This window comes from Actinoplanes sp. DH11, assembly GCF_020873875.1.
GTDB lineage: Bacteria > Actinomycetota > Actinomycetes > Mycobacteriales > Micromonosporaceae > Actinoplanes.
On sequence record NZ_JAHWGU010000011.1, the window covers coordinates 57,672 to 114,061 of the forward strand.

At 70.9% G+C, this 56,390-nt stretch carries 52 protein-coding genes and 1 riboswitch (1 of these 53 only partly in view); of the genes, 34 read left to right on the forward strand and 18 right to left on the reverse strand.

Going from position 1 to position 56,390, the window contains the following annotated elements; genetic code table 11:
- The first annotated feature begins 474 nt into the window (after positions 1-474).
- On the forward strand, positions 475-1,347 hold the full coding sequence (locus tag LPA41_RS17790; protein ID WP_229071670.1) for a zf-HC2 domain-containing protein: 873 nt from the start codon (positions 475-477) through the stop codon (positions 1,345-1,347).
- Positions 1,348-1,755: 408 nt separating this feature from the next.
- Here the strand turns inward: LPA41_RS17790 and LPA41_RS17795 are convergent, their stop codons facing one another.
- The 3 genes from LPA41_RS17795 to LPA41_RS17805 form a co-directional block, all read right to left on the reverse strand.
- Positions 1,756-1,989, reverse strand: coding sequence for a hypothetical protein (locus LPA41_RS17795; protein ID WP_229071671.1), 234 nt, complete (start codon positions 1,987-1,989; stop codon positions 1,756-1,758).
- A gap of 60 nt (positions 1,990-2,049) precedes the next feature.
- Positions 2,050-2,502 carry a large conductance mechanosensitive channel protein MscL gene (mscL, locus tag LPA41_RS17800; RefSeq protein ID WP_229071909.1) on the reverse strand — a complete coding sequence of 151 codons (453 nt, stop codon included), beginning with the start codon at positions 2,500-2,502 and terminating at the stop codon, positions 2,050-2,052.
- A gap of 108 nt (positions 2,503-2,610) precedes the next feature.
- Positions 2,611-2,964 carry an STAS domain-containing protein gene (locus LPA41_RS17805; protein WP_106330995.1) on the reverse strand — a complete coding sequence of 118 codons (354 nt, stop codon included), beginning with the start codon at positions 2,962-2,964 and terminating at the stop codon, positions 2,611-2,613.
- Between the two features lie 164 nt (positions 2,965-3,128).
- On the opposite strand from LPA41_RS17805, the gene LPA41_RS17810 reads away from it, so the two are divergent.
- The 9 genes from LPA41_RS17810 (at position 3,129) to LPA41_RS17850 (ending at position 11,569) form a co-directional block, all read left to right on the forward strand.
- Entirely contained in the window at positions 3,129-3,986 is an 858-nt protein-coding gene (locus tag LPA41_RS17810; RefSeq protein ID WP_229071673.1) for an STAS domain-containing protein, read from the forward strand.
- 1 nt (position 3,987) lies between these two features.
- The gene (locus LPA41_RS17815) at positions 3,988-4,407 is read left to right on the forward strand and encodes an STAS domain-containing protein (protein WP_229071675.1); all 420 of its coding nucleotides are present in this window, start codon (positions 3,988-3,990) and stop codon (positions 4,405-4,407) included.
- Positions 4,404-4,808, forward strand: coding sequence for an ATP-binding protein (locus LPA41_RS17820; RefSeq protein WP_229071677.1), 405 nt, complete (start codon positions 4,404-4,406; stop codon positions 4,806-4,808). Before LPA41_RS17815 ends, LPA41_RS17820 begins: the two co-directional genes overlap by 4 nt.
- Positions 4,805-5,836: a SpoIIE family protein phosphatase gene (locus LPA41_RS17825; protein ID WP_229071679.1), complete on the forward strand. Its 1,032-nt coding sequence runs from the start codon at positions 4,805-4,807 to the stop codon at positions 5,834-5,836. The genes LPA41_RS17820 and LPA41_RS17825 overlap by 4 nt, the downstream gene beginning before the upstream one ends.
- Entirely contained in the window at positions 5,833-7,176 is a 1,344-nt protein-coding gene (locus LPA41_RS17830; RefSeq protein WP_229071685.1) for a sensor histidine kinase, read from the forward strand. The genes LPA41_RS17825 and LPA41_RS17830 overlap by 4 nt, the downstream gene beginning before the upstream one ends.
- A complete protein-coding gene (locus tag LPA41_RS17835; protein ID WP_229071686.1) occupies positions 7,173-8,741 on the forward strand; it encodes a fused response regulator/phosphatase in 1,569 nt (522 codons plus the stop codon). The genes LPA41_RS17830 and LPA41_RS17835 overlap by 4 nt, the downstream gene beginning before the upstream one ends.
- A gap of 64 nt (positions 8,742-8,805) precedes the next feature.
- Positions 8,806-9,342 carry a PadR family transcriptional regulator gene (locus LPA41_RS17840; RefSeq protein ID WP_229071688.1) on the forward strand — a complete coding sequence of 179 codons (537 nt, stop codon included), beginning with the start codon at positions 8,806-8,808 and terminating at the stop codon, positions 9,340-9,342.
- Entirely contained in the window at positions 9,339-10,025 is a 687-nt protein-coding gene (locus LPA41_RS17845; protein WP_229071690.1) for an ABC transporter ATP-binding protein, read from the forward strand. The genes LPA41_RS17840 and LPA41_RS17845 overlap by 4 nt, the downstream gene beginning before the upstream one ends.
- Positions 10,022-11,569, forward strand: a complete 1,548-nt coding sequence (locus tag LPA41_RS17850) for an FtsX-like permease family protein (RefSeq protein WP_229071692.1) — start codon at positions 10,022-10,024, stop codon at positions 11,567-11,569. The genes LPA41_RS17845 and LPA41_RS17850 overlap by 4 nt, the downstream gene beginning before the upstream one ends.
- A 142-nt stretch (positions 11,570-11,711) precedes the next feature.
- On the opposite strand, the gene LPA41_RS17855 is transcribed toward LPA41_RS17850, so the two are convergent.
- On the reverse strand, positions 11,712-13,778 hold the full coding sequence (locus LPA41_RS17855; RefSeq protein WP_229071694.1) for a S9 family peptidase: 2,067 nt from the start codon (positions 13,776-13,778) through the stop codon (positions 11,712-11,714).
- 137 nt (positions 13,779-13,915) lie between these two features.
- Here LPA41_RS17855 and LPA41_RS17860 point away from each other — a divergent pair, with 137 nt between their 5' ends.
- On the forward strand, positions 13,916-15,043 hold the full coding sequence (locus tag LPA41_RS17860) for an FAD-binding oxidoreductase (protein ID WP_229071696.1): 1,128 nt from the start codon (positions 13,916-13,918) through the stop codon (positions 15,041-15,043).
- 225 nt (positions 15,044-15,268) lie between these two features.
- Here the strand turns inward: LPA41_RS17860 and LPA41_RS17865 are convergent, their stop codons facing one another.
- The 3 genes from LPA41_RS17865 to LPA41_RS17875 all read right to left on the reverse strand — a co-directional run bounded on the left by LPA41_RS17865 (position 15,269) and on the right by LPA41_RS17875 (position 19,342).
- The gene (locus LPA41_RS17865; RefSeq protein WP_229071697.1) at positions 15,269-15,883 is read right to left on the reverse strand and encodes a dihydrofolate reductase family protein; all 615 of its coding nucleotides are present in this window, start codon (positions 15,881-15,883) and stop codon (positions 15,269-15,271) included.
- 782 nt (positions 15,884-16,665) lie between these two features.
- Positions 16,666-17,223 (reverse strand): dihydrofolate reductase family protein, encoded by a 558-nt coding sequence (locus tag LPA41_RS17870; RefSeq protein ID WP_229071700.1) that lies wholly within the window; start codon positions 17,221-17,223, stop codon positions 16,666-16,668.
- Between the two features lie 91 nt (positions 17,224-17,314).
- On the reverse strand, positions 17,315-19,342 hold the full coding sequence (locus LPA41_RS17875) for a SpoIIE family protein phosphatase (protein ID WP_229071702.1): 2,028 nt from the start codon (positions 19,340-19,342) through the stop codon (positions 17,315-17,317).
- A gap of 162 nt (positions 19,343-19,504) precedes the next feature.
- Between LPA41_RS17875 and LPA41_RS17880 the strand changes: the two genes are divergently transcribed.
- The 4 genes from LPA41_RS17880 to LPA41_RS17895 all read left to right on the forward strand — a co-directional run bounded on the left by LPA41_RS17880 (position 19,505) and on the right by LPA41_RS17895 (position 27,144).
- Positions 19,505-23,905 (forward strand): HAMP domain-containing protein, encoded by a 4,401-nt coding sequence (locus LPA41_RS17880; protein ID WP_229071704.1) that lies wholly within the window; start codon positions 19,505-19,507, stop codon positions 23,903-23,905.
- A 75-nt stretch (positions 23,906-23,980) separates the two neighbouring features.
- Positions 23,981-24,529 (forward strand): two-component system response regulator, encoded by a 549-nt coding sequence (locus LPA41_RS17885; protein WP_229071706.1) that lies wholly within the window; start codon positions 23,981-23,983, stop codon positions 24,527-24,529.
- A 149-nt stretch (positions 24,530-24,678) separates the two neighbouring features.
- Positions 24,679-26,211 carry a pectate lyase gene (locus tag LPA41_RS17890; protein ID WP_229071708.1) on the forward strand — a complete coding sequence of 511 codons (1,533 nt, stop codon included), beginning with the start codon at positions 24,679-24,681 and terminating at the stop codon, positions 26,209-26,211.
- A 102-nt stretch (positions 26,212-26,313) separates the two neighbouring features.
- Positions 26,314-27,144 (forward strand): hypothetical protein, encoded by an 831-nt coding sequence (locus LPA41_RS17895; protein WP_229071710.1) that lies wholly within the window; start codon positions 26,314-26,316, stop codon positions 27,142-27,144.
- 124 nt (positions 27,145-27,268) lie between these two features.
- Here the strand turns inward: LPA41_RS17895 and LPA41_RS17900 are convergent, their stop codons facing one another.
- Positions 27,269-27,595, reverse strand: a complete 327-nt coding sequence (locus tag LPA41_RS17900) for an STAS domain-containing protein (protein WP_229071711.1) — start codon at positions 27,593-27,595, stop codon at positions 27,269-27,271.
- A 124-nt stretch (positions 27,596-27,719) separates the two neighbouring features.
- Here LPA41_RS17900 and hemL point away from each other — a divergent pair, with 124 nt between their 5' ends.
- The 6 genes from hemL to ccsB are packed head-to-tail and all read left to right on the forward strand — an operon-like array spanning position 27,720 to position 33,722.
- The gene (hemL, locus tag LPA41_RS17905; protein WP_229071713.1) at positions 27,720-29,063 is read left to right on the forward strand and encodes a glutamate-1-semialdehyde 2,1-aminomutase; all 1,344 of its coding nucleotides are present in this window, start codon (positions 27,720-27,722) and stop codon (positions 29,061-29,063) included.
- Positions 29,060-29,716: a histidine phosphatase family protein gene (locus tag LPA41_RS17910; protein WP_229071715.1), complete on the forward strand. Its 657-nt coding sequence runs from the start codon at positions 29,060-29,062 to the stop codon at positions 29,714-29,716. Before hemL ends, LPA41_RS17910 begins: the two co-directional genes overlap by 4 nt.
- A 1-nt stretch (position 29,717) precedes the next feature.
- On the forward strand, positions 29,718-30,323 hold the full coding sequence (locus LPA41_RS17915) for a TlpA disulfide reductase family protein (protein ID WP_229071716.1): 606 nt from the start codon (positions 29,718-29,720) through the stop codon (positions 30,321-30,323).
- Positions 30,323-31,141 carry a cytochrome c biogenesis CcdA family protein gene (locus LPA41_RS17920; protein ID WP_229071718.1) on the forward strand — a complete coding sequence of 273 codons (819 nt, stop codon included), beginning with the start codon at positions 30,323-30,325 and terminating at the stop codon, positions 31,139-31,141. Before LPA41_RS17915 ends, LPA41_RS17920 begins: the two co-directional genes overlap by 1 nt.
- Entirely contained in the window at positions 31,138-32,745 is a 1,608-nt protein-coding gene (locus tag LPA41_RS17925; protein ID WP_229071719.1) for a cytochrome c biogenesis protein ResB, read from the forward strand. The genes LPA41_RS17920 and LPA41_RS17925 overlap by 4 nt, the downstream gene beginning before the upstream one ends.
- Positions 32,745-33,722: a c-type cytochrome biogenesis protein CcsB gene (ccsB, locus tag LPA41_RS17930; protein WP_229071721.1), complete on the forward strand. Its 978-nt coding sequence runs from the start codon at positions 32,745-32,747 to the stop codon at positions 33,720-33,722. The genes LPA41_RS17925 and ccsB overlap by 1 nt, the downstream gene beginning before the upstream one ends.
- Before the next feature lie 6 nt (positions 33,723-33,728).
- On the opposite strand, the gene LPA41_RS17935 is transcribed toward ccsB, so the two are convergent.
- Positions 33,729-34,427 carry a hypothetical protein gene (locus tag LPA41_RS17935; protein ID WP_229071723.1) on the reverse strand — a complete coding sequence of 233 codons (699 nt, stop codon included), beginning with the start codon at positions 34,425-34,427 and terminating at the stop codon, positions 33,729-33,731.
- 82 nt (positions 34,428-34,509) lie between these two features.
- Here LPA41_RS17935 and LPA41_RS17940 point away from each other — a divergent pair, with 82 nt between their 5' ends.
- Genes LPA41_RS17940 through LPA41_RS17950 form a run of 3 tightly spaced genes read left to right on the forward strand, consistent with a single transcriptional unit; the run spans position 34,510 to position 37,493 of the window.
- Entirely contained in the window at positions 34,510-35,970 is a 1,461-nt protein-coding gene (locus LPA41_RS17940) for a menaquinone biosynthesis decarboxylase (protein ID WP_229071724.1), read from the forward strand.
- Positions 35,967-36,854, forward strand: a complete 888-nt coding sequence (gene mqnP, locus LPA41_RS17945) for a menaquinone biosynthesis prenyltransferase MqnP (protein ID WP_374238172.1) — start codon at positions 35,967-35,969, stop codon at positions 36,852-36,854. The genes LPA41_RS17940 and mqnP overlap by 4 nt, the downstream gene beginning before the upstream one ends.
- Positions 36,855-36,869: 15 nt before the next feature.
- Positions 36,870-37,493 carry a UbiX family flavin prenyltransferase gene (locus tag LPA41_RS17950; protein ID WP_229071726.1) on the forward strand — a complete coding sequence of 208 codons (624 nt, stop codon included), beginning with the start codon at positions 36,870-36,872 and terminating at the stop codon, positions 37,491-37,493.
- Here the strand turns inward: LPA41_RS17950 and LPA41_RS17955 are convergent.
- Complete coding sequence (locus LPA41_RS17955; protein ID WP_229071728.1) at positions 37,490-37,765, reverse strand: BldC family transcriptional regulator; 276 nt, start codon at positions 37,763-37,765, stop codon at positions 37,490-37,492. The two genes, LPA41_RS17950 and LPA41_RS17955, sit on opposite strands and share 4 nt — an antisense overlap.
- 211 nt (positions 37,766-37,976) lie before the next feature.
- Between LPA41_RS17955 and LPA41_RS17960 the strand changes: the two genes are divergently transcribed.
- Both LPA41_RS17960 and LPA41_RS17965 read left to right on the forward strand, forming a co-directional pair.
- Positions 37,977-38,426 (forward strand): Lrp/AsnC family transcriptional regulator, encoded by a 450-nt coding sequence (locus tag LPA41_RS17960; RefSeq protein WP_229071730.1) that lies wholly within the window; start codon positions 37,977-37,979, stop codon positions 38,424-38,426.
- 1 nt (position 38,427) lies between these two features.
- Positions 38,428-39,573, forward strand: coding sequence for a PLP-dependent cysteine synthase family protein (locus LPA41_RS17965; RefSeq protein ID WP_229071732.1), 1,146 nt, complete (start codon positions 38,428-38,430; stop codon positions 39,571-39,573).
- On the opposite strand, the gene LPA41_RS17970 is transcribed toward LPA41_RS17965, so the two are convergent.
- The 4 genes from LPA41_RS17970 to LPA41_RS17985 all read right to left on the reverse strand — a co-directional run bounded on the left by LPA41_RS17970 (position 39,488) and on the right by LPA41_RS17985 (position 46,335).
- On the reverse strand, positions 39,488-40,120 hold the full coding sequence (locus tag LPA41_RS17970) for a putative glycolipid-binding domain-containing protein (RefSeq protein ID WP_229071734.1): 633 nt from the start codon (positions 40,118-40,120) through the stop codon (positions 39,488-39,490). The two genes, LPA41_RS17965 and LPA41_RS17970, sit on opposite strands and share 86 nt — an antisense overlap.
- A gap of 231 nt (positions 40,121-40,351) precedes the next feature.
- Positions 40,352-42,106: a DEAD/DEAH box helicase gene (locus LPA41_RS17975; protein ID WP_374238177.1), complete on the reverse strand. Its 1,755-nt coding sequence runs from the start codon at positions 42,104-42,106 to the stop codon at positions 40,352-40,354.
- Positions 42,107-42,571: 465 nt separating this feature from the next.
- Positions 42,572-42,985 carry a hypothetical protein gene (locus LPA41_RS17980; protein WP_229071923.1) on the reverse strand — a complete coding sequence of 138 codons (414 nt, stop codon included), beginning with the start codon at positions 42,983-42,985 and terminating at the stop codon, positions 42,572-42,574.
- A gap of 1,517 nt (positions 42,986-44,502) precedes the next feature.
- Positions 44,503-46,335, reverse strand: a complete 1,833-nt coding sequence (locus LPA41_RS17985) for a C40 family peptidase (protein ID WP_229071736.1) — start codon at positions 46,333-46,335, stop codon at positions 44,503-44,505.
- A gap of 165 nt (positions 46,336-46,500) precedes the next feature.
- On the opposite strand from LPA41_RS17985, the gene mqnE reads away from it, so the two are divergent.
- From mqnE to fliQ, 7 genes are all read left to right on the forward strand, one after another.
- A complete protein-coding gene (mqnE, locus tag LPA41_RS17990) occupies positions 46,501-47,670 on the forward strand; it encodes an aminofutalosine synthase MqnE (RefSeq protein WP_229071738.1) in 1,170 nt (389 codons plus the stop codon).
- 4 nt (positions 47,671-47,674) lie between these two features.
- Positions 47,675-48,103: a hypothetical protein gene (locus tag LPA41_RS17995; RefSeq protein WP_229071740.1), complete on the forward strand. Its 429-nt coding sequence runs from the start codon at positions 47,675-47,677 to the stop codon at positions 48,101-48,103.
- 24 nt (positions 48,104-48,127) lie between these two features.
- A complete protein-coding gene (locus tag LPA41_RS18000; protein ID WP_229071742.1) occupies positions 48,128-48,439 on the forward strand; it encodes a DUF4229 domain-containing protein in 312 nt (103 codons plus the stop codon).
- Positions 48,440-48,538: 99 nt separating this feature from the next.
- Positions 48,539-48,600: riboswitch (cobalamin riboswitch) on the forward strand.
- Between the two features lie 108 nt (positions 48,601-48,708).
- Positions 48,709-49,641, forward strand: a complete 933-nt coding sequence (locus tag LPA41_RS18005) for an ABC transporter substrate-binding protein (protein ID WP_229071744.1) — start codon at positions 48,709-48,711, stop codon at positions 49,639-49,641.
- A gap of 89 nt (positions 49,642-49,730) precedes the next feature.
- A complete protein-coding gene (locus LPA41_RS18010; protein ID WP_255689899.1) occupies positions 49,731-50,705 on the forward strand; it encodes an iron ABC transporter permease in 975 nt (324 codons plus the stop codon).
- Complete coding sequence (locus LPA41_RS18015) at positions 50,702-51,526, forward strand: ABC transporter ATP-binding protein (RefSeq protein ID WP_229071748.1); 825 nt, start codon at positions 50,702-50,704, stop codon at positions 51,524-51,526. The genes LPA41_RS18010 and LPA41_RS18015 overlap by 4 nt, the downstream gene beginning before the upstream one ends.
- A 31-nt stretch (positions 51,527-51,557) precedes the next feature.
- A complete protein-coding gene (fliQ, locus tag LPA41_RS18020; RefSeq protein ID WP_229071750.1) occupies positions 51,558-51,815 on the forward strand; it encodes a flagellar biosynthesis protein FliQ in 258 nt (85 codons plus the stop codon).
- 4 nt (positions 51,816-51,819) lie between these two features.
- On the opposite strand, the gene LPA41_RS18025 is transcribed toward fliQ, so the two are convergent.
- Positions 51,820-52,581, reverse strand: a complete 762-nt coding sequence (locus LPA41_RS18025; protein ID WP_229071752.1) for a VOC family protein — start codon at positions 52,579-52,581, stop codon at positions 51,820-51,822.
- 108 nt (positions 52,582-52,689) lie between these two features.
- Between LPA41_RS18025 and LPA41_RS18030 the strand changes: the two genes are divergently transcribed.
- Entirely contained in the window at positions 52,690-53,109 is a 420-nt protein-coding gene (locus tag LPA41_RS18030; RefSeq protein ID WP_229071754.1) for a GNAT family N-acetyltransferase, read from the forward strand.
- Positions 53,110-53,118: 9 nt separating this feature from the next.
- Here LPA41_RS18030 and LPA41_RS18035 read toward each other — a convergent pair whose 3' ends face one another.
- The 3 genes from LPA41_RS18035 to LPA41_RS18045 form a co-directional block, all read right to left on the reverse strand.
- Positions 53,119-53,592, reverse strand: coding sequence for a hypothetical protein (locus LPA41_RS18035; RefSeq protein WP_229071756.1), 474 nt, complete (start codon positions 53,590-53,592; stop codon positions 53,119-53,121).
- A gap of 65 nt (positions 53,593-53,657) precedes the next feature.
- The gene (locus LPA41_RS18040) at positions 53,658-54,524 is read right to left on the reverse strand and encodes an LLM class flavin-dependent oxidoreductase (protein ID WP_229071758.1); all 867 of its coding nucleotides are present in this window, start codon (positions 54,522-54,524) and stop codon (positions 53,658-53,660) included.
- On the reverse strand, positions 54,524-56,390 hold the 3' portion of the coding sequence (locus tag LPA41_RS18045; RefSeq protein ID WP_229071760.1) for an AAA family ATPase. Its footprint extends 143 nt past the window's final position; the window shows 1,867 of its 2,010 coding nt (coding positions 144-2,010); its start codon lies off the right edge, out of view; it ends in the stop codon at positions 54,524-54,526. Before LPA41_RS18045 ends, LPA41_RS18040 begins: the two co-directional genes overlap by 1 nt.

The following is a 56,390-nucleotide window of genomic DNA, read 5'->3' on the forward strand; positions in this document are numbered from 1 at the left end:
CGGTTGTTCGGGAGTGCTCTGGGCAGCCGTCGGTGACAGCCCCGTTCGGCTGTCGTTCACGGTTGTTTGGGAGCGGTTCCGGGCAGCCGTCAGTGACAGCTGGACTCGCCCGGCTGTCGTTCACGGTTGTCTGGGGATGGTTTCGGCAGCCGTCGGTGACAGCTGGGCTCGACCCCATGCCGTCTGTGGTCGCACGAACGTCTTCCAGTAGCCGCCGGCGCCGGTCTGCCCCGATCGGCTGGTGCCTGTGGTTACGTTGAATGCTCCTACGCTTCCGAGCGCCCAACACGTCGCCCGGAGCGGCCAAGACGTCGCCCCGAGTGTGCGAGGCGTCACCGTGAGTGTGCGGGGTGTCGCTGGGAGTGCGTGGGCGGCGCATGGGGCTGGCGGATACTCGCTGATTGTTCCCGGGTCGCCGGGAATCCCTCGGCGCTCGCCGGGAACCTGGAGGCTCGGATGGGCGACTATTCATTCATGGCATGTGAGCGGTGGCGCGAGATGCTCTCCGCGCAGTTGGACGGCGAGGACGACCCGGTCCTGCGGCCGCTGGTCGACGAACACCTGGCCGGGTGCGCCGGCTGCCGGAACTGGCTGGAGCGAGCGGCCACGGTCAACCGCCTCACCCGGACCGCCCCGGTGCCCGCGGTGCCGGACCTGAGCGACGCGATCCTGGCCGCCCTGCCCGAAGCCGGCGGTTCATCCGCGGCCGGGACGCCGGGTGTACAGCGGAGGGGGCAGGTGCCGAGTCGGCGGGGGCAGGTGCCGGGCGTGCGACGGGGACGGGTGCCAGGTGTGCGGTGGCGGGTGCCGGTGGCGGCGCTGCTCTACGTGGCGCTGGCGCTGGTCGGCGCGGTACAGCTGATCCTCGGCCTGACCCAGGTCGGTGGTGGCGTGAGTGCCGGGCACGAGCATGCCGGGCTGGGTGCCACACCGGGGCATCTCTGGCACGAGTCGGCGGCCTGGAACGTCGCGGTGGGCGCCGGTTACCTCTTCATCGCGTTGCGCCGGACCCGTCCGACCGGGCTGCTGCCTACGCTCACCGCCTTCGTCGCGATGCTGCTGCTGCTGTCCGTCAACGATCTGACCGGCGGCCGGGTCGACGTGGCCCGGCTTGTCGGTCACGGGTTCGTCATCATCGGCTACCTGCTGGTGGTGGCCTTGGCCCGCGGCGTAGGCGGCACCGCGCGACCGCCCGGCTCGCGGGTCGGGACGGGCTGGCGGGCACGCTTCGACGCCGTAGCCGACGTGGCCGACGACGCGCCGGCCCGCCCGGGTCTTCGCCTGCTGCCGCCGCCGGGCCCACTCACCGCCCAGCGCGCCGAGCAACCGGGCGATCGAGCCGCCTGACCTGTCAGTCAGGCAGAAACCAAGCCGTTCGAAGCGCGGCCTGCCGGCAGTGTGAGCTCGCTCGAAGCGCGGCCCGCAGGCAGCGTGAGCCGCTCGAAGCGCCGTCCCGGTTACGGATCGCTGAGCCGGCATGGAGTGGAGCCGGGCCCCTCAATTGCCGGTTTTGTGAAGAGCCCGCCGGGTCGCGGGACGAAGTCGGCGATAAGCCCTAATTAGCTGCCGTGCCGGGCGGCCGAGCTGGGCCCGCGCGGGGCTGGGCTGGCACGCGGTGGGCCAGGCTGCGCTGCGCCGGGCCGGGCTGGCACGCGCTGGGCCGGGCCGCGCTGGGCCGAGCTGGCACGCGGTGGGCCAGGCTGCGCTGGGCCGGGCTGCGCTGGGCCGGGCTGCGCTGGGCCGGGCTGCGCCCGGTCAGCGGTTAGGCGGGCGGACCGAGAGTTCGCGCCACTCGTCCGGGCCGTTCAGGAGGGCGCGGACCATGTCGAGCGCCGCGTCCTCGCTGTCGAACTCGAAGAAGTGTGAAGCGCCGTCGGAACCGCCGGCACGCTGTTCGACATACCACTGGTCGCCGCTGGTCCGTAAGTAGACGTCCTTGCGGGCCAGCCGCCCCCACTTACCGTTCCACCAGTGTTTACGCTGCTCCATCCCGGCACTGTATCGAACATCTGTTCGAACAGTGCCGGGTGGGCGGATCTTTTCGTATGGTCAGCGCGGCGGCTGCTGCTGGGTGTTGCGGCCGAGCACCTCGTCGAGGGCGTTGTTGGCGACCTGGTGGCCCTGGCCGCGCAGCATCGCGTCGCGGATCTCGGTGAGGAGCTTGACCTCTTCGCTGGGCGCCTTCGGCGGCGGCTCCTCGCCGCGGCGGCGGCGCTCGGCGAGCCGGTTCAGGGGGAAGACGACGAGGAAGTAGAGCACTGCGGCGGTCAGCAGGAACGTGATCAGCGCGTTGATGAACGACGCGTAGTCGAACGGCACCTTGTTGATCTCGAAGGTGCCGGCGGTCATTCCCTTGCCGCCGCCGAGCAGTTGGATCAGCGGCTTCAGGAACGCGTTCGTGAAGCTGGTCACGACCGTGGTGAAGGCGGCACCGATCACGACGCCGACCGCGAGGTCGACGACGTTGCCGCGCATGATGAAGTCTTTGAAGCCTTGGAACATCTTGCTCACGGGCACTCCCGGGGGGCCGAAGGTCATCCGGCAACGGACGTGCCCGCCACCGGTCGGCGACAAACTACGCCGACCGGTGAAGCGGGGTTGTGCGCGACCTCAGTCGAGCGCCGGCTCCTCGGCGGTGACCGCCTCGTCCACGGTCGGGTAGGTGTGCAACACCTCGACCAGACCGCTCACCTCGAGGATGCGCAGCACTCCGCGCTGCGGTGCCGCCAGGCGGACCGTGCCACCGGCGTCGTCGGTGCTGTTCTTCGCCCGGACGAAGACCGACAGCCCGGTGGAGTCGCAGAACGACACCTCGGCGAGGTCGAACACCAGGCGGGTGCGGCCCTTCTCCAGCAGATCACTTATCTGATCCTGCAGCTGGGGGGCGGTTGCCATGTCGAGCTCACCGGCGACTGACACGACCACCATGTCGTCGCGCTGTTCCGTTTGTACCGTCAGGGACATTCGCCGACCTCCAGTTATTGCTGAACGGTACTCCACGCACCGGGGGATGCGCAGAACCGGTCCCCGGCCTGTTCCGGTCCGTTAGTTGGTCTACAGCAAGTAACGGACCTACTGATGGTAAAGTCCGGCCGTTGCGCAGGGATCGTGTGGTAGGGAGGCAGCGAATGCCGCTGAGTTCGGATGAGGCGAGCCGCTTCGCCGACCTGCTGAAGGAACACGGGGAGTCACTGACGACCCGATGGACCGAGCTGGTCGCCAACGGCTTGCGAGGTCGCTTGAGCAGCACTGAGCTGCGCCGGCAGATCGAGGAGTTGCGCAAGGGCTTCGAGCAGGCACTCCGTGCGGGATCGGTGCATCTGACCGACGAGGCCTCGGCCGAGTTGCGTGCCCAGCTCAGCGAGTTGTCCGGACACCGGGCGCGGCAGGGCTTCAACGCCACCGAGACGGCGATCAGCGTCTACGCCCTCAAGGACGCGGTGCTCGAGGTGCTCGACAACGGGACCGACAACGGGGGGCTGCGTGACTACGTGGCGTTCTCCTCGTTCGTGGACCGTGCCGCCCTGTTCACTTTCGACAGCTACGTACAGGTCCGGGAGGCACTCATCGCCGACCAGGCCGAGCAGCTGCTCGAACTTTCCACCCCGGTGGTGAAGCTCTGGGAGGGCGTCGTCGCCGTGCCGCTGGTCGGCACGCTCGACTCGGCCCGGGCCCAGGTGGTGATGGAACGGCTGCTCCAGACGCTGGTGGACACCGGCTCGCCGTACGCGATCATCGACATCACCGGCGTCCCGGCCGTCGACACTCAGGTCGCGCAGCACATCCTCAAGACCGTGGTGGCCGCCCGGCTGATGGGCGCCGACTGCATCATCTCCGGTATCCGCCCGCAGATCGCGCAGACCATCGTGGCGCTCGGCATCGAGTTCGGTGACATCGCGACCAAGGCCTCGCTCGCCGACGCGCTGCGTTACGTCCTCGGCAAGACCGGCAACCGCTCCCTGTCCGGCAAGCGGACGGAGCGCTGACGTGGAACGTGTCCCGGTCCTGAAGATCGGTGACATCCTCCTCGTCTCGATCCAGATCGACATGGAGGACCAGGTCGCCCTCCAGCTCCAGGAGGACCTGGCCGAGCGGATCGTGGCGACCGGGTGTCACGGTGTGATCATCGACATCAGCGCCCTCGACATCGTGGACTCGTTCGTCGGCCGCACGCTCGCCACCATCGCCTCGGTCTCCCGCGTGCTGGACGCCGAGACCGTCGTGGTCGGGATGCGCCCGGCGGTGGCGATCACGCTTGTCGAGCTGGGGTTGTCGCTGCCGGGCATCCGGACGGCGCTCAACGTGGAACTGGGCATCGAGATGCTGGCCCGCGCGCGCCAGGAGTCGAACCCGGATCTGGACGACGACGAGGATGAGGCCGACGCGGCAGCGGTCAGCACACCGTGAGCGGCGAGAGCCAGCGACTTCCGGTCTCGACCGACCAGGACGTCGTACGGGTCCGGCAGCTGGTGCGTACGCTCTCGGTCGCGGTGAAGCTCTCGCTGGTGGACCAGACGAAACTGGTCACGGCGGCGAGTGAGCTGGCACGGAACACGCTTGTCTACGGCGGCGGCGGCGAGGTCGTGGTGGCCCGCGTGCAGAACGAGCGCCGGGCCGGCATCCGCATCGTCTTCGCCGACCAGGGCCCCGGCATCGCCGACCTGGAGCTGGCGCTGACCGACGGCTACACGACCGGCGGCGGGCTCGGGCTGGGACTCAGTGGCGCACGTCGCCTGGTCGACGAGTTCGAGATCGACACCGAACCGGGTAAGGGTACGACCATCACCGTTACCAAGTGGTGCCGATGAGCGGAGGCACGGTGGCATCGCTACCCGAAGGACTTCTCGACGGTGGGGTCTGGTTCCGGGTGGAGGAGGCCGTGACCGCCGCCGCTGTGCGCCGCGCCGCCGAGCGCCTCGCCGCCGACCTGGGGATGCCGGAGCGCCGGATCGCCGAGCTGTCGATCGTCGCCGCCGAGGCCGCCGGGAACCTGGTGAAACACGCCGACCAGGGCGTCGTCCTGATCCGCCCGGTGCGCACCCCCGAGCAGGGCGGTGTGGAGATCGTGGCGATCGACAGCGGGCCCGGCATCGCCGACGTCGAGCACGCCATCGGCGACGGGCACTCCACCGCGGGCACCCTGGGCATCGGGCTCGGCGCGATCCTGCGCCAGGCCGGCCGCTGGGACCTGCACTCGGTGCCGGGCCGGGGGACCGTGCTGGCCGTGCAGGTGTGGCCGGAGAAGACGCCCGAGCCGTCCTGGGCCTCCGGGCTGACCCGGCCGCTGGGCGGGGAGACGGTCTGCGGCGACGCGTACGCGGTCCGGCAGGCGGGTGATCGCCGGCAGGTGCTGGTCTGCGACGGGCTGGGGCACGGCGGTCTCGCGGCCGCCGCTTCGAACGAGGCGGTCCGGGTGTTCCTGAAGGGGCCGGTCACCGCGCCGGCCGCGACGGTGGAGGTGCTGCACCGGGCTCTGGGGCACACCCGGGGTGCCGCGCTCGCGGTCGCCGAGATGGACGTCGAGGCCGGCGTGGTCCGGTACGCCGGGCTGGGCAACATCGCCGGGACGGTGCTGCTGCCGGACGGCACCCGGCGCGGCATGATCTCGATGCCCGGCATCGCCGGTCATCAGCGCCGGCAGGTCCGCGAGTACGACTATCCGTTCCCGGCCGGCTCGGTGCTGCTGATGCACACCGACGGCGTGGTGGACCGGTGGACCGCGGCCGACTACCCGGGCCTGCTGCGGCGTTCGCCCGCGGTGATCGCCGCTACCGTGCTGCGGGACGCCGGCACCCGCCGGGACGACGCCGGAGTGCTGGTGGCCCGGCCGTCATGACCGAGACGCCGCTGATGAGCATGCGCCTGCGTGTCGAACAGGACATCTTCGTGGTGCGGCAGCTCGGGCGGGAAGTGGCCCGTGCCGTCGGCCTGGAGGCACAGGACCAGACCCGGTTCGCCACGGCTATCAGTGAGGTGGGCCGGGTCCTGCTCGCCGCCGGCCCGGACGCGGAGGTGGCGTTCGCGGTCCGGCCGTACGGGGTACCTACGCTGCATGTGGTGATGACGCATCCGGCCGTCGGCGAGGCGGCCCGGGTGTCCCGGCAGGTGCAGCAGGTCGGCCGGTTGGTCGAGACGATGGAGGTCGAGAATGGCGACGACAGCACGGTGGTACGGATGTCCCGGCGCCTCCCGCCGGGCGTACCGGGGCTGACCCCGGCTCGCATGGAGGAGATCCGTGCCGGACTCGCCCAGCATGTGCCGGGCAGCCCCCTGGACGAGCTGGCGGTGCAGAACCAGCAGCTCATCGCGGCGCTGGACGAGGTACGTGCCCAGCGTGACGACCTGGCGCGCCTCAACGCCGAGCTGGAGGAGACCAACCGCGGCGTGATGGCCCTCTACCACCAGCTCTCCGAGGAGCTGGAGGAGACGAACCGCGGTGTCGTGGCGCTCTACGCCGAGCTGGACGAGAAGTCGGTGCAGCTGCGGGCGGCGAGTGAGGCGAAGAGCCGGTTCCTGGCCAACGTGAGCCACGAGCTGCGGGCGCCGGTCACCGCGATCATCGGGCTGGGCCGGCTGCTCACCGACTCCGCGTCGGATGCGCTCACCGGGGAGCAGAACCGTCAGGTGGAGTTGATCCGTAGCTCGGCGAGCGACCTGCTCACGCTGGTGAACGGCCTGCTGGACCTGGCCAAGGCGGAGGCCGGCCGGATCGAGGCGAACTGGACCCAGGTGGACCTCAAGGCGATGTTCGGGCAGCTCCGCGGCACGTTGCGGCCGCTCGCCACCCGCCCCGAGGTGGACTTCGTGGTGGACGAGCCGGTGGTGCCGGTGCTGCGCTCCGACGAGGTGCTGCTCGCCCAGGTGCTGCGCAACCTGCTGATCAACGCGCTGAAGTTCACCGAGGCCGGTTCGGTGCGGCTGAGCTCGCTCCTGATCGACGGCGACATCGAGTTCATCGTCTCGGACACCGGCACCGGCATCCCCCCGGAGCTGCACGAACGAATTTTCGAGGAGTTCTACCAGGTGCCCGGCAACAAGCCGGTGAGCGGCAAGGGCACCGGCCTCGGCCTGCCCTACGCCCGGCGGCTGGCCGGCATCCTCGGTGGCGGGCTGCGCGTCGACTCGACGCCCGGCGAGGGCAGCGCCTTCACCCTTCGGCTCCCGGCCACGACATGACCGACTTCCCGCGTGGCAGCGCGGTGCAGCCGAAGGTGCCGGCGACCGTGCTGGTCGTCGACGACAGCGCCACGAAGCGATACCTGCTGGTGAGCTGGCTGACCCGGGCCGGCTTCACGGTGATCGAGGCGGAGACCGGCGGCGAGGCGCTGACCAAGCTGCTGGAGGTGGACGCCGACCTGGTGGTCCTGGACGTGAAGCTGCCGGACATGAGTGGCTTCGAGGTCTGCGAGCGGATCAAGACCGATCAGCGGTACGGGGTCCTGCCGGTGATCCATGTGTCGGCACACGCCGTGGACGTGAACGACCGTACCCAGGGACTGAACCGGGGCGCGGACGCCTACCTGGTCGAGCCGATCGAGCCGGACGAGCTGATCGCGACGGCGCAGGCCGTGCTCCGCTACTACCGTGCGCGGCGGCGGGCCGAGCTGCTGGCCGAGCGGATGGTCCGGCTCGCCGAGACCACCCTGGCGATCAACTCCGCACCCACCCTGCCGGCCCTGCTCGCCGCGGCGGCCGAGGGCGCGTTCCACATCTTCGGCGGGCCGGTCGTGGTGGTGGCGGAGAACTCCGAGGGGGAGAGCCTGGCCGCGGTGGGCCGGCCGGCGACGGTCCGCCCCTGGAGCGTTCCGGAGGACGGCGTCGCGGCCGGCTCGCTGGTGCGCACCGACGAACCGGCCGGCTGGGACGTCGCCGAGTGGCCGCCGGGCGACACGGTCGCGGTGGCCGTGGCCCGGTTGCGCGCCGACCGGCCGCCGGTCTACGTGGCCGCGCCGGGCAGTTCGCAGAACCCCGGGTTCCCGGTGCTCCGGCAGCTCTCGCAGGCGGTCGCGGCGGCGGTGGAGGCGCAGCGGTCGTTCGACGAGGAGCATCGGATCGCGGTCACCCTGCAGCGCAGTCTGCTCCAGTCGGAGCTGCCCCGGGTGCCCGGCGTGGAGCTGGCTGTGCGTTACGAGCCGGCCGGCGCGCAGACCGAGGTGGGCGGCGACTTCTACGAGCTGACGGTGCTCGGCGGCGAGCTGCTGGTGGCGATCGGTGATGTGGCCGGGCACTCGTTGCACGCGGCCACGGTGATGGCCGAGGTGCGGCATGCCGTTCGCGCGTACGCGGTGGAGGGTCATCCGCCGGGCGCGGTGCTGGAGCTGGTCAACAGGTTCATGCGGACCGTGTTGCCGCACGACTCGGCGACCCTCTGCCTGCTCACCCTGGACCCGGTGACCGGCCGGATCCGGATGGCCAGCGCCGGCCACCTGCCGCCGCTGATGCACGTCGACGGCGAGACGAGTTTCGTGTCGCTGCGGGGGGCGCTGCTCGGCATCGCCGCGCCGCGCCGGGCGGAGCTGGAACTGACCCTGCCGCCGGGCGGCACGCTGGTGCTCTACACCGACGGTCTGATCGAGCGGCGCGACGCGGACATCGATGTGGGCCTGACGGCTCTCGCGGCGACCGCGAGTGAGGTCGAGCAGGATCTCGACGCCTTCTGTTCGCGCCTGGTGAACCGCCTTGCGGGCACCGGTCAGCAGGCTGACGACATAGCAGTGGTGGCGCTGCGGCGCAGCGCCTGATTTCCGGTTCGTCCTTCCGTGGCGGGCTTGACGGCTGCTATTCACTGAGTGAATAGTACGGCACATGTCCACCGCACATGTCCTCCTCGGCTTGCTCGCCGGCGGCGCGCGCCACGGCTACGACCTCAAGCGGGCGCACGACGAGCGCCTGCCGCAGGCGAAGCCCCTGGCGTACGGGCAGGTGTACGCGACCCTGGCCCGCCTGGAACGGGACGGTTTCGTGGCGCAGTCGGGCCAGGAACAGGACGGCGGACCGGAGCGGACCTCCTACACGCTCACCGACCTGGGCCGGGCGCGACTCAAGGACTGGCTGACCGAGGTGGAGCCGCCGGCGCCCTACGTCACCAGCACCCTGTTCAGCAAGGTCGTCGTCGCGTTGCTGACCACCGACGCCGACCGGGCACGGACATACCTGACCCGGCAACGAGCCGCACACATGACCCGGATGCGCGAGCTCACCGTCTCCAAGTCCACGCCCGGCGCGACGGTGGGCGACGTGGTCGCCGCCGACTACGCGATCGGGCACCTCGACGCCGACCTGCGCTGGTTGCAGACGACCCTGTCCCGCGTCGCGGAGCTGCAGAAGGAAGTGACCTCATGAGCACACCGCTGCTGATCGCCACTGGAGTGCACAAGAGCTACGGGAACACACCCGCCCTGCGCGGCGTCGACCTCGCCGTCGCGGCGGGCGAGATCGTCGCGGTGACCGGGCCGAGCGGCTGCGGCAAGTCCACGCTGCTGCACTGCCTCGCCGGGATCCTCCGTGCCGACCAGGGTGAGATCCGGTACCGCGATCAGGACATCGGGCTTTTCTCCGAGGCCGCCCGGTCCCGCCTGCGCCGCAGCGACTTCGGCGTGCTGTTCCAGTTCGGGCAGCTCGTGCCGGAGCTGACGGCGGCCGAGAACGTCGCCCTCCCGTTGCTTCTCGCCGGTTCGGGGCGGCGAGAGGCGCGGGAGGCGGCGCTCGGCTGGCTCGACCGGTTCGGCGTGGCCGATCTGGCCGACAAGCGCCCCGGCGCGATGTCCGGTGGTCAGCAGCAGCGCTGCGCGGCCGCCCGCGCCTTCGTCACCGAACCGCAGGTGATCTTCGCGGACGAGCCGACCGGAGCGCTCGACCAGCTCAGCGGCGAGCAGGTGATGGGCGCGCTGGTGCAGGTGGTGCGCGATCGGGGCACGGCCGTCGTGCTGGTCACCCACGAGGCACCCATCGCGGCGTACGCGGACCGCGAGGTCACGCTCCGGGACGGCGCCGTGGACCCGACCGGGCTCGGGGTGACGCCGTGAGGTTCTCCACCCTGGTCCTGCTGAGCCTCGCCGGCAACCGCACCGACCGGCTGCGGACCGTGCTGACCGCCGGCAGTGCCGCGCTCGCCGCCCTGGCCCTGCTCGCCGCGGCCACCGTCGCGTCGATAAGTGGCGGCGCGTGGATCGACACACCGGGCCCGACCGGCGAGCGGATCATGTCGCCCGGCACCGCGCAGTACGCGAGTCCGCTGCTCGCCGAGGCCGGGCTCCGACCCGGAGTGATCTTCGCGCTGGTCATGCTGGCCCTGCCGGTGCTCGCCCTGGCCGGGCAGTGCATCCGGCTCGGCGCACCGGCCCGGGACCGGCGGCTCGCCGCGCTCCGGCTGGGCGGGGCCACCCCCGGGCAGGCCGTGCTCATCGCCGGCGCGGAGACGGCGGCCGCCAGCCTGCTCGGCTCGGTGCTCGGGCTCGGTGTCTTCCTGGCAGTGCGCGAGACTCTCGACCTCCGCAGTGCCGACGGCCGCCTGTGGCTGCCCGTCGACCAGCTGCCCGGCCCGGTGCTCACGGCCGGCGCGCTGCTGCTGGTGCCGCTGGTGGCCGGCGCGATCGGCGTGCTCCTGATGCGCCGCGTGCTTGTCACGCCGCTCGGTGTGGTGCGTCGGGCCCGGGAGGACGGTCCGGGTCCGTGGCCGGGTGTGCTGATCGCGGTGGGGCTCGTCGCCTTCGCCGCCCCGGGCCTGCTGCCGGTCGGGTGGGAACAGCCGGACTGGCTGACACCGGTCTCGATGGGCTGCGCGGTGCTGCTCGTGACCGTCGGCGTGGTGCTCGGTGTCGGCTGGATCTCGTACACGGCGGGCCGGCTGTTGCGCCGTTACGGCCGTGGGCCGGCGACCCTGCTGGCCGGTGGGCGGCTGATGGCCGACCCGTGGAACGGCAGCCGGACCCTGGGCGCGCTTCTCGGTGCGATCGTCTTCGGTGCCGGGACGCTGGGGTTCCGGGCGCATCTGGCGACCGATTTCGAGGCGTCCCGGCGCTACGAGGACCTGGTCGCCGGCACCGACTTCGCCGGAATCGGCTACGGCACCGCGAGCGACCAGGAGTTCTACTTCGGCGCGATCCGGCTCGTCATGATCGCCGTGTCGATCGCGGTGGCGGTGGCGGCGGCCGGGGTGCTCGTCGCGTTCGTCGAAGGGATCGTGGCGCGGCGCCGGGCCTACGCGGCGCTCACCGCGACGGGTGTGCCACGCCGGACGTTGAGCGCGGTGCTGCTCTGGCACACGTTCGTGCCGCTGGTGCCGGCCGTGCTGCTGGCCCTCGGGACCGGCGCCGCCCTGTTCCGGCTGACCGGCACCGAGGTCCGGCTCGGCGGACCCTACGAGCAGTGCGTCGGGCCGGCTCCCGACCCGGCGGCCTGTGTCACGGAGACGATCGTCGCGCCGCTGCTGGTCATGTCGATCCCGATCCCGTTCGCACAGCTCGCGCTGCTCGGCGGCGGTGCGCTGCTGGCCATGCTGCTGGTGGTCGGCGTGGGTGCGGCGGTGCTGCGGTCCAGCACCGATCTGGAGGAGCTCCGGGTCGGCTGAGGCCTTTGCCCTGCGGTGCGGCGGGTGCGCGTAGGTTGACGGGCCGCTCAGCCCGGCCCGCATCCGGGCCGGATGCGGGCGCGACGGCCCGGTGGAGGCACCCGGGTCGCTTGGTGGCCCGGGTGCCTTCTCGTCATCCGTACTAGTGAGCGCTCTTGACCGTGTCCAAGATCCAGGAGAGCACGAAGGCCTCCTCCTTCCAGGCGTCGTACCGGCCGCTGCGGCCGCCGTGGCCGGCGCCCATCTCGGTCTTGAGGAGGTACTCGCCGTCGGGGGCGACCGTGCGCAGGCGGGCGATCCACTTGGTCGGCTCGTGGTAGAGCACGCGCGTGTCGTTGAGGCTGGTCACCGCGAGGATCTTGGGATAGGCCAGCTTCGCGACGTTCTCGTACGGGCTGTACGACTTCATGTACGCGTAGACCTCGGCGGACTCGAGCGGGTTGCCCCACTCCTCCCACTCGGTGACGGTCAGCGGCAGACTCGGGTCGAGGATCGACGTGAGCGGATCGACGAACGGCACCTCGGCGACGATCCCGGCGAACGCCTCCGGCGCCAGGTTGGCGACCGCGCCCATCAGCAGGCCACCGGCCGAACCACCGCGCGCGACCAGGCGCGACGCCGACGTCCACCGGCTGCGCACCAGGGCCTCGGCGCACGCCACGAAGTCGGTGAAGGTGTTCTTCTTCGCCAGCATCTTGCCGGTCTCGTACCAGTTGCGGCCGAGCTCGCCGCCGCCGCGGACGTGCGCGATCGCGAAGACCACGCCGCGGTCCAGGAGGCTGAGGCGGGCGATCGAGAAGTACGGGTCGATCGAGTGCTCGTAGGAGCCGTAGCCGTAGAGCACCGCCGGGGCCTCGCCGTCACGCCGCACACCCTTGCGCGTCACGATCGAGATCGGGATGCGGGTGCCGTCCGGCGCGGTCGCCCACTCGCGGAACTGCTCGTACTCCGCCGGGTCGTAACCGCCCAGCACCGGCTTCTGCTTACGCAGCGTCATCGAGCGGGTCACCAGGTCGACGTCGTAGACCGACTCCGGGGTGACGAGCGAGGTGTAACTGATGCGCACGGAGTTCGTCTCGTACTCCGGGTTGCCGGCCAGCCCGACGCTGTAGATCGGCTCCGGGAAGGACATGTCGTACGCGTCCGTGCTCCCGTCCGTCATCACCCGCAGGCCGGTCAGGCCCTCCCGGCGCAGCGACACCACGACGTGCCGGGCGAACGCGTCCACCGACTCCAGGCGGGTGCCGGGCGTGTGCGGGATCAGCTCCACCCACTCGCCCGGGTTGTCCACCGAGGTGCAGGCGAGCGCGAAGTCCTCGGCGTCCCGGTTGTGCAGGATCAGGAAGCGGTGGCCGTGGTGCTCGATGCTGTACTCGACGCCCTGGACACGCTCGGCGATGAGTGCCGGCTCCGCGGTGGGCTGGTCGGCGGGGATCACCCGTACCTCAGAAGTGATCTTGCTCTGCGCGTCGATCACGATGAACTTCTCACTGCGGGTGAGGCCGACACCGACCCAGAAACGCTCGTCCGGCTCCTCGAACACCACGGTGTCGCCGGACTCGCCGATCACGTGCCGCCACACCCGGTTGGGCCGCCACGCCGCGTCGACGGTGATGTAGAACAGCACGCTCCCGTCAGCCGACCAGGCACTGCCGTAGAACGCGTCCGGCACCTCGTCGGGCAGCACCTCACCGGTGCGCAGATCCTTCACCCGCAGCGTGAACCGCTCGTCGCCGTCGAAGTCGGTCGAGAAGGCGAGGCGGTTGCCGTCCGGGCTGACGTCGAACGTGCCGAGCGCGAAGAACTCGTGCCCCTCGGCGAGCTGGTTGCCGTCGAGCAGCACCTCCTCGCCGGGCTTCTCCGCACCCATCGGCGGGTCGGTCTCGCCCGGGCGGACCGGGACGCGGCAGTGGATCCCGTACTGCTTGCCTTCGACCGTGCGGGTGTAGTACCAGAAATCGCCCTTGCGGGTCGGCACCGAGAGGTCGGTCTCCTGCGTGCGGCTGCGGATCTCCTGGAAGACCTTGGCGCGCAGGTCCTCCAGATGCGCCGTCGCTCGCTCGGTCCAGGCGTTCTCGGCCTCCAGGTACGCAATGGTCGCCGGGTCCTCCTTGTTCATCAGCCAGGCGAACTCGTCGGTGACCGTGTCGCCGTGGAAAGTGCGCTCGGAGGGCGACTGGTGGGCCGTGGGGGGCGCTTCTTTCGTCACCGGAAATACGTTACCGGCCCCGCCGGGCCCCCGGAGTTCCTTACACACGTCGACCTCAACGATTCGAACATGTGTACGATATGCCAGAGTGGACGATCTTCAGGGGGTCTCGATCTCCGTAAGGGGGAGGCAACGGCGTGAGTGATTCCCTTCTCGACACGCTCGTGGACATCTGCGGCCCCGGGTTCGCGCGCCCGGGCCGTTCCGTCGATCGGGCCGCCGGCCGGCGCGCCGGGCTGGTCGCGCAACCCGCCACCGCGCCAGCGGTCGCCGCCACCCTGCGGCTCGCCGCCGAACGCGAGCTCTCCGTCCGGGCACGCGGCGCCGGGACCAAGATCGACTGGGGTACGCCGCCAGCCGGTCTCGACATCATCGTGGACACCGGCCGGCTCAACGGGATGTGGGACCACCACGGCACGACGGCCGTCGTGGCCGCCGGCACCCCGGTCACCGCCGTGCAGGCCGCTCTCGCCCTGCGCGGGCAGCGCCTCGCCGTCGACCCGCCGTCCCGGGCCGCCACCGTCGGCGGCATGCTCGCCGTCAACGAGTCCGGCCCGCTGCGGCACCGGTTCGGCAGCCCCGCCGCGCAGGCCCTGAGCGTGGGATACGTGTCGTCCGCCGGTGACGAGGCCGAATCCGACGGCGAGGACGGCCGGCCCGGCATCGCCGAGATCGACGGCGTGCTCACCTCGGCCGTCCTGCGGCTGGAGCCGCTGCCACCGGCCCGCCGCTGGGTCGGCCGCGGCGTGACCACACCCGCCGAGGTGGAGGAGCTGGTCGCCAACGCCCTAGCGCTCGACCTCACGCCCAGCGGGATAGAGGTGGAGCTGCCCGGTTCCGGCGGCGGCGTGCTCGCGGTCCTCCTCGAAGGCACCGAGGCCGAGGTCGCCGACACCGCCGACCGGATGGCCGGCGCGTGGGGCCCGAGCTCGGTCGTCGCGGGGTCGGCACCCGCCTGGTGGGGGCGCTACCCGTTCGGCCCCGGCGACGTGGCGCTGCGGATCGCGGTGCAGCGCCAGCACCTGCAGTCGGTGACCTACGCGCTGCGCGACATCGCCGGCGGCGCAGTCGTCGTCCGCGGCTCCGCCGGCGTCGGCACGGTCCACGCCGCCCTACCCGGCACCCTGGGCGCCACCCGCGTACGCGAGGTGCTCACCGCGATGGACCAGGTCCTGCTGGCCCGCCGCGGCCGGCTGGCCGTGGTGTCGGCGCCGCCCGAGCTGGCCACCGAACTCCCGATGGCCGACCGCCACAACCTGTTCTGACCCTTTCGCGGGCCGCGCCGGCTGCCCTGCGGCTCGGCCTGGCTTGCGGCTCGGCCTGGCTTGCGGCTCGGCCTGGCTTGCGGCTCGGCCTGGCTTGCGGCTCGGCCTGGCTTGCGGCTCGGCCTGGCTTGCGGCTCGGCCTGGCTTGCGGCTCGGCCTGGCCTGCGGTGGGCCTGGCCTGCGGTGGGCCTGGCCTGGCCTGCGGTGGGCCTGGCCTGCGGTGGGTCAGCCGAAGGAGGGGATTCTGGTCACGGCTTCGGATGCCAAGTGGCGTCCGAGCCGGGCCACATCCCCGACCGCGTAGGTGAGGTAGGCGAACTGCCCGACCTCACGCACCCCCGTCAGCACCAGGTCATCGACCAGGAGCTTGCGGCGCAGCAGAGGCGCGCCGTCACCGAGGATGGCGGGCGCGATCCCAAGGATGATCTCGTCGAGCAGGCCGTGGTCGACGAACTGGCTGACCAGGTTGCCGCCACCGGCGAGCCAGACGTTCTTGCCCTGCGCGGCCACCACCATGGCATCGTGGACGCGGCGGACATCCCCACTGATCATGAAGACGTTGGCGTCCGGCACGGGCGGCAGATCGCGGTGGGTGAAGACCCAGCACGGTACGTCGCCGTACATGTCGTGCCAGTTCTCCGGCTCCTCCAGCAGATTGTCGTTCTTCAGCACCCACTCGTAGGTGGTGGCGCCCATGGCGAACGCGCCGACGCCGGCGAAAAACTCGCCGAACGGGTTGGCCGTGCCCTCGTCCACCTCGAAGAGCCAGTCCAGCGAGTTGCTCTTGTCGGCGATGAAGCCGTCGATGCTGGTGGCGGTGTAGTACTGCGTCTTCGCCATGACCAACACGATGCCACGACACGGCCGACAAAAAGGGCAGATCGATCAGGACTGCGGGAAGAACTCGCCGGACACCAGGCCGGACGTCACCACACCCACCACCTCCTGATCCTCCCCAGCCGCCAGCCGCCAGCCGCCAGCCGCCAGCCGCCAGCCGCCAGCCGCCAGCCGCCCAGTGGCCAGCGGCCCCAGTGGCCCGGCGGCCTAGCGGCAGCCGCCCCAGCGGCCAGCCGTGTCCCCTGCCTGGCGCCCAAAGTGTCGGCCACGCCGAGAAGTTGATCTGCTGGCGTAGCGAAATCGCGGTTTAAGCCCCATGATCACCGCGATTTCGCATCGCTAGCAGATCAACAACGCCGGGCGGACAGAACGCAGCGGACCGCGCCGACCGCGAAGGAGCCGAGGCCGAGAACACCACTCCGCACCCCGCCGCCGGATCGACATCCTGCACGACCAGGCAGGAGGCGCCCCCACCCAGCCTCGCCTGCCCGCGCCCGGCCTCAGCCTGCCCGGCCTCGACCGGCGGCCCGCCGGCTCGACTCGCGGCCCGCCCGGCCTTGGCCTGCTGGCGGCTCGCCCAGCGCTCGCCCAGCCCGCGCCCCGCCCAGCCCGCGCTCGACGTCAGCCCGCGCTCGACGTCAGCCCGCGCCCCGCCCAGCCCGCGCTCGACGTCAGCCCGCGCCCCGCCCAGCCCGCGCTCGACGTCAGCCCGCGCCCCGCCCAGCCCGCGCTCGACGTCAGCCCGCGCCCCGCCCCAGGGTGGCGGATCAGCCCCGGGGGGCGGATCAGGCCGGTTTCTTGACGTCGTAGGTGAGGTAGGCGAACTGACCCATCGCCCGCGCCTCGGTCAGCGTCAGCCGCGCGGCCCCCAGCCGTCGCGGGAGCACCGGCGCGCCCTTGCCCAGCGTCACCGGCGCCACCCCGAGGATCACCTCGTCGAGCAGGCCCGCGTCGGCGAACTGGCCGGCCAGGTCGCCGCCGCCGACGACCCAGATGTTTTTGCTGCCCGCGGCGGCGGCCATCGCCTCGTGGGCGGGCCGGACGTCGCCGCGGACGAAGCGGAGGTCGGCCCCGGGGATGGCGGGCAGTTCGCGGGAGGTGAAGACCCAGGCCGGGGTGTCGCCGTAGGGCTCGCGCCACTTCTCCGGGTTGTCCAGCGCCTTCTCGTGGGCCAGGATCCACTCGTAGGTCGTCGACCCCATGGCGAACGCGCCGACGTTGTCGAAGAAGTCGGCGAACGGGTTCTGCCCGCCCTCTTCGACCTCGAAGAGCCAGTCCAGCGAGTTGTGCTCGTCGGCGATGAAGCCGTCGATCGTGGTCGCGGTGTAGTACTGCGTCTTCATACCGATGACCCTGCCACGCGGGTACGACAGAAGCGGCTACGACAGAAGCGGCTACGACAGAAGCGGGTACGACCCAAGCCGGGCTGGACGGTCAGGCGTCGTTGCGCAGGACCAGGATGGCGATGTCGTCGCGGGGTTCCTCGACCGAGAAGTTGATCGTCGTGGAGCGGAGCCGGGCCGCCGTCACGTCGGCCGGGTAGCCGGCCAGTGGGACTGCCGCCTCGCGCAGCCGGTTGGAGCCGAAGAGTTCGCGGCCGCGCCGGCGCTCGGTCACGCCGTCGGTGTAGAAGATCAGGGAGTCGCCCGGGTCCAGGGTGATCGACACGTCCGGCGAGGTGATCGTCTCGAGCAGGCCCAGGGCGGTGCCGCCCTCGCCGACGAAGGACGTCCGGCCGTCGGCCCGGACCAGCACCGCGCGGTCGTGGCCGGCGAGGTGCAGGCAGACGCCGAGTGATTCACCCTGACGGGTGACGGAGGCCATCGCGAGCGTGCAGTACCGCCCGCCGCCGCGCTGCACCAGGGTGCGGTTGACCCGCCAGAGGATCTCGCTCATCGCCTTGCCGTCGTCGACCAGGATCCGGATCACGTCACGGACCAGACCGGTCACGGTCGCGGCCTGCACGCCCTTGCCGGAGACGTCGCCGACCACCACCAGGTATTGCCCGTCGCCGAACGGTACGACGTCGTAGAAGTCACCGCCCACCTCGGAGCCGGTCGGCACGTACTCCGCGGCGAAGCCGATGCCGTCCACGTGTGGCAGGGCCGGCGGCAGCAGGGAGGCCTGCAGCGTCCGCGCCACCCGGTGCCGCTCGTCGTGGATGCGGGCGTTGTCGATGGCCAGTGCCGCGCGCCGGGCCACGTCCTCCAGCACGGCCACCTCGTCGGCGTCGTGCCGGTGTTTCGGGTGGCGGCCGACGGCGAGGGTGCCCAGCCGGGCGCCGCGGGCCACCAGCGGCACGGCGTAACCCTCCGAGGGGGTGCCGAACATGACCTGGGTGCCGAGCCGGGACGCCTCCTCGAGCCGGGCGAGGATCGACTCGGGGCCGGTGTCGGCGAGCGACGAGTGCAGCTGGGCCAGCTGGGACTCCTCGGCGTGGGTGGCGGCGGCCAGTTGCAGCCGGCCCCAGGCGTCGGTGGTGTGCACCGCGCACCACTGGCCGAGCCGCGGCACCACGAGCTGCGGGATCAGGGCCATCGTCAGGTTCACGTCGAGGGACTGGGCGAGCAGTTCGCTGGCCTCGGCGAGGAAGGTCATCCAGGTCTGCCGGCGGGCGTCGGCGCGGCGCAGCCGGTCGTTCTCCAGGTGCAGCGAGAACCGTTCGGCGACCATGGTGGCGAGGGATTGCGCGTAGCCGACCGGGGACGCGTCCAGTTCCAGCTCACCGGAGTAGGGCCGGTGGACGTTCAGGGGCACCCGGATGGTGTCGGCGTTGTCGCGGGGTGCCCGTCCGTAGCGGGCGAGGAGCTGCCGCCCCGTACCGTCGCCGCGGTCGAGCCGGACCACCCCGCCGGCCGCGCCGGTCAGCCGCGCCAGCCGGGAGAGCAGGTCGGTGGCGAGGTCGGTCAGGCCTTCGTCGGTGTGCTTCTCGGAGCCGCTGCGCAGCAGGCCGGTGAGCGCGCCGAGGCTCGGCGACTCGGCGTGGCCGGGCAGCCGGACCGGGATGCCCGCGCCGTCGCCCTGCTGGTCGAGGCGGAACCAGACGCCTTTGCCGTCGCCCTCGTGCACGGTGCCCCAGCGGCTGGCGAAGTGGTCGACCAGCAGCAGGCCGCGGCCGCGTTCGGCGACCTCGCCGATGTCCGGGCTCTCGTTGCGGGGGCCGACCGCGAGCTGTTCGACCGGGCCGGGCGCGAAGTCGGTGACGCTGACGGTGAGGCCGCCCGCGTCGGCGGTCACCTCTATCTCCAGGTCGGTGTTGGCGTGCACCACGGCGTTGGTGGAGAGCTCGGTGGTGAGCAACAGCGCCTCGTTGAGCAGCGCGACGAGCCCGGTCTCCTCGAGCACCGAGCGGACGAGTGCGCGGGCCGCCGCCGGGGTCCGACGATCGTTCGGCAGCCGGGTTCTGCGCACCAGCGCATCAGGCGACGCACCTATAGGAACGGTTCCGACCTCGGCTGGCACCCATGCATCCTCTCCTGCCGGTGGGTGTATGCACAAAGTCGTCTCTCGCATTGACCCGGTCGGGCGAGAGAGGATAGGTAACCCCCGGCGTTGAGGTTTGTTCCGGACGGCGGAAAAGGTACGTCTTGAACAACCCTCGGTTGGACAGCGAGTGAGGACAGCATGACAGCGGCCAACGAAGCCAGCGTCGGCGTGCCCGACGAGACCGTTCTGCTCGAGGAGCTCGCGGACGCCTTGCGCCGTGTCCGCCGCGGCGATCTCAAGGTCCGGCTGCCCCGTCGCAGTGGCATGGCCGGTTCGGTCGCGGAGGCCTTCAACGAGGTGATCTCCCTCCAGGAGCGGCAGAACCTGGACATGCGCCGGATAAGCCGGATCGTGGGTCGCGACGGCCGGCTCACCGAGCGCCTCGACGAGGAGGGCCTGGACGGCGCCTGGGCGGACAGTGTCCGCTCGGTGAACTCGCTCATCGACGACCTGGCCCGGCCGACGACGGACTTCTCCCGGGTCATCGTGGCGGTCGCGGAGGGTGACCTCTCGCAGCACATGGCGCTGGAGATGGACGGCCGCCCGCTGCGCGGCGAGTTCCTCCGGATCGGCCGCACGGTGAACACGATGGTGGACCAGTTGTCGTCGTTCGCCGACGAGGTGACCCGGGTGGCGCGCGAGGTGGGCACCGAGGGGGAGCTGGGTGGTCAGGCGGACGTGCGGGGCGTCGCCGGCACCTGGAAGGACCTCACCGACTCGGTGAACACGATGGCGTCGAACCTGACCCACCAGGTCCGGTCGATCTCGCAGGTGGCGACCGCGATGGCCCGCGGCGACCTGTCCCAGAAGATCACCGTGTCGGCGCGCGGCGAGGTCGCCGAGCTGGCCGACACCATGAACGGTCTCACCGACACGCTGCGGCTCTTCGCCGAGCAGGTGACCCGGGTGGCGCGCGAGGTGGGCACCGAGGGCAAGCTGGGCGGTCAGGCCGAGGTGCCGAACGTGGCCGGCACCTGGAAGGACCTCACCGACTCGGTGAACTCGATGGCGTCGAACCTGACGAGCCAGGTCCGCAACATCGCCCAGGTCTCCACGGCGGTGGCGAAGGGCGATCTCTCGCAGAAGATCACGGTGGCCGCGCAGGGCGAGATCCTGGAGCTCAAGGACACCGTGAACACGATGGTGGATCAGCTGTCGTCGTTCGCCGACGAGGTGACGCGGGTGGCCCGTGAGGTGGGCACCGAGGGCCGGCTCGGCGGTCAGGCCCAGGTCCGCGGCGTCTCCGGCACCTGGCGGGATCTCACCGAGAACGTGAACCAGCTGGCCGCCAACCTGACGGCCCAGGTCCGCAACATCTCGCAGGTCTCCACGGCGGTGGCGAAAGGCGACCTGTCGCAGAAGATCACGGTGGACGCCCGGGGCGAGGTCCTGGAGCTGAAGAACACCGTGAACACGATGGTGGACCAGTTGTCGTCGTTCGCCGACGAGGTGACCCGCGTGGCGCGCGAGGTGGGTTCGGAGGGCAAGCTGGGCGGCCAGGCCCAGGTCAAAGGCGTTTCTGGTACGTGGCGCGACCTCACCGACAACGTGAACTACATGGCGTCGAACCTGACCAGCCAGGTCCGCAACATCGCCTCGGTCACCACGGCCGTGGCGAAGGGCGACCTGTCGCAGAAGATCACCGTCGACGCGCGCGGCGAGATCCTGGAACTCAAGTCGACCGTCAACACCATGGTCGACCAGCTGTCGTCGTTCGCCGACGAGGTGACGCGGGTGGCCCGCGAGGTCGGCACCGAGGGCAAGCTGGGTGGTCAGGCGCAGGTGCGTGGGGTCGCCGGCACCTGGCGGGACCTGACCGACAACGTGAACTCGATGGCGTCGAACCTGACGAGCCAGGTCCGCAACATCGCCCAGGTCTCCACCGCCGTGGCGAAGGGCGACCTGTCCCAGAAGATCACCGTCGACGCGCAGGGCGAGATCCTCGAGCTGAAGAACACCGTGAACACGATGGTGGACCAGCTGTCGTCGTTCGCCGACGAGGTGACCCGCGTGGCCCGCGAGGTGGGTTCGGAGGGCAAGCTGGGCGGTCAGGCGCAGGTGAAGGGCGTGGCCGGCACCTGGCGGGACCTGACCGACAACGTCAACTACATGGCGACGAACCTGACGAGCCAGGTCCGCAACATCGCCTCGGTCACCACGGCGGTGGCGAAGGGCGATCTCGGCCAGAAGATCACGGTGGACGCCCGGGGCGAGATCCTGGAGCTGAAGAACACCGTGAACACGATGGTGGACCAGCTGTCGTCGTTCGCCGACGAGGTGACGCGGGTGGCCCGCGAGGTGGGTTCGGAGGGCCGGCTGGGTGGTCAGGCGCAGGTGCGTGGCGTCGCGGGCACCTGGCGGGACCTGACCGACAACGTGAACCAGCTCGCCTCCACGCTCACCATCCAGTTGCGCGCGATCGCCGAGGTGTCCACCGCGGTGACCCGCGGTGACCTCACGCAGAGCGTCGCAGTCGAGGCGCAGGGCGAGGTGGCGGAGCTCAAGGACAACATCAACCAGATGATCGTGACGCTCCGCGACACCACCAAGACGAACGCGGAGCAGGGCTGGCTCGACTCGAACCTGGCGCGCATCGGTGGCCTGCTCCAGGGCCAGCGGGACGTCGGCGAGGTCTGCCGCATGATCATGACCGAGGTGACGCCGCTGGTGGACGCGCAGCTCGGGGCGTTCTTCCTGGTGGACAACGAGGAGGCGGTGACCCGGCTGCGGCTGGCCGCGGCGTACGGCTACGTCGCCCGTGACTTCGAGGTGACGTTCGGGCCGGGCGAGGGGCTGGTCGGCCAGGCCGCGGTGTCCCGTCGCACGATCCGGGTCCGGGCCACCCACGACGGGATACTCACGATGCGCTCCGGGCTGCTCGCGATGCCGCCGAACGACCTGGTGGTGCTGCCGGTCCTGTTCGAGGGCGAGATGCTCGGCGTGATCGAGTTCGCGTCGGTGGCGGCGTTCAACGGGCTGCACCTGACGTTCCTGGAGCGGCTGGTCGCCACGATCGGCGTCGCGCTCAACACGATCCAGGCGAACCGGCGTACCGAGGAGCTGCTCACCCAGTCGCAGCGCCTGGCCCGGGAGATGCAGGACCAGTCGGCCGAGTTGCAGCGCACCAACGCCGAACTGGAGGACAAGGCCAAGCTGCTCAGCGAGCAGAAGGCCAACATCGAGCTGAAGAACCGGGAGATCGAGCTGGCCCGGCTCGGCCTGGAGGAGAAGGCGCAGCAGCTGTCGCGGGCCAACACGTACAAGTCGGAGTTCCTGGCGAACATGAGCCACGAGCTGCGTACGCCGCTGAACTCGCTGTTGCTCCTGGCCCGATTGCTTGCCGACAACACCGAGCAGAACCTCAGCAGCAAGCAGATCGAGTTCGCCCGGACCATCCACAGCGCCGGTTCGGACCTGCTGTCGCTGATCGACGACATCCTCGACCTGTCCAAGATCGAGGCCGGCCGGATGGACGTCGAGCCGGACGTCGTCGACTTCCACGGCATCCGCAGCTACGTCGAGCAGGCCTTCGCGCTGCAGGCGGAGAACAAGGGCCTGGAGTTCCGGGTGGACGTGGCGCCGGAGCTGCCCGAGTCGATCGTCACCGACCCGCAGCGGCTCCAGCAGATCCTGCGCAACCTGCTGTCGAACGCGGTCAAGTTCACCGACAGCGGCTCGGTGACGCTGAGCATCTTCCCGGCCTCGCCGGACGTCGACCTCGAGATCCCGTCGCTGCTGTCGGCCCGGCAGGTGGTCGGGTTCGCGGTGACCGACACCGGCATCGGCATCTCGGACGAGAAACTGGCGATCATCTTCGAGCCGTTCCAGCAGGCCGACGGCACCACGACCCGCAAGTACGGCGGCACCGGCCTGGGCCTGTCGATCAGCCGGGAGTTCGCCGCGCTGCTCGGCGGCACGATCACGGTGGCCTCGGTGCCGGGCGGCGGCTCGACCTTCACCCTCTACATGCCCGAGGCGCTGGTGCCGGACGCCATCCCGATGCCGGCACTGCCGCCGGTCCCGGCGAAGGCGGTGGCGGTCCGCCCGGTCGCCTCGCTGGACATGCCGCTGATGGAGATGCCACAGCTGACGCCGCGGGTCGAGGAGAAGCCGGTGATGACGCCCGCCGGCCGGCAGCTGGACGGCGCCACCGTGCTGATCATCGACGACGACGTGCGGAACGTCTTCGCCCTGACCAGCGCGCTGGAGATGCACGGCCTGAACGTCCTCTACTCGGACAACGGGGTGGACGGCGTACGCATCCTGGCCGAGCACCCGGAGGTCGACATCGTCCTGATGGACGCGATGATGCCCGACCAGGACGGGTACGAGACCACCCGCGGAATCCGGCGCAATCAGCGCTTCCGGGACCTACCGGTAGTCTTCCTGACGGCGAAGGCGATGCCCGGTGACCGGGAGTCCGCTCTTGCCGCCGGTGCGAGTGACTACATCACCAAGCCGGTCGACCTGGACGAACTGATCGAACTGATGGCGCGCTGGGTGAACGCGGAAGGGGCCGACGGTCCGGGACGTGGCTGACACGCTTCGGCGTTACCCGGCAGCGCATCGGGGTAGCAGGCTGGGAGGAACGACCTGTGGGTGAGGTGAGCACGCGTGGGTGAGCGCGCCAAGGCGCTGCTGGTCGACGACCGGCGGGACAATCTGCTCGCTCTGGAGGCGATCCTCCAGGGCCTGCCGGTGACCGCGGTCGCCGTGGAGAGCGGCGAGGCAGCCCTCAAGCAGTTGCTCACCGACGACTTCGCGGTGATCCTGCTGGACGCGCACATGCCCAACATGGACGGGTTCGAGACCGCCAGCCACATCAAGCGGCGGGAGCGGACCCGGCACGTACCCATCCTTTTCCTGACCGCCGCCGACCGCGATGCGCAGCTCGCCCTCCGGGGTTACGCGGTCGGCGCGGTCGATTACCTCACCAAGCCGTTCGACCCGTGGGTGCTCCGGGCGAAAGTTTCCATCTTCGTCGAGCTCTGGACCAAGAACCAGCAGCTCAAGGCGCAGGCGGAGGCGTCGAAGGAGCGGGAGGCGCAGTGGGAGCGCCTGACCGAGACGATGGACGAGGCGGCGCGGGTGCTGCGGGCCGGCGGGGATGACGCCGCGGCCGAGGCACTGGACCTGCTGGAGAAGGCCCGCTGGGGGAGCTGAGGTCTCCGGTGTGACCTGGGTCACGCCGAACAACCTTGGCGGGCAGCCGCGCCACTACCGGGGCGTGATCGCTTGATCATGCGCGACGACCGCCGTCCTTGCCGACGGCGGTCCTCCATCCCACGAGTAGGAGCAAAATGCGGCACGCAATGCCTCCCGCTGCCTCGGACCGCCGCCGGCGCCGCCGGTTGGTCACGGGCCTCGGCGCTGCCGGTGCGGCCGGTGCGGTCACCGCCCTGGTCGCCGTTCTGGTTCCGTCGGCCTCGGCCGCCACACTCTTCTCCGACGACTTCGAGGGCGGCGCGAGCGGCTGGTCGAAGTCGGGCGGCACCTGGGCGGTCGCCACCGACGGCTCGAAGGTCTACCGGCAGTCCAAGGCGGACAGCGAGCTGGCCCGGGTCTTCGCGGGCGAGACGTCCTGGACCGACTACTCGGTGCAGGCCCGGGTCAAGCCGGTCACCCTCGGCAGCGGCCTGGCCGGCATCGCGGCCCGCGCCGGCAACGCCTCCACCATGTACCGCCTGGCACTCACCGCGGCCGGCAAGGCCGAGCTCCAGACGGTGAAGGGCAGCGCGGTGAGCGTGCTCGGCTCGGTGCCGGTCAGCAACCTCACCTCCTGGCACACGCTGCGCATCGACGCTTCGGGCAGCACGGTGACCGGTTACGTCGACGGCGCGAAGGTCGCCTCGGGCGCCGGCACGCTGTCCTCGGGACGGATCGGGCTGGTCACCAGCTATGCCGCGGCCTCGTTCGACGACGTCGCCGTCAACCCGGTGAGCGGCTCCACCACCCCCACCAGCCCGGCGGCGACCGCAACGAAGCCGCCGGCCGCCTCGCCGTCCGCCAGCAAGTCCGCGAGCAAACCGCCGGCTGCCTCGCCGTCCGCGAGCAAGTCCGCGAGCAAGCCGCCGGCCGCCTCTCCGTCCGCGAGCAAGTCCGCGAGCAAGCCGGCCGCCACCGCGGCGCCCACGCCGACCTCCGGCTCGACCGGCAGTCCCACCGCGGCCTGGCCGGCCGCCAACGGCAGCAAGCCGGTGACCGCGACCATCCCCGTCTCCGGCACGCTGGACGGCGGCAACGCCCGCTACTTCGGCAGCGGCGCCCTGGGCGGCGACGGCCAGGACGAGGGCCAGGACCCGCTCTTCAAGCTGGCCGACGGCGCGGTGCTGAAGAACGTGATCCTCGGCGCCCCGGCCGCGGACGGTGTGCACTGCTCCGGCTCCTGCACGCTGATCAACGTGTGGTGGGAGAACGTCGGTGAGGACGCCGCGACATTCAAGGGCGGCAGCTCGGCGACCTACACCGTCGACGGCGGCGGTGCCCGCAGCGCCGACGACAAGGTGTTCCAGCACAACGGCGGCGGCACGCTGACCATCAAGAACTTCCAGGTCTCCGACTTCGGCAAGCTCTACCGTTCCTGCGGCAACTGCTCCACCCAGCACAAGCGTGCCGTCGTGGTGCAGAACGTGATCGCCACCGCACCGGCGAAGAGCCTGGTCGGCGTCAACGAGAACTACGGCGACACCGCCACCCTCTCCAAGGTCACCGTCGTCGGCGACAAGGACCTGGAGATCTGCGTCCGGTTCAAGGGCAACAACACCGGCAAGGAGCCGACCAAGACCGGTACCGGTCCGGACGGTGTGACCTGCAAGTACTCCGCATCTGACATCACCTTCAAGTGATTTCGCGCGGTGGCCGCCGGACAACCGGGTCCGGCGGCCACCCCCGCCGATGAGCCACCGAAGGCTGCTTGCGGCACAGATCCACGGTTGGAGGGCGGCGGGATGAGGCTCATCGACGACGAGGTACGCGCGGCACTGCGCGCCGAGGCGGTCCGGCACCGCCCGAACCGCGAGGCGATGCTCGACCGGATCACCGAGACGGCGATGCGCAACCAGTTCGGAAGGCACCGGGCAGCACCCCGGCTGCGGATCAGCGGCGCGGCCGTCGCGGTGGCCGCCGTGCTCGGTGGCGGCGGGTTCGCGCAGTGGGCGCTCGCCGGGGACGGCACGCCTCCGCCACCCCCGCCGGCACCGGTGGTCAGCACGCCGGCGACCCCGCAGCCGACCCCTTCCGGCACGCCGAAAGCACCGGCCGCGTCCCCGCCGCCGAAGTCGATCGCTCCGTCGGCCCGCGCGGACGCCTCCAGCAAGGTGCCGCGCCGGTCCTCGGCGGCCCCGCCCCCCAGCAGCCTGCCGCCGTCGAACGCCGCCGTCGCGGATCCGGCGGTCTCCAGGCCCCTCCGGTCGGCCGGCTCGATCGACCCGGAGAGCGGCGACAGCCAGGGCAGCGGAATGGTGACGATCCGGACGGCCGAGCGGCTCACCGCCCTCGAGGTGACGATCCGGGTGGCGCGAACCCCCGGCCTGGTCTCCCGCGGCGGCAGCCAGCAGGTGCCGGGCGCGAGCGTCACCGACGAGGTCACCGAGGAACCGGACGCGCTGGTCTACCGTTTCGCGGTCTCCTCCGGCGACATCCTGGAGCCGGGGACCTATCTCTTCTACGCGCGGTACACGCACGCCGACGGCGGGCGGGACGCGGGCGCGGACACCTATGCCGCGACGGCCGTCACCGAGGCCGGCGCCACCGTGACGATTTCCGGTGCCTTCGGCTGACCTTCTCCGCTTTCTCCGGCCGACGTTCCACAGCCGACGCCGCTCTCAGCAAGCCACAGCCGACGCCGCTCTCAGCAAGCACCCAACCGCGATGTGACAGCATCGCGGTATGGGACGTGGCGGCTCAGGCGGTGCTACTGATCATCAGCGCGCTGCGCAGGCCGGTGATGTCCAGCACCCGCATCAGGAAATCGCCGACGTTGGCGAGGGCCAGCAGCGTCTGCGCGTGTTGTGCCTTGCGGCTCAGCACCACGAGCGTGCCCAGACCCTGCGAGTCGCAGAAGGTCACGCCGGCCATGTCGAGCACGATGCGCGTCGGCGGCTCGGCCAGCAGCTCGTTGACGATCGTGGACAGCTCGGTGACCGTGAGCACGTCGATCTCCCCGGCGAGCGCTATCACGACCTCGTCGGGGGCTCGCTGAACCGTGATGGACAGCTCGGGTCGCTCCACGCAGGTCAGCCTATCCTCTCCGGGGCGGTTCGGCCCGTTCGGCGCGGTCAGACCCGGTCCTTCCGGGTATCCGCCGGTGACGTGAACAACCCTCTCGAGATACTCGACGTACGGCGCTGACAGAATGGGAACCGCTGTGACCACGACATATCCCACCGCGGGTCTTCCTTACCCGGAGGACGCCCCGGTCTCCCAGGCCCTGTTCGACCGCGCCCAGGCCATCGTGCCGGGCGGGGTCAATTCACCTGTGCGTGCGTTCCGAGCGGTCGGCGGCACGCCCCGATTCATGGTCTCGGGCAGCGGCCCCTGGATGACCGACGCGGACGGGCGGCGCTACGTCGACCTGGTCTGCTCCTGGGGTCCGCTGATCCACGGGCACGCCCACCCGGAGATCATCGAGGCGGTGCAGCGGGCCGCCACGTCCGGCACCAGCTTCGGCACGCCGACGGCCGGTGAGGTCGACCTGGCCGAGGAGATCGTCCGGCGGACCGCGGTCGACGAGGTGCGTCTGGTCAACTCCGGCACCGAGGCCACCATGACCGCGATCCGGCTGGCCCGCGGCTACACCGGCCGCTCCAAGATCGTGAAGTTCGCCGGCTGTTACCACGGTCACGTGGACGCGCTGCTCGCCGCGGCCGGCTCCGGCGTCGCCACGCTCGGCCTGCCCGACTCGCCGGGTGTCACCGGCGCGGCCGCGTCCGAGACGATCGTCGTGCCGTACAACGACGTGGCGGCGGTCGAGGCGGTCTTCGCGGCCGAGGGTGACGCGATCGCGGCGATCATCACCGAGGCGGCCCCCGGCAACATGGGTGTGGTCGCACCCCGCGACGACTTCAACGGCAAGCTCGCCGACATCGCGCACCGGCACGGCGCGCTGCTGATCGTCGACGAGGTGATGACCGGTTTCCGGGTGTCCGCGGGCGGTTGGGCCGGGCTGCACCCGGTCGACGCCGACCTGTTCACCTTCGGCAAGGTGATGGGCGGCGGCCTGCCGGCGGCGGCCTTCGGCGGCCGCCGCGACATCATGTCCCGGCTGGCCCCGGCGGGCCCGGTCTACCAGGCCGGCACGCTCTCCGGCAATCCGCTCGCCTGCGCGGCCGGCCTGGCCTCGCTGCGGCTCGCCGACGAGGCGACATACAAGCGGCTCGACGAGGTGGCCGGCACGGTCGGCTCGCTGGCGTCCGAGGCGCTGACCGCGGCCGGTGTCCCGCACCGGCTGTCCTGGGCCGGCAACATGTTCTCGATCTTCTTCACCGATGCGGACGTCGTCGACTACGAGTCCGCGAAGACCCAGGACGCCGCGGCGTTCAAGGCCTTCTTCCACACGATGCTGTCGCACGGGGTCTACCTGCCCCCGAGCGCCTACGAATCGTGGTTCGTCTCGACCGCGCTCGACGACGCGGCGCTGGAGCAGATCGCCGCGGCCGTGCAGCCCGCGGCCCGAGCCGCTGCGGGGGTTCAGTCTTGAGCGAGCCGACCAGGACCACGGTGCACGTGCTGCGGCACGGCGAGGTCTTCAACCCCGGCAAGATCTTGTACGGGCGCCTTCCCGACTTCCACCTCTCCGAGCTCGGTCATCAGATGGCCAAGGCCGCGACCGAGGTGCTGGCCGGCCGGGACATCACGCACGTGGTGGCGAGCCCGCTCGAGCGTGCCCAGGAGACTGCCGCGCCGTTCGCCGCCGAGTTCAAGCTGGAGACGGCGACGGACGTCCGGCTGATCGAGAGCGCGAACTACTTCGAGGGCAAGAAGGTCTCGGTCGGCGACGGCGCGTTCAGCAACCCGCGGCACTGGTGGGTGCTGCGTGACCCGATCACCCCGTCCTGGGGCGAGCCCTACCTGGTGATCGCCCAGCGGATGTTCGCGGCGGTGCAGGCGGCCCGGGTCGCGGCCGAGGGGCACGAGGCGGTCTGCGTCTCGCACCAGCTTCCGATCTGGACGCTGCGGCGGTACGTGGAGGGCAAGCGCCTCTGGCATGACCCGCGTCGCCGCGAGTGCGGGCTGGCAAGCCTCACCTCGTTCCGGTTTGAGGGGTCCAAGGTGGTCGGTGTGGACTACTCCGAACCGGCCGCGCACCTCGTCGCCCTCTCCGCGACGGCCAAGACCGCCAAGGGGGCGTGACATGCGTCGCCTCGTGGCCGTCACCGTCGCAGCGGTCGCCGCTGCCGGGCTCCTGGCCGGCTGCGGCGGCGACGACAAGAACTGGGCGAAGAACTGCTCGACCACCGAGAACCTGGTGGTCGAGTGCGCCCCCGAGGACCGGCCGCAGGTCTCCGGCGTGACGGGTGAGCTGCTCGACGGCGGCAGCTACGACGTGGCCGGTGACCTCGGCAAGGTGCTCGTGGTCAACTTCTGGGGCTCCTGGTGCGCGCCGTGCCGGGCCGAGGCGGACGACCTGGAGAAGACCTACCAGGCCACCAAGGCCAAGAACGTCGCGTTCATCGGCGTGAACAACCGGGACGACCGGGATTCGGCGATCAACTTCGAGCGGGGCCGGGTGACGTACCCGAGCCTCTTCGACCCGGCCGCCGCACTGGCCATCAAGTTCGACCCGACCCAGGCGAGCACCCCCGGCACGCTGATCCTGGACCGGCAGGGCCGGATCGCGGTCGCCATCCGGCGGGCCACCACCGCCGTCGAACTCCAGCCACTCGTCGAACGGGTGGCCGCCGAGGACCTTCCGACCACCCCACCCGCCACCCAGCAGCGGACTGAAGGTGGTTCCTGATGGGAGAAGCCTTCCAAAGTACGGCCCTGAACGGACCGCTGCTCCTCGCGATCGGTGCGGCGCTGATCGCCGGGCTGGTCAGCATCCTCTCGCCGTGCGTGCTGCCGCTGGTCCCGGGCTACCTCTCCTACGTGACCGGGCTCGCCGGCTCCGACCTGGAGGAGGCGATCGGCAGCACGTCGAAGCCCGCCGAGCCGGGGGCGGTGGCGACCGTGACCCGGAGCCGCACGCTCGCGCTCAAGGGCCGTGTGCTGCTCGGCAGCAGCCTGTTCGTGCTCGGGTTCGCGGTGGTTTTCACGCTGCTCATGACGTTCGTCGCGAACATCGGCTACACCCTGCTGACGCACCGCGACACGCTCAACGTGGTGCTCGGCACGCTGGTGATCGTTCTCGGACTGGGCTACCTGGGCTGGATCCCCGGCTTCCAGCGCGAGGCCCGGTTCACGAAGCTGCCGGCGGCCGGCCTGCTCGGTGCGCCGGTCTTCGGGGCGATCTTCGCGGTGTCGTGGATCCCCTGCGTCGGCCCGACCCTGGGTGCCGTCTCGGCGCTCGCCGCCACCAGCGGCAGCACCGACCGGGCGGTGATCCTGGCGCTCGCCTTCAGCCTCGGGCTGGGCATCCCGTTCATCCTGTTCGGACTCTTCTTCCGCCGCCTGCTCGGCGTCTTCCAGGCGATCCGCCGGAACAGCCGCTGGGTGACCCGGGTGGGGGGCGCGCTGCTGATCATCATCGGGCTCACCCTCGTCACCGGCCAGTGGAACTACTTCCTGGCCTGGCTGATGACCACCCTCAACTTCGGCGGGGAGCTGTACCTGTGACGGTCGTGGAGGACCGACCCGAAACCGCCGAGGCGCCGCCGCCACGGCGGGCCAACCGGCTGTGGGCGCTGCTGCGCAACTCCTGGCGGCAGCTGACCAGCATGCGTACCGCCCTGGTCCTGCTCTTCCTGCTCGCGGTGGCTGCGGTGCCCGGCTCGATCTTCCCGCAGCGGTCGGTGAACCGGGAGAACGTCGCGGAGTACTTCGCCGCGCACCCCGATCTGGCACCCACGCTCGACCGGTTCTTCGCCTTCGACGTCTACTCGTCGCCTTGGTTCGCCGCGATCTACCTGCTGCTGTTCACCTCGCTGATCGGGTGCGTCCTGCCCCGCCTCCGCGATCATGTCCGGGCGCTGCGGACCGTACCCCCCGCCGCACCCAAGCGGATGGACCGCCTGCCGCACCATGCCGCCGGGATCGAGGGCTCGCAGAGCCCGGCCGAGACGGCCGCGAGCGTCGCACGGACCCTGCGCCGCAAGTGGTTCCGCACCCGGGTGCACGAGCTGCCGGACGGCGCGTGGTCGGTCGCCGCGGAGAAGGGCTACCTCAAGGAGACCGGCAACCTGCTCTTCCACTTCGCCATGCTGGCGATCCTGGTCGGGGTCGGTTTCGGGCACTGGTACGGCTGGCACGGCAACCGCCTCCTGGTGACCGGCGCTGACCAGGGGTTCTGCAACGCGGTCACGCAGTTCGACGACTCCGCGCTCGGTCCCCAGGTGGACCCCGGCGACCTGCCGGCCTTCTGCCTGAGACTGCAGGACTTCGAGGCGACCTACCAGGCCAACGGGCAGCCGAAGTCGTACGACGCGACGGTCGCGGTGAGCGAGAACGGCGGTCCCGACCAGATCCGATCGTTCACGGTCAACGACCCGCTGCGGCTCGAGGACGCCAACGTGCACCTGCTCGGGCAGGGTTACGCGCCGGAGGTCAGGTTCACCGACCGGTACGGGATCTCGCAGACCAAGGTCGTCCCGTTCCTGCCGACCGACGGGATGCTGACCAGCGAGGGTGTCGCCCAGTTCCCGGACGTCAACATCGACCCGGCAACCAACACCCGTGACGACAAGCTGCAGGTCGGTTTCGAGGGCGTGTTCCTGCCGACCGGCAGCACCGACGGCGAGGCCCGGTCGCAGTACCCGGCCCTCAACAATCCGGTGCTCTACCTTACGGCCTACCAGGGCGACCTCGGCCTGGACGTCGGCATCCCCGGTTCGGTGTACGCCCTGGACCGTGACCAGATCGACAGCGGCGAACTGAAGAAGGTCGGCGGCGAGCGGCCGTACGTGCTGCGTCCCGGCGAGAAGATGACCCTGGACGACGGCACCACACTGGAGTTCGTCGCGGTCCGCCAGTTCGCCACCCTCTCCATCCGGCACGACCCGACCCAGTTCATGCTGCTGATCGGCTCGGTGCTGGGCCTGGCCGGGCTGATGCTCTCGCTCTCCGTGCACCGCCGCCGTGTCTGGTTCCGGGTGGTACCGGCCGGTGCTGGACGGACGGGGAGTAGCGTGATCGAGGCCGGTGGGCTGCCTCGCACCGACTATCCCGGGTTCGGCGACGAGTTCGCGGCGCTTACCCGAAGCATCAAGGAAGGGACGCCCTGATGGCGGAGCTGTCGAATCAGCTGATGGCCTTCACCGTGCTGGCCTACCTGGCCGCCATGGTCTGCTACGCCGCGGAGTACGCGTTCGGCAAGCGCAGCCGGATCGGCAAGGCGGCCGTGCGCCCGGCGAAACAGCTGGTGGGCGCGGGCGCGGCCGTCCCGCCGGACGCGCCGGTCACGCCGGACGCCCCGGTGACGAAGGCCAAGGCCAGCCGCGGCGAGCTGGCCGGCCGCATCGCGGTGGGCCTCACCGTGCTGGGCTTCGCGCTGCACCTGGGCTCGACGGTCACCCGCGGCCTGGCCGCGGAGCGCATGCCGTGGGGCAACATGTACGAATACATCATCACCTCGGCCCTGGTCGGCGCCGGTGTGTTCGTGACGATCCTGCTGCGCAAGCCGGCCCTGCGCCACCTGGGTCTGTTCGCCTCGCTGGCGCTGGTGGTGCTGCTCGGCGCGGCCAGCCTGATCGCCTACACCCCGGTCGGCCCGCTGGTCCCGGCGCTGAACTCGTACTGGTTCATCGTCCACGTGTCGACGATCATCGTCTCGTCCGGCATCTTCCTGTTCGGCGCGATCCCGGCCGTGATGTTCCTGATCAAGGACGGGTACGACGCGGGTAGGCGCAGCTTCCCGTACACCCTGGGCAAGCGGGTCGGCGACGCCGGCGCGCTGGAGCGCCTCACCTTCCGCCTGCACGCGTTCGCCTTCCCGCTGTTCACGTTCGGCGCGCTGATCGCCGGTCCGCTGTGGGCCGAGGCGTCCTGGGGCCGGTACTGGGGCTGGGACCCCAAGGAGGTCTGGGCGTTCATCTCCTGGGTCGTCTACGCGGCCTACCTGCACGCCCGTGCCACCCCGAGCGTGAAGCGGACCGTGGCCACGTGGATCGCCCTGCTGGGCTTCGTGACGATGCTGATGAACCTGTTCGGCGTGAACCTGTTCTTCGAGGGCCTGCACAGCTACGCCGACGCGGGCGACTGAGCGAACTCAGCAGTCCCCGGCGGTCCAGGTGTCGTACCGGGTGACCCAATCGAGGCAGAAACCGCCCCGGCGCATTTGTTGCCCCGGGGCGGTTCCCGTGAGGGTGGCCACGTCCTCGCGCCAGTAGCGGGCCGGGCCGCCGTCGGCCGGCTTGAGCTGGACGTTGTCGACGGTCACCCGGGGTACGTCGATGCGGACCACCGGCTTCTTCGCGTCGGCATGCACCTCGACGTACTGCTCGATCCGCGCGCTGCGCCCGACCGGCAGCTTCTCCCGGGTGAGCAGGTTCCACTTGTTGTTCCAGAAGAGCCAGGCCTGCCAGACGCCGTCGGAGTCGGTGTGCAGGTCGACCCAGACCTTGTCGCCGGGCTTGATCGGGTACTGGTCGTAGAACTGCCAGGCGTTGGTGTTCGTGTTGAACGTGTAGACGCGCTGCTTGCCGGCGCCGGACCAGCCGGTCTCCGCCCAGCCCACCTCGAGCCACGAGATCCGGCCGGCGCCCATGTCCCGTTTCGCCATGAACCGGCTCGCCACGAAGTCGTACGTGTTCGGGCGTACCGACACGTCCACCACGGAGAGCCGGCCGGAGACGCCGCTCCACTCGCCGCTCGTCCCGGCGCCCAGATGGTGGTAGCCGCCGGGCGTGGCCACCGGGACCGACGACACGGCGACGAGTCCGGCGACGGCCACGCTGGCGAGGTTCACGTTGCGGTCAACGCGAGTGGCCGATCACTGGTGACGGGACCCCTCAGGCAAGCCTCAGTGATCCGGTGCCAGACTGGGTGGCATGGCGCCGCGTGGATTCCCCTATGCCGATCTGCAGAGCTTCATCAACGCCCTGGAGAAGGCGGGTGAGCTGCGGCGGATCAAGGTGCCGGTGGATCCGACCCTGGAGATCAGCGAGATCGTCACCCGGACGGTCCGGGCCGGTGGTCCGGCATTGTTGTTCGAACGGCCGACCCGTGGCGAGATGCCTCTGGTGATCAACCTGTTCGGCACCGAGAAGCGGATGGCGATGGCTCTCGGCGTCGACACGCTCGACGACGTCGGTGCCCGGATCGGCGACATCGCCAAGCCGGAGCTCCCGGTCGGCTGGGCCGGCATCCGGGAGGGCCTCGGCAAGGTGCTCCAGCTCAAGTCGATGCCGCCGAAGAAGGTGAAGACGGCCTCCTGCCAGGAGGTGGTGCTCTCCGGCGACGACGTCGACCTGAACCTGATGCCCGGCCTGCAGGTGTGGCCCGGCGACGGCGGCATCTTCCACAACTTCGGTCTCACCCACACCAAGCACCCCGAGACCGGCAAGCGCAACCTGGGCCTCTACCGGTTGCAGCAGCACTCGCGGAACACGCTTGGCATGCACTGGCAGATCCACAAGGACTCCACCGCGCACCACGCGGTCGCCGAGCGGCTCGGTCAGCGCCTGCCGGTGGCCGTCGCGATCGGCGCCGACCCGGTGGTGACCTACGCGGCCAGCGCCCCGCTGCCCGGTGACATCGACGAGTACCTGTTCGCCGGCTTCCTGCGCGGCGAGCGGGTCGAGATGGTCGACTGCCTCACCGTGCCGCTCCAGGTGCCGGCCGAGTCGCAGATCGTGCTCGAGGGCTACATCGAGCCGGGCGAGCGGTTGCCGGAGGGTCCGTTCGGCGACCACACCGGGTTCTACACCCCGGTCGAGCCGTTCCCGGTGATGCACGTCGAGACGATGACGATGCGTAAGAAGCCGATCTACCACTCGATCGTCACGTCGCAGCCGCCGCAGGAGGACCACGGTCTGGGCAAGGCGACCGAGCGGATCTTCCTGCCCCTCGCGAAGATCCTGATCCCGGACATCGTCGACTACGACATGCCGGCCGCCGGCGTCTTCCACAACTGCCTGATCGTCTCCATCCGCAAGCGGTACCCGAAGCACGCGCAGAAGGTGATGAGCGCCATCTGGGGCGCGCACCTGCTGTCCCTGGTCAAGCTGATCGTGGTCGTGGACGAGGACTGCGACGTGCACGACTACAACGAGGTCGCGTTCCGGGCCTTCGGCAACGTCGACTACGCCCGCGACCTGCTGCTCACCGAAGGGCCGGTCGACCACCTCGACCACGCCTCCTACCAGCAGTTCTGGGGTGGTAAGGCCGGTGTCGACGCCACCCGTAAGCTGCCCACCGAGGGCTACACCCGGGATTGGCCGGAGGCGATGAAGATGTCGCCGGAGGTCGTCTCGCTGGTCGACAAACGGTGGAAGGAATACGGGCTGTGACAGCGATCGAGGAGAAGCCCGGCAAGGTCAAGGCGTTCCTGCGGCTCGTGATGATCGAGCACTCGATCTTCGCGCTGCCCTTCGCCTACCTGTCCGCGCTTGTCGCCATCGACCGGGACGGCACCGGCCGGCACTGGGCCGACCTGGTTCTCGTCACGATCGCCATGGTGTCCGGCCGCACCTTCGCGATGGCCGCCAACCGGATCCTGGACCGCAGGATCGACGCGCTGAACCCGCGCACCCAGAACCGGGAACTGGTGACCGGAGCGGTGAGCGTGCGCACCGCCTGGACCGGCGCGCTGGTCTCGCTCGTCGTCCTCTTCGTCGCGGCCGGCCTGCTCAACCCGCTCTGCCTGGCCCTGTCGCCGCTCGCCGTGATCCCGCTCGTCGTCTACCCGTACGCCAAGAGGTTCACCAACTTCCCGCACTACGTCCTGGCCCTCGCACAGGCCGTCGCCCCGGTCGGTGCCTGGCTGGCGATCACCGGCACCTTCGACGGCTCCGGGCCGGCCTGGGTGCTCGGCGTCGCGGTGGGCCTCTGGATCGGCGGCTTCGACATCATCTACGCCTGCCAGGACATCGAGGTGGACCGCCGGATCGGCGTGCATTCGACGCCGGCCCGGTTCGGTGTCCGTACCGCCCTGCACATCTCCACGGCCACCCACGTGGTCGCGTTCGCGTTCTTCGTCTGGTTCGGCCAGCTGGCCGGGCTGAGCTGGCTCTGGTGGCTGGGCCTGGTGGTCACCGGCGCCGGCCTGGTCTACCAGCACGTCGTGGTGACCGCGAACGATCTCTCGAAGGTGAACCGGGCGTTCTTCACCGCGAACGGCTTCATCGCGATCGCGCTCTTCGTCTTCGCCCTGCTCGACCTGATCCTGCTGTAACGCACACTGGTAGGCATGCGCGAACCCTGGATCGTCGGCGTCTCCGGTGCCTCCGGCACGCCGTACGCGAAAGCAGTGATCACCGGACTGCTGGACGCCGGCGAGGCCGTGGACCTGGTGATCTCCCGGGCCGCCCGGCTCACCCTGCTGGACGAGACCGGCGCCACCGTGCGGGACGCGCACTGGAAGGACGATGTTTCGGCCTGGCTCGGCCGGGAACTCGGCGACCTGACCTACTGGCCGGCCGGGGACCTCGCCGCCGGGCCGAGCAGTGGTTCCTACCCGGCCCGCGGCATGGCCGTGGTGCCGGCGAGCACGGCGGCGTGCGCCGGGATCGCCATCGGACTGTCGAAGGATCTGCTGCAACGCGCGGCGGAGGTGAACCTCAAGGAACGGCGGCGCACCGTGGTCGTTCCCCGGGAGACCCCGGTCACCCGGAGTCACCTGGAGCACCTGATCGCGCTCCACGATGCGGGGGCGGTGGTCCTGCCGGCGAGCCCGGGTTTCTACGGGTCCGGGGCAGGAGCCACCGCACAGCAGCTGGTCGATTTCGTGGCCGGCAAGGTGTTGGACGCCATGGGCGTACCGCACACGCTTTTCCGCAGATGGACCGGCGAGCTGGGTGAGGGACGCGCCTAGCGCAACCCGTTGGGCGGGCCGTAACCCGCGCCTGGGTTGCTGGGCCCCGTGTTGCGGGGCTTGTTGGCGGCGTCGTCCTCACGCATTTCATCGATCACGCCGTCGCCTTCCAGCAACGCGCGGACCTCTGACTCGCGGAATCGGCGGTGTCCACCGGGAGTCCGGATGCTGCCGATGCGCCCGGCGGCGGCCCAGCGCGTTACCGTTTTGGGGTCGACGCGGAAGAGCGCGGCCACCTCGCCCGGCGTCAGCAGACGATCTCCAGTGTCCACAACCCCCTCCTCGTGTGTGTTCTGGAGCGGCCGGTGGTCACGCTGAGTGTCGGCTTGCTCGATCGGGACGTAAAGCCATTAGAGCACCGCCCCCGAACCAAGTCCGTGAAATGCGGAAAAAGCCCCGATTGCGACAGTGGTCATTATCCTGCCGCCCATTCGCCGCTACCGGGCGTGAGTGTGGCGGAGCCACCCGATTAGGGTTTCAGGCATGGACTCCATCGACCTCCGGCTGATCGACCTGTTACGGGAGAACGCCCGCTCGTCGTACGCCGAACTCGCCCGCAAGGTCGGGCTTTCCGCGCCCGCCGTGCATGAGCGAGTGGGTAAGCTCGAGGCCGCCGGAACCATCCGCGGGTACCGGGCCGACATCGACCACGAGGCGATCGGGCTCGGTGTCACCGCGCTGATCGGCATCATCGAGGACTCCGGCGCCGACACCGACGACGTGCTCGCCGCAGTCCGGGCCATGCCCGAGGTGGAGAGCTGCTATTTCATGGCCGGCGTCGAGTCCTACCAGCTCACCGTGCGGGTCGGCACGATCGCCGAGCTGGAGCAGCTGATCGTCCGCATCAATCGGACGCCCGGCGTCGCATCGACGCGCACCGCGATCGCGCTCTCCACCAAGTGGGAGAACCGTCCGCAGCCGGGGCTGGGCTGAGATGGAGACCACCAGCCTGGACCGCTCCGTCATCGTGGCCCGTGAATGGGCCCGCGATGCCATCGCCAAAGTCGAGGCGGACGCCAACCGCTCCGCCGACACCCACCTGCTGCCCTTCCCGCTGCCCCCGGCCTGGGGGATCGACCTGTACCTCAAGGACGAGTCGTCGCACCCCACGGGTTCACTCAAGCATCGCCTGGCACGATCGCTTTTCCTCTACGCGCTCTGCAATGGCTGGATCGGCCCGCGAACGACAGTCGTTGAGGCGTCCTCCGGATCGACGGCGGTGAGCGAGGCCTATTTCGCGCGAATGCTCGGACTGCCGTTCATCGCGGTGATGCCCGCCAACACGTCGCCAGAGAAGATCTCGCTGATCGAGTTCCAGGGCGGCAAGTGCCATCTGGTCGCCGCCGCGACCGACGTGGTGCCCGAGGCCCGGCGGCTCGCGGCCGACCTCGGCGGTCACTTCATGGACCAGTTCACGCACGCCGAACGGGCCACCGACTGGCGCGGCAACAACAACATCGCGGAGTCGATCTTCAGTCAGCTCTCGCTGGAACAGCACCCGATCCCGGCCTGGATCGTGGTCGGCGCAGGCACCGGAGGCACCAGCGCCACCATCGGGCGGTTCGCCCGGTACCGTCGATTCGACACCAAGCTCTGCGTTGTCGACCCGGAAGGGTCAGCGTTCTGGCAGGCTTATCTCGCCGGTGACTGGAACGTGGTGACCGGCCAGGGCTCCCGCATCGAAGGCATCGGCCGACCCCGCGTGGAGCCGTCGTTCCAGCCCGCCGTCGTGGACCGGATGGTGCACGTGCCCGACGCCGCCTCGCTCGCCGCGATGCGCGCCGGTTCGGAGGTGCTGGGCCGCCGGCTCGGTGGTTCCACCGGCACCAACCTGTGGGGCGCCTTCCGGCTCATCTCCGAGATGCTCGCAGCCGGCCGGACCGGTTCCGTGGTCTCGCTGATCTGCGACGGCGGCGAACGCTACGCCAACACCTACTACTCCGACGACTGGGTGGCCGCCCAAGGACTCGACCTGACCCCGCACAGCGCGATGATCAGGCGGTTCCTGACGGACGGCGAGTGGCAAGACCCGGGTAGTGCGTCAGGAACCCCGCCTCGTCCAGCGTCAGATCCGCGCTGAACGTCTCACTGGCGAACCGGACCCGGTTGTCGCCCAGCGGCGTGTAGATCTGGTCGGCCTGCACCACCTCGAGGCTCGGCACCAGCACCCACGCGACGCTGATCCGGTGCGCCACCCCGGCCTCCGCGGCCGGCAGGCCCAGCCGCCGGATCGGCAGCGTGTTGGTCAGCGGCGAGCCGCCCAGATCGACGTCGAACGCGCCGTAGAGCAGATCCGGGTCCTCGCTGCCGGGCAGCCCCGCACGGGCGTGCCCGGCGGCCGTCAGGGCCGCGTCCAGGTCACCCTGCTCGGAGGCGGTGACCCGCCAGCGGCCGGCGGCCAGCTCCAGGCGGACGCTGCGGGCCCAGCCGGCGCCCTCGGCCCGGACGTCGAACCGGGTGGTCACCCACCCCTCATCGGTCTGCAACTCGTAGTGGCACGCGAACGGCACCGGATCGACCGCCAGCGCGGTCCCGTGGGCATAGAGCCCGGCGTGATCGGCCACCAGGGCGTGCTCAGCGCCCGGCACATCGAGGCGCTCCCAGAAGAAGGCGGTCGGCAGCGGCATGCCGGTAACGTACCCGCTCGGTCACTCTTCAGCCGCTCGGCGCGGCCTTTACCCCTTTATGGGAGTACGGGGCCTGAGGGCTCCCGTGGGGTCCACGCGGCGTGCTGCGGCGGTCCGGGCCGCGGCGCGACCGCCGGGGTGCGGAGAAACGCCAGGCCCGGCACGCTGTCGCGTGCCGGGCCTGTCACGTTGCTACTACTGCGCCGGCCTGTCGGCCGGGCTTACCGACCCTCAGTAGCTGCGGGCCGGGCGGGACGAGCCGAAGCGGCCCTGCGGGCCCTCACGACGGTCACTGCGGTCGCTCCGGACACCGTCACGCCGCTGGCCGGCCGGGCGGTCCGCGAAGGCCGGGCGGTCCCCGAAGGCGGGACGGTCACCGAAGTGCCGCTCGCCACCGTGCCGCTCGGTGCGGGCCGGACGGTCGCCGAAGTTCCGGTCCCGGTCGCCGAAGCTGCGGTCGCGGTCACCGAACGACCGCTGCGGGCGGTCACCGAACTGGCCACGCTCACCGGAACCGGCCGGACGGTCACCGAACGACCGCTGCGGACGGTCACCGAACTGGCCGCGCTCACCGGAACCGGCGGGCCGGTCACCGTACGGGCGGCGCGGCCGGTCACCGAAGCCACCACGGTCGTTGCGGTCACCGTACGAGCGCTGCGGCCGGTCACCGTAGCCACCACTGCGCGGGCGGTCGCCGAACCGGCGCGGACGGTCGCCACGCTCACGACGCGGCTCCGGCTCCTCGACGACCGGGATGCCGCTCGGCTGCTTGGCGCCGGTGATCTCGGACAGCTTCTCGTCACCGGTGCGAACCCGGGTCTCGGTCGGCGCCACGCCGGCCTTCGACATCATCGCCTGGGTGGTACGCCGCTGCTTCGGCAGGACCAGGGTCACGACCGCGCCGGACTCACCGGCCCGGGCGGTGCGACCGGCCCGGTGCAGGTAGTCCTTCGGGTCCTTCGGCGGGTCCACGTGCACGACCAGCGAGATGCCGTCGACGTGGATGCCGCGGGCCGCCACGTCCGTCGCGACCAGGACGTTCGTCCGGCCTTCCTTGAACTCGGCGAGCGTGCGGGTGCGTACCCGCTGGGTCTTGCCGCCGTGCAGCGCACCGGCGCGCACACCGACCGCCGCGAGCTGCTCGACCAGCCGGTCCACGCCCATCTGGGTGCGGGCGAAGACGATGGTCTTGCCGTCCCGGTTGGCGATCCACGACGTGATCGGGAACTTCTCGGCCGGCGGGATCAGCAGCAGGTGGTGATCCATGGTGGACACGCTGGCCTCGGCCGGCGCGGTCGAGTGGGTCACCGGGTCGTGCATGAACCGCCTGACCAGGGTGTCGACGTCACCGTCCAGAGTGGCCGAGAACAGCAGCCGCTGGGCGTTCTCCGGGGTCTTCGACAGCAGCTCGGTGACCTCGGGCAGGAAGCCCATGTCGGCCATCTGGTCCGCCTCGTCGAGCACGGTGACCTCGACGTCGTCGAGTCGGCACGCGCCACGCTCGATCAGGTCGGCAAGCCGGCCCGGAGTCGCGACGATGACCTCGACGCCGCGGCGCAGCGCGTCCATCTGACGGTCGTAGGGAACGCCGCCGACAGCGGTCTTCAGGAAGACGCCGACCGAACGGCCGATCGGCATGAGCGAGTCCGCGACCTGCATCGCGAGCTCACGGGTCGGCACCAGGATCAGGGCCTTGGGGTAGTGCGGGCGGGCCTTGCCGCTCTTCGCGGTCCGGGCCAGCACGGGCAGGCCGAAAGCCAGCGTCTTGCCGGAACCGGTCTGACCGCGGCCGAGCACGTCACGGCCGGCGAGCGCGTCCGGAACGGTGGCGGCCTGGATCTCGAACGGGGTGGAGATGCCCTCCCGGTTCAGCACGCGGACGATCTCGGCCGGCAGGCCCAGGTCGGCGAAGGTGAGAACCGGCTCGGTCTCCTCGACGGTGTCGACGACCGCCGGGGTCTCCACAGCATCTGCGGGAGTCGCCACGGTCTCTGCGGCGTCCGCGCGGACCTCTGCGGTCTCTACGCGGGTCTCGTCGGCGACGGTCTCGCCGGTGACGGCCGGGGACTCTTCGGTCACTGCGGGGGTCTCGAGTACGGACGGGAACGTGCTGGGATCAGCGAAAGTGGTCAAGAGAACCTCTCTACGGGGGCGCATGCTCGCGAATGGCCCGCCGCGGTCCTCTCCGAACCGCTCGCTGTGATGCCCGCAAGAACGCCCGTGGCGCGCACCGGGTGGGCACGCCGCGTGAATAACTGTCATTAGTGTACGGGTCAACGTTTGCCCAACCGCCCGCATTCCCTGCGGGTAGTGGGCAGGCTCACCCGGAGCACAACCCTGCAAGCTTAGAGTGCAGGACGCGGACCGGCAAACGCCACGTGTTTCACCGGCCCGGGGTAGCCCGATCGTCCCGCACAAAGTCCAACCGGCCGGACGGCTCGGCCGTTCCGGTCAGTTCGCCAGATTCTTCACCATGTCGGTGAAGGCGTCGCCCGCCGTGAAAACGAAGATCAGGCTGATCGTGACCAGGAGGCCGAGCACGGCCAGCATCGCCACGACCACCTTGAAGTTGCTGCGTCGCTGGTCGACCGGGGCGTCGTGCCAGCCCTGCGCCAGGATGTGCCCGGTCAGCGAGCCGGAGTTCTCCACCGCGTCCATGCTGACCGGCATCGTCGTGTCGATCGACGGGTACTGCGACCCGATCGACGGGTAACCGCCGGTGCCGTAAACGGTTCCGCCGGCCTGCTGCGCCCGCTGCTGCGGCACGCCGTTCTGCGACGGCGGCACCGGCGTGGTGGCCGGCGCGCCGTACGAGGTGCCGGTGGGCACCGGCTGGGTCATGTCGCTGGACACGGGTTGCGTCATGTCGATGTTCTCCGGTGCTGCAGGGAATCCCGGGTACGCCTTCGCGACAGGCCTGCCATAGGTCGCCGGAGTCGGCGACTTCGCAGCGGCACCCGGCGGCGTTGCCGGTGGCGTTTGCGGCGGCAGGCCGGCCGGGCCGGCGGCGGGAGGCATGGTGTACGCCGGCAGACCGTTCCCGATCACCGGAGGCGGGGGCACGATCGGCGGGATCGGGGTCGGCCCCGGTGGGATCGGGCCAGGTCCCGGGCCGGGCGGCACGGGGGCGGGCCCTGGGCCGGGAGGCACGGGCGACGGTCCTGGCCCAGGCGGGACGGGCGTCGGTCCCGGGCCGGGCGGCACCGGGCTGGGTCCAGGGCCGGGCGGCGCGGGGTTCGGCGGCACCGGGTTCGGGGGCGCCGGGGTGGGTGGGACCGGACTTGGTGCCGGTGGGGCCGGGCTGGGTGCGGGCGGCACCGGGTTCGGACCGGGACCCGGCGGCAGCGGCGACGGCGTCGGCTCGGGCGACGGGAACGGGCCGGGTGGCTCCGGTCGCGGGCCGGGCTCCGACGGCTCGCCGGGCTCGGGCCGCGTCGGCTCGGGCTCCGACGGCTCATGCTCCGTTGGCTCGAGCCGCGCGGGGCCCGGTTCGTCCGGATTGGGGCGCGTGGAGTCGGGCTGAGCCGGATCGGGGTGCATCGGGTCCGGCTGGGATGGATCCGGGCCGGCGGACAGCGGGCCGCCGGGCTCGGAACGGGCGGGCTCAGACTCAGCGAGCTGCGCTGCCCCCGCAGACTGAAACTGATCAGCCGGCCCGTCGGCCCCGGGGGCTGCCATGTCGGTCCCGGAGTCTGCCGCGCCGGATCCGGAGAGCGACCCGTCGGCCTCGGAACGCTGCGCGGAACCGTAGACCACCGGCGTCCCGGACGCGTGTGCCTGCTCCGCAGCTACTTCTTCGGCACCCGGCCGGATGGCTCCGGGCACGCTGGCACGGGCCGCACCGGTCGCCGGGGCAGCCGAGACAGGCCGAACTGTCCCTCCCTGTCCAGGGGCGCCCGGAACTTGCGCCGACCCGGACGCAGGCGGGCTCGACACCGGCGCGGGCCGGAAGGAAGCGGGCGCGCTTCCGGAAGCCGCCGGGCTCGACACGGCTGCTGACCCGGAAGCGGGCGGGCCGGAGACCGAGGCCGACCCGGAGGCAGGCGGGCTGGAGGCGGGGGCCGACCCGGAAGCGGGCGGGCTCGGAGGCGAGGCCCACAGGGCTCCGGGGGCGGGCGGGGACGGTGGAACGTACCCCTCAGTGGGCGGCCGCGCGGCGGTCGGCGTGCCGATCTCGCCGTCCCGGGTCGCCTGCTGCTCGTCCATGGGTCCTCCCGACCACCGCTGCCGACGGTTCGGACGTCGGGCGCTGACCTTAACCGTGCCACATCAGTCGGTGTGAGCACACCCGGCATCGGACTCACTCACCGGACACCGGGTGACCGATGGGTGGATGGCCGTTTCGGATGGATTTGCCGGGCGTTTATCGGGTCAAGCCAGGACTATTTGTCACTGGACGAAGAGGACGATGGGGACTTCTCGTCCGCGGTCGCCGAGGCGGATCCGGTGGCGTCGGACGACGTCTTGGTGGCGCTCGCCGAGGTCTTGGTGGCGCTTGACGACGTCTTGGTCTCGGTTGCCGATCCGGAGGTCTCCACGTCGCTCGGATCGGTGTCCGGCTTGCTCGTCGTCGTGTCCGGCACCGGGGTGGTGGGCGGCGGGTCGGCGGGCTTGCTGGGCGACGTCGACGGTTCGGCGGGCTTGCTCGGCGACGTCGACGGGGTCGTGGGCTTGCTGGGCGAGGTCGACGGGGTGGTCGGCTTGCTCGGCGAGGTCGACGGCGTGGTCGGCTTGCTCGGCGAGGTCGACGGGGTCGTGGGCTTGCTCGGCGAGGTCGACGGCGTGGTCGGCTTGCTGGGCGAGGTCGACGGGGTCGTGGGCCTGCTGGGCGAGGTCGTCGGCGACGGCCGACCAGGCGACGTCGGGCTGGTGGGCGTGGTCGTGCCCGGGTTGTTCGGCGTGGTCGCCGGCTCGTCGGGGTCGGGCGCGCCGAGGTCCGGGAGTTCCGCGTCGCCCTCGACCGAGCCGAAGATCCGGGTGGCCGCGAAGAGCCGGCTCCACCGGACCGGCGTGAGCCGGACGTTGAGACCGGTCCGCGGGGCCTCCACCATCATGCCCTCGCCGGCGTACATCGCGACGTGATGGATGCCTGTCCAGCTGTTGGAGGAACTGAAGAAGAGCAGGTCGCCGGGGAGCAGCGAGTAGCGGGAGACCGTCTTGCCGCGGGTCTGGTAGTACTGGTCGCGGGAGACCCGGGTCAGCGGGAAGCCGACCGAACGGTAGGCCGCGAACATCAGGCCGGAGCAGTCGTACTGGTCGGGGCCCTCCTCGGACCACACGTACGGGTCGCCGCGCTGGGCCAGGGCGAACTGCAGTGCCTGGATGGACCGGGCGTCGGCGCTGCGACCGGCCTCGTCACCGGCCAGGTAGTCCTGTCCGAGGGCCTGGTCGGCGGCGTTCTGGGTGGTCTCCACCGCGTTCAGCTCGGAGGCGTTCGCCGTCTCGAACTTCTGTTGTGCGGCCTGCTTCTTGGTGAGCTCGCCGTTGAGCTTGGTCCACTGCGCGGCGAGTTCGGCGTATTTCGCGTTTGCCGTGGTCTGCTCGTCGAGCGCGAGCTGGGCGGCGATCTCGGCGGCCTCCAAGCGACGGGCGGCGGCCTGGTCGCCGGTGTCGTCGCCGCGCTGCATGCGGGCCAGGGCGTCGAGGTCGAGCAGGCCGGAGCCGGTGGCGCCGGGCGGCAGGGCGGCGGCCTCGCGCATCGCGGCGTCGGCGGCGGTGACCGCGTCGGTCTGCGCGGCCTGCAGTGCCGTCTGCGCGTCAAGAACCTTCTGCGCGGCGGTGGTGACCTGCGCCTTGATGATGTCGCGTTCCTGGCCGACGCGGATCAGCTGGTCGCCGAGGGTGGTGATCTCGGCGCGGCCTTTCTCGATCTGCTGCATCACCGGTGAGTAGGCGACGCCGGTGAACGAGGTGGCCGGTGCGGTCGTGGTGGTGCTCGCGGGGCTGCCGGGCAGCACCAGGTTGCCGGCCTGCGTGGGCCGGGAGCCGGTGTCCGGGATCGACGTCGCGGTGCTGGGCAGGCCCGGGTCGGCGGGTGCGGCCATCGCGGGGATCGGCTGGAAGAGCGCAGCGATCGCCGCCGCCAGGGCCGCCGAGTAGGCGAACGGGCGCAGGCGCAGCGGACCGAACCGTGGCGGCTTCGGCGATCCGTATCGCAGTGCCTTGGACATGTGCTCCCCGTCCGCGACGATCGAGACCGGCGCTAGTCGTTCCATATGGTTCATACCCCAGGCTGCGGACCGGTGTCGATCGAAAGAAGATGAAAAGACGCTGAGAGAATTTCAAGTTTGCGGTGCCGCAGGTAACGCGGCAGCACGCCTGGTGCCTCCGGCGCGGTTCACCGACGTACCCTCGACGCGAGGTGACGAGAGGGGCGACACATGGATGCCGGGCTGAAACGTGAGCTCGAGGCGAAGGTCTACGCCGGTGAGCGGCTGACCCGTGCGGACGGCATCGCTCTCTACGAGTCGGACGATCTCACCTGGCTCGGCCGGCTCGCCCATCACCGGCGCACCGAGCTGAATGGTGACCGGGTGATGTTCAACGTCAACCGGCACCTCAACCTCACCAACGTCTGCTCCGCGAGTTGCGCCTACTGCTCCTTCCAGCGCAAGCCGGGTGAGAAGGACGCGTACACGATGCGCATCGACGAGGCCGTGCGGAAGGCCAAGGAGATGGAGGACGAGCAGCTGACCGAGCTGCACATCGTGAATGGTCTGCACCCGAGCCTGCCGTGGCGCTACTACCCGAAGGTACTGCGCGAGCTGAAGGCCGCGCTGCCGAACGTGAAGCTCAAGTGCTTCACCGCGACCGAGGTCCAGTGGTTCGAGAAGATCAGCGGGCTGTCGGCGAGCGAGATCCTCGACGAGCTGATGGACGCCGGGCTGGAGTCGCTGACCGGTGGCGGTGCCGAGATCTTCGACTGGGAGGTCCGGCAGCACATCGTCGACCACGACTGCCACTGGGAGGACTGGTCGCGCATTCACCGGCTCGCCCACGCCAAGGGCATGAAGACGCCGGCGACCATGCTGTACGGCCACATCGAGGAGCCGCGCCACCGGGTCGATCACGTGCTGCGCCTGCGTGAGCTCCAGGACGAGACCGGCGGGTTCGCGGTCTTCATCCCGCTGCGCTACCAGCACGACTTCCACGACTCGCAGGACGGCAAGGTCCGCAACCGGCTCCAGGAGCGCACCACCATGGCGGCGCCGGCCGAGTCGCTGAAGACCTTCGCGGTCTCCCGCCTGCTCTTCGACAACGTGCCGCACGTGAAGTGTTTCTGGGTCATGCACGGCCTGTCGGTGGCCCAGCTCTCGCTCAACTTCGGCGCCGACGACCTGGACGGCTCGGTCGTCGAATACAAGATCACCCACGACGCCGACGCGTACGGGACTCCCGCCACCATGCACCGCGACGACCTGCTCCACCTGATCTGGGATGCCGGGTTCCAGCCGGTCGAGCGGAACACGCGGTACGAGGTAGTCCGGGAGTACGACGGCCCGGTCCCGCTCGCCGAGCGACGCAGCGAGCCGCAGCGGGTCTGGGCCTGACGTGGTGAACCGGCAGCGGAGCGTGCGTGGCCTGCGCCGTGATGAGGGCGGCCGGCTGGCGACCATCGGCGACCTGCTCGGCTCGGCCTTCGCCGGGCTCGCGGTCGGCCTCGTCGTGCTGCTGATCTTCGAGGCGGTGATGGCGCTCACCGGTCTGGCCGAGTTCGGCGATTCGAACGGCTGGCTCGCGCTGATCCTGCCGGTCTGGCTGTTCACCGAGGAGTTCCGGGCCGAGGGGTTCGGTGCGAACCGGGTGATGGTGGCCGGTCTTGCCGGCGGGTTCGGCGTCGCGGCCGGGATGACCGTGGTCGGTCTGCTCTCCGGGCTGGTTCCGTCCTTGGTCAGCGGCGCGGCCGGCGCGGCCACCGGTACCGTCGTGTACTGCCTGGTCTGGTTCTACGGCCTCCGCTGGCTCAGCCATCGAGCCGGCTGAGGGAGAGAGCTGAGTGAGATTGACATGTTGAGTCCCGCGATCAAATACACGCTGGGCCGGATCGGCCTGTTCCTGGCCGCTTTCGTCCTGCTGCTGCCGACCCCGCTGAACATCCTGGTCAAGGCCATGGTCGCATTCATCGTGTCGGCGGTCCTCTCGCTCCTGGTGCTGCGCAAGTGGCGGGACGAGATGGCCGAGCACCTGGGTTCGGTGGCCGCGCGCCGCACCGCGGAGAAGGAGCGGCTGCGGTCGGCGCTGGCCGGCGACGAGGATGCGGCGGCCGCGGGCGACCGGGTCGCGGCAGCGGACGACCGGGCAGCGGACGATCGCGCCTGAGAGGGCCGGGCCGCCGGCGAACGTGCCGGAAAAGCCCACCCGCGGCGACCACCCGCTACCTGTGGGTTAGCGTTTCCTGCGAGACCGTGCCTCAGCGAATCCGGTGCGAAACCGGAGCTGTCCCGCAACTGTGATACCTCCACGGCGGAGGTCTAGCCAGGTCGCCTGGGCACCGGTCGCGATCCAGCGCTCTCGCCGGAGGGGCGCCTCGCAGGCTGCGGCCCACGGTCCGGCCGGCGGAGCACCGAGCCGGCCGACAGGAGGACCACATGGAACGCCGACGCCTGCTCGCCGCCGCGACAGCCGCCATCGCCCTGCTCGCCGGCGGTTGCACGCGCGCGGAGGACTCCGGCGGCCTGCTGGAGACCCCGGCCAGCTCGGGTGCGTCCTTCCCGGTCACAGTCGGTGCGGTGACCCTGGAGGCCCGGCCCGAGAAGATCGTCTCGCTGAGCCCGACCGCCACCGAGATGCTGTTCGCGATCGGCGCCGGCGCCCAGGTGACGGCGGTGGACGACCAGTCCGACCACCCGGCCGAGGCCCCGAAATCTGACCTGTCCGGTTTCAAGCCGAACGCCGAGGCGATCGCCGCGAAGGACCCGGATCTGGTGGTGCTCTCCAACGACACCGAGAACATCGTGGCGCAGCTCGGGAAGTTGTCGATCCCGGTGTTCCTCACACCGGCGGCCACGACGCTCGACGACACCTACGCCCAGCTCGGTGACCTGGGCACACTCACCGGGCACCGGGCCGAGGCGGAGCAGGTCAGCGCCGGCATGGCGACCAGGATCGACGAGATCGTGGCGTCGGTCCCGGCGCGGGGCACGCCGCTCAGCTACTTCTACGAGCTCGGCCCCGACCTCTACTCGGCCACGTCGAAGACTTTCATCGGGTCGGTCTTCGCACGGTTCGGCATGACGAACGTGGCCGACGCCGCCGACCCGGACGGCTCCCTCGGTGGTTACCCGCAGGTCACCCAGGAGGCCCTCGTCGAGGCGAACCCGGACACCATCTTCCTGGCCGACGTGAAGTGCTGTCAGCAGTCCGCCGTCACGGTGAAGGCACGCAAGGGATGGTCGACGGTGACCGCGGTCGAGAAGGGCCAGATCTTCGAGCTCGACGACGACATCGCGTCGCGCTGGGGCCCCCGTACCGTCGATCTCGTCCAGGCCGTTGCCGACGCGGTCCGCAAGGTTCCCGCGTGATCGCTGCTCCGGCTCTGGAGCGCAGGGCCCGGCCTGCCGGGCTGCGTCCGGCGTGGCTCGCCGCGGGGGTGCTCGCGGTGCTGGTGGCGATGCTCGCCGGCCTTGCCTTCGGCTCGGCCCGGCTGCCTGCGGGCGGCGTCGTGGTCGAGATGCTCAACCTGATTCCGGGGGTACGCCTGGACAGCGGCCTGAGTGACCGTGAGATCGCGATCCTGTTGCAGCTCCGGCTGCCGCGGGTGGTGCTGGGCCTGCTGGTCGGGGCGATGCTGGCCCTCGCCGGGGCCGCCTACCAGGGCGCGTTCCGCAACCCGCTGGCCGACCCGCACCTGCTCGGCGTGGCCGCCGGTGCCGGGCTGGGTGTCACCGCGGTGATCGTGCTCGGCGCCTCCAGCACCACGGAGGTGCCGGTGACCGTACCCGTGGCCGCGTTCGCCGGTGCCGTCCTCGCCGTGGCCCTGACCTGGCTGCTCGGCGCGGCCGGCAGCCGGGACAGGTCGCCGGCGGCGCTGATCCTGGCGGGTGTCGCGGTGTCGGCGTTCCTCTCCGCGGCGCAGACCTACCTGTTGCAGCGGCACGTCGAGTCGCTGCAACAGGTGTACTCGTGGCTGCTCGGCCGGCTCGCCACCGCGGGCTGGCACGACGTGCTGGTGATCCTGCCGTACGCCGTGGTGACCGGGGTGATCGTCCTGGCGCACCGCCGGGAACTCGACGTACTCACCGTGGGTGACGCGGAAGCGGCCAGCCTGGGCCTGCATCCGCAGCGCAGCCGGTACCTGTTGATCATCGCGGCCTCGCTGGGCACCGCGGCGGCGGTCTCGGTGTCCGGGCTGATCGGGTTCGTGGGCATCATCGTGCCGCACACGATCCGGCTGCTGGCCGGCCCGAGTTACCGGTCGCTGCTGCCGCTGTCGGTGCTTTTCGGCGCGGCGTTCCTGGCCCTGGCCGACCTGGCCGGCCGGACCGTCGCGGGCGACGCGGAGATCCCGATCGGGGTGGTCACCGCGTTCCTCGGCGCGCCCTTCTTCGTGCTGGTGATGCGGACCAGCCGGTCGGTGCCGACGTGACCGGGCCGGCCGGTGCGCCGGCGATAAGTGTGTCCGGGCTGACGGTACGCCTGGACGGCACCCTGATCGTCGACGACGTGAGCCTCGACGTCTCCGAGGGCGAATGGGTCACCGTGATCGGCCCGAACGGTGCCGGCAAGTCCACCGCGCTGCGAGCCGTCGGCGGCCTGCTGCCGTTCGCGGGGGAGATCCGCTGGCACGGCACCCCGATCGATCGCCTGCACCGGCGTGACCGGGCCAAGGCGATCGCCACCGTGATGCAGTCGCCGGTGGTCCCACCCGCGATGGGGGTGTACGACTACGTGCTGCTCGGGCGCACCCCGTACATCCCGCCTCTGGGCCGGGAGTCGGCCGCCGACCTGGCCGTGGTCGACGAGGTGCTTACCGCGCTCGACCTGGATCCGTTCGCCGGCCGCCGGCTCGACACCCTCTCCGGTGGTGAGCGGCAGCGTGTCTTCCTGGCCCGGGCGCTCGCGCAGGGCGCCGGCATCCTGCTGCTCGACGAGCCGACGAGTGCCCTCGACATCGGGCACCAGCAGGAGGTGCTGGACCTCGTCGACCGGTTGCGTGCCGAGCGTGGCCTGACCGTGCTGGCCACGATGCACGACCTGTCGGCCGCCGGCGAGTACGCCGACCGGATGATCCTGCTCGCCGGCGGCCGGGTCGTCGCCGCGGGCACACCCGGTGAGGTGCTGACCGAGGCGAACCTGGCCGAGCACTACCGGGTGCGGGTCCGGGTGATCGAGGGGGAGCACGGCCCGCTGGTCGTGGCGGTCCGCGGCAACCCAACCGCAACCATTTCGCACTCCGGAAACACTTGATCCGTCCGAACAGACCGATATGACGGATCAGATGGTGTTGGAGCTGGCGTTCCAGGCCATGACCATCGCGGCGAAACTGTCCGCGCCGGTCCTGCTGACCGCGCTCGGTGTCGGGTTCGCGATCTCGCTGTTCCAGTCGGTGACCCAGATCCAGGAGGCGACGCTCTCGTTCGTGCCGAAGGCGGTGGCGATCGGGGCGGCGTTGCTGCTCACCGGCAACTGGATGTTGCGCGAGATGATGACCTTCACGGTCCAGCTCTTCGAGAGGATTCCGGACCTGCTGCGCTGAGCCGTCAGCGGTTTCCGGCCAGGATCGCGAACCGGCCGCCCTGCGGATCCTCCAGCAGCGCGTACCGACCGGCCGTGATCGACGTTGGTGGGTGCACGAGGCGCCCGCCCAGCCGTTGTGCGTGCTCGGCCGCCACGTCGCAGTCGCCGACCGCGAAGTAGATCAGCCAGTGCGGCGGCAGGTCGTCGGGCCAGCCGCTGCCCACCATCAGCTGCATCCCGGCCACCGGCTGCCGGTTCAGCTCGCACATCACGTACGGCAGGCCGCTCACGTGGGTGTCCTGATAATCCCAGTCGAAGACCACGCCGTAGAACGCCTTGGCGCCCTCGGCATCGCGGGTGTTCAGCTCGTTCCAGGTGAGCGCACCGGGCACGTTGAAGATCTCGGCGCCGCGCATGATCCCGGCCTCCCAGACGCTGAACGGCGCGCCGGCCGGGTCCAGGAACGCCGCCATCCGGCCCTGATCCACCACGTCGAACGGGGCGACGAGAACCTTCCCGCCGGCCGCCTCCACCCGGGCGGCCACCACGTCGGCGTCGTCGGCCGCGAAGTAGGTGCTCCAGGCGGTCGGCTGCGCCTCACCGAAGAGCGGTCCCGCCCCGGCCACCGGCAGGCCGTTCAGCTGGAACGTGGTGTAGCCACCGAAGTCGTCGCCGGAGACCTCGGCGGTCCAGCCGAACACGGCGGTGTAGAAGCGGGTCGCGTCCGCGAGGTCGGCGGTGGCCAGATCGATCCAGTTGGGCACGCCAGGCGACGGAACGGTCATGTGCCGCATCGTCGCATTCACGTACCGCAAGGCGTATGAAACTGTCGTCTACCCGAATCGCCGCCCCCGTCCGGCGCCCGCTTCGCTGCCGGCTCCTAGGCTGGCGCCGTGATTCTGCGAGCGGCGCATGCCGGCGAATTGACCCAGGTACTGGCGTTCTGGCGGGACGCGGCGGAGAACGGCAGCCGGCCGGCGGACACCCTGACCGCGCTGACCGCCCTGTTCGAACGTGACCCGGCCGCCCTGATCGTCGCGGTCGACGGCCCGGAGATCGTCGGCACGGTCGTCGCGGGCTGGGACGGCTGGCGCTGCCACCTCTACCGCCTGGCGGTCGCCCCCAGCCGTCGCCGCGAGGGCATCGGCGGCCGGCTGATCGCCGCGGCCGAGGAACGGTTCCGCTCGCTGGGCGGCACCCGGGTGGACGCCATGGTGCTCGACGACAACGAGCGGGCGCACGGTGTCTGGGCCGCGCACGGGTACCGCCGCCAGCCGGAGTGGTCCCGCTGGGTGAAGCCGCTCTCGGCCTAGACGAGCTGTTCAGGCGAGCCGGGTCCGTTCGTCGAGGAAGCGGGTCGGCACGCCGGTGAAGGCCACGGCCGGGTCCGGCCGGTAGGCGAGGTTGAGGGTGTCCAGCCGATAGCTCCACGCGCCGTCGCAGAGGTGCGTGAGCCGGTAGTTGATCTGCCAGCGCAGCCACTGCCCCGGCGCCAGCAGCACCATCGAACCCCGGTGCCAGCGCGCCGGCCGGGTGCCCGGCTCCGGCACCAGTTCGACGCTCAGCAGGCGGCCGGCCTGGTGCAGTGCGATCCGGGCCGGGTCCGGCAGTTCACGCCGGGCCGAGAAGCGCGGGCTGAAGTCGTCGCCCTCCGACATCTCGACCTCGTGCAGCAGCGGCAACCCGTCCGCCGGAATCGGGAAGGCGATCGGCGCGGAGTTGCGTCGCGCGGCGGCGGAGCCACCGCGCGACTGTTTCGTCCAGGTGGTGCGGATCCACTGGGTCACGACGTCCACAAAGGGAATCGTCACCCGGCGGACCGGGGCTCGGCGAGTGGGTTTCCCCGATCAGGGGACGGAACTCAGCGGCCGAGCGCGGCGAGAGTGGTACGCACCTGGCCGACCGGGTCGGCTCCGAGCGGGCGCAGCACCAGCGACGTCATGCCGGCGTCGGCGATCGCCCGCACCTTGGCCGGTGTCTCCGCGGCCGGGCCGATAAGCGTGAACAGGTCGGCCGGCTCGACGCCCAGCCACGCGGCCTGCGTGCGGACCAGGTCGCCGGTGACGTCCGCCGTCTCCGCGGGGTCGTCGCTGACGTGCAGCAGCGCGAAGACGATCGCCTCGTGGTCGTCCCCGCCGCCGCCGCGGCGCACGTGGGCGAGGGATGCGGCCAGCTGCGCCGGTCCGTTGCCCTCGGCGATGATGGTGCCGTCCGCGACCCGGCCGGAGAGTTCCAGCGAGCGCGGTTTCACCACGCCGGTGACGATCGGCGGCACCACCGACGGCGGGTGGACCAGCTTCACGCCGTCGATGTGGACCTCGCTGCCGTGCAGCGTGACGGTTTCACCGTTGAGCAGGCCGCGGACCGCGACAACGGTCTCCTCGAGCAGCGCCAGTTTCGCCTTGCGCTCGGCGCCGACCTGCCGCATCCACTCCGGGACGCCGTGGCCGAGACCGGCGACGAGCCGCCCCGGGTGGACGCGGGCGAGCATCGCCAGTTCCATCGCCAGCAGGGCCGGGTTGCGCAGCGGCGCCGGGGCGATGCCGATGCCGACCCGGATCCGCGAGGTGGCGGCAAGGGCCAGGGCTGCCGCGCTCATCGAACCGGCCCAGCCGAGGTCCTCGACGACCCACAGGTCGTCGACGCCGGCCTCCTCCATGGCGGTGGCGAAGGCGGGCAGTTGCTCGGGGGCGCGGTCGCGGTCGAACATCACTCCGATACGGGACATCACGAGATCGTAAGCGCGCTGGGCAACGGTTTGGAATGGATCACCGCGAGTGTGGTGACGGCCCGGGTGAGCACCACGTAGAGGCGGTTCAGGCCCTTCGGCTCGGCGGCCACGATGTCGGCGGGCTCGTGGACGACGACATGGTCGTACTCCAGGCCCTTGACGAGCGTCGCCGGCACCACCGCGACGCGCGCCTCGGTCCCGGTGTCGTCCGCGCTCGCGTGCTCGATGCCCGCCGCGGTGAGGTGCGTCCGCAGCTCGTCGACCGCGCTGTCCGCCGCGATGACCGCGACTGATCCCTCCTGGGCCAGCGTCGTGGTGACCTCGGCCAGGGTCCGGGCGGCCAGCTCGGCGGGATCCGGCACGGGAACCACGACGAGGTTGCCGTCGCGGCGCAGCGAGACGGCCTCGGGCACGTTCACGCCGAGCGCCGGCAGCAGGCGGTTGGCCAGGGCGACGACCGCCGCCGGTACGCGGAACCCGACGGTCAGCGGAACCACCGGCGCGTCCGGCTTGCCGAGGTGCCGCAGCACGTCCCGCCAGTCCGTGGCCGCCCACGGCGCGGTGCCCTGCGCCAGGTCACCGAGCAGCGTGATCGAGCCGTGCTCGCTGCGCCGGGCGATCGCCCGGGCCTGCATGGGGGAGAGGTCCTGCGCCTCGTCGACGACCACGTGACCGAAACTGTTCTCCCGATCGAGGAGCCCCGCGGCCTCGTCGAGCAGCAGCAGGTCGGCCACGGAGAACTTCGCCGACTTGACCGTCCGCGGCGGCTTGACCCAGCGGATCGTCTCCTGTTCGTCGGCGGTGAGCAGGTCACCGGCCGTCGACGGGTCGGTCAGCACGCCCACCACCAGCGACTCCGGGGTGACGGCCGGCCACGCCGACTCGAGGAACGCGGTGACCGGCGCGATCCGGCTCATCCGGCGGAGCCAGGACTCGTTGGGGGAGTTGCCGGTGCGGTACTCCGACTGGCGTTGCAGCAGCCCGACGACCCGGGCCCGGACGCGTTCCCGGCCGACACCGTAGGGCAGGCCCTCGCGACGGGCCTCGTCGACGATCCGGCGCAGCGGTTCCACGTCGATGCGCCACCGGTACGACCCGTCCGACACCATGACCGGTTCGGTGGGCTTGCGCAGCCCCGCCCACAGGGTTCGCCGGAGCACCTCCGCCATGCGTACGTCATGCTTGATCAACATCGCCGCCGGCGTGTCGGCCGCCCGGACCGGCACCCGGCCGATCAGTTCCTCCAGCGTGGACTGCTGCACCTCGACCTCGCCCAGGGTCGGCAGGACCGCCGAGATGTAGGAGAGGAACGCGGTGTTCGGCCCGACGATCAGGACGCCGGACCGGCGCAACCGTTCCCGGTGCAGGTAGAGCAGGAACGCGGCCCGGTGCAGGCCGACAGCCGTCTTGCCGGTGCCGGGCGCGCCCTGCACGCAGATCGAGTCACCCAGGTCGGCGCGGACCAGCTCGTCCTGTTCCGGCTGGATGGTCGCGACGATGTCCCGCATCGGGCCGACGCGCGGCCGCTCGATCTCGGCGGTCAGGATCCGGCTGCTGGTGCCGAGCTCCTCGCCGCGGTCCAGGTGCTCGTCCTCGAAACTGGTCAGCTCGCCCCGGACGAACCCGAACCGGCGGCGGGTGGCGACGCCCTGCGGGTCGCGCACACTGGCCCGGTAGAACGACCGGGAGAGCGGGGCACGCCAGTCGAGCACCATCGGCTCGCCCGCGTCGTCGGTGACGTGCCGCCGCCCGACGTGGTAGGCGCTCTCCTCGATGTCGAGGCGGCCGAAGAAGAGCGGGGTGTCCGGGTCGTCGGCGAGTTCCTTGACCCGGCGGGCCATGTGCCGGCCCAGCTGCTCGGCG

Coding starts and splice junctions, on each gene's coding strand:
- LPA41_RS18025 (WP_229071752.1), bottom strand. CDS start 52,581: ATGACCGTTCCGTCGCCTGGCGTGCCCAACTGGATCGATCTGGCCACC.
- LPA41_RS17985 (WP_229071736.1), bottom strand. CDS start 46,335: ATGGAACGACTAGCGCCGGTCTCGATCGTCGCGGACGGGGAGCACATG.
- fliQ (WP_229071750.1), top strand. CDS start 51,558: ATGGTGTTGGAGCTGGCGTTCCAGGCCATGACCATCGCGGCGAAACTG.
- mscL (WP_229071909.1), bottom strand. CDS start 2,502: ATGTTCCAAGGCTTCAAAGACTTCATCATGCGCGGCAACGTCGTCGAC.
- LPA41_RS17965 (WP_229071732.1), top strand. CDS start 38,428: ATGGAGACCACCAGCCTGGACCGCTCCGTCATCGTGGCCCGTGAATGG.
- LPA41_RS17825 (WP_229071679.1), top strand. CDS start 4,805: ATGAGCGGAGGCACGGTGGCATCGCTACCCGAAGGACTTCTCGACGGT.
- LPA41_RS17960 (WP_229071730.1), top strand. CDS start 37,977: ATGGACTCCATCGACCTCCGGCTGATCGACCTGTTACGGGAGAACGCC.
- LPA41_RS17795 (WP_229071671.1), bottom strand. CDS start 1,989: ATGGAGCAGCGTAAACACTGGTGGAACGGTAAGTGGGGGCGGCTGGCC.
- LPA41_RS17915 (WP_229071716.1), top strand. CDS start 29,718: ATGCGTCGCCTCGTGGCCGTCACCGTCGCAGCGGTCGCCGCTGCCGGG.
- LPA41_RS17970 (WP_229071734.1), bottom strand. CDS start 40,120: ATGCCGCTGCCGACCGCCTTCTTCTGGGAGCGCCTCGATGTGCCGGGC.
- LPA41_RS17835 (WP_229071686.1), top strand. CDS start 7,173: ATGACCGACTTCCCGCGTGGCAGCGCGGTGCAGCCGAAGGTGCCGGCG.
- hemL (WP_229071713.1), top strand. CDS start 27,720: ATGGGAACCGCTGTGACCACGACATATCCCACCGCGGGTCTTCCTTAC.
- LPA41_RS17840 (WP_229071688.1), top strand. CDS start 8,806: ATGTCCACCGCACATGTCCTCCTCGGCTTGCTCGCCGGCGGCGCGCGC.
- LPA41_RS17950 (WP_229071726.1), top strand. CDS start 36,870: ATGCGCGAACCCTGGATCGTCGGCGTCTCCGGTGCCTCCGGCACGCCG.
- LPA41_RS17865 (WP_229071697.1), bottom strand. CDS start 15,883: ATGGCGAAGACGCAGTACTACACCGCCACCAGCATCGACGGCTTCATC.
- mqnE (WP_229071738.1), top strand. CDS start 46,501: ATGGATGCCGGGCTGAAACGTGAGCTCGAGGCGAAGGTCTACGCCGGT.
- LPA41_RS17805 (WP_106330995.1), bottom strand. CDS start 2,964: ATGTCCCTGACGGTACAAACGGAACAGCGCGACGACATGGTGGTCGTG.
- LPA41_RS17845 (WP_229071690.1), top strand. CDS start 9,339: ATGAGCACACCGCTGCTGATCGCCACTGGAGTGCACAAGAGCTACGGG.
- ccsB (WP_229071721.1), top strand. CDS start 32,745: ATGGCGGAGCTGTCGAATCAGCTGATGGCCTTCACCGTGCTGGCCTAC.
- LPA41_RS17980 (WP_229071923.1), bottom strand. CDS start 42,985: ATGACGCAACCCGTGTCCAGCGACATGACCCAGCCGGTGCCCACCGGC.
- LPA41_RS18010 (WP_255689899.1), top strand. CDS start 49,731: ATGCTCGCCGGCCTTGCCTTCGGCTCGGCCCGGCTGCCTGCGGGCGGC.
- LPA41_RS17830 (WP_229071685.1), top strand. CDS start 5,833: ATGACCGAGACGCCGCTGATGAGCATGCGCCTGCGTGTCGAACAGGAC.
- LPA41_RS17895 (WP_229071710.1), top strand. CDS start 26,314: ATGAGGCTCATCGACGACGAGGTACGCGCGGCACTGCGCGCCGAGGCG.
- LPA41_RS17870 (WP_229071700.1), bottom strand. CDS start 17,223: ATGAAGACGCAGTACTACACCGCGACCACGATCGACGGCTTCATCGCC.
- LPA41_RS17890 (WP_229071708.1), top strand. CDS start 24,679: ATGCCTCCCGCTGCCTCGGACCGCCGCCGGCGCCGCCGGTTGGTCACG.
- LPA41_RS18000 (WP_229071742.1), top strand. CDS start 48,128: ATGTTGAGTCCCGCGATCAAATACACGCTGGGCCGGATCGGCCTGTTC.
- LPA41_RS17810 (WP_229071673.1), top strand. CDS start 3,129: ATGCCGCTGAGTTCGGATGAGGCGAGCCGCTTCGCCGACCTGCTGAAG.
- LPA41_RS18005 (WP_229071744.1), top strand. CDS start 48,709: ATGGAACGCCGACGCCTGCTCGCCGCCGCGACAGCCGCCATCGCCCTG.
- LPA41_RS17880 (WP_229071704.1), top strand. CDS start 19,505: ATGACAGCGGCCAACGAAGCCAGCGTCGGCGTGCCCGACGAGACCGTT.
- LPA41_RS17790 (WP_229071670.1), top strand. CDS start 475: ATGGCATGTGAGCGGTGGCGCGAGATGCTCTCCGCGCAGTTGGACGGC.
- LPA41_RS18040 (WP_229071758.1), bottom strand. CDS start 54,524: ATGTCCCGTATCGGAGTGATGTTCGACCGCGACCGCGCCCCCGAGCAA.
- LPA41_RS17940 (WP_229071724.1), top strand. CDS start 34,510: ATGGCGCCGCGTGGATTCCCCTATGCCGATCTGCAGAGCTTCATCAAC.
- LPA41_RS17920 (WP_229071718.1), top strand. CDS start 30,323: ATGGGAGAAGCCTTCCAAAGTACGGCCCTGAACGGACCGCTGCTCCTC.